The organism is Chitinophagaceae bacterium (assembly GCA_016713085.1).
Classification (GTDB): domain Bacteria; phylum Bacteroidota; class Bacteroidia; order Chitinophagales; family Chitinophagaceae; genus Lacibacter.
Window position 1 is genome coordinate 173,015 of the sequence record JADJPV010000001.1, and the last position, 57,671, is coordinate 230,685.

At 39.3% G+C, this 57,671-nt stretch carries 39 protein-coding genes and 4 pseudogenes (1 of these 43 cut by a window edge); 8 read left to right on the forward strand and 35 right to left on the reverse strand.

Translation table 11 applies throughout. The annotated features are described in order from the left end of the window. On the reverse strand, positions 1-579 hold the 5' portion of the coding sequence (locus tag IPK31_00855; protein ID MBK8086638.1) for a transketolase. The gene continues 1,809 nt to the left of window position 1, outside the view; 579 of the gene's 2,388 nt are visible here — the first part of the coding sequence; it begins with the start codon at positions 577-579; its stop codon lies off the left edge, out of view. Between the two features lie 237 nt (positions 580-816). On the opposite strand from IPK31_00855, the gene IPK31_00860 reads away from it, so the two are divergent. The 3 genes from IPK31_00860 (at position 817) to IPK31_00870 (ending at position 2,965) form a co-directional block, all read left to right on the forward strand. Beyond that, positions 817-1,293 (forward strand): DUF1573 domain-containing protein, encoded by a 477-nt coding sequence (locus IPK31_00860; GenBank protein MBK8086639.1) that lies wholly within the window; start codon positions 817-819, stop codon positions 1,291-1,293. Between the two features lie 11 nt (positions 1,294-1,304). Continuing rightward, positions 1,305-1,685: a DUF1573 domain-containing protein gene (locus IPK31_00865; protein ID MBK8086640.1), complete on the forward strand. Its 381-nt coding sequence runs from the start codon at positions 1,305-1,307 to the stop codon at positions 1,683-1,685. 83 nt (positions 1,686-1,768) lie between these two features. Continuing rightward, a complete protein-coding gene (locus IPK31_00870) occupies positions 1,769-2,965 on the forward strand; it encodes a pyridoxal phosphate-dependent aminotransferase (GenBank protein ID MBK8086641.1) in 1,197 nt (398 codons plus the stop codon). 1 nt (position 2,966) lies between these two features. Here the strand turns inward: IPK31_00870 and IPK31_00875 are convergent, their stop codons facing one another. The 12 genes and pseudogenes from IPK31_00875 to IPK31_00930 all read right to left on the reverse strand — a co-directional run bounded on the left by IPK31_00875 (position 2,967) and on the right by IPK31_00930 (position 19,877). Beyond that, complete coding sequence (locus tag IPK31_00875) at positions 2,967-4,334, reverse strand: DUF2339 domain-containing protein (GenBank protein MBK8086642.1); 1,368 nt, start codon at positions 4,332-4,334, stop codon at positions 2,967-2,969. Positions 4,335-4,682: 348 nt separating this feature from the next. After that, a pseudogene (locus IPK31_00880) lies at positions 4,683-6,773 on the reverse strand (beta-galactosidase). 640 nt (positions 6,774-7,413) lie between these two features. After that, the gene (locus IPK31_00885) at positions 7,414-8,169 is read right to left on the reverse strand and encodes an energy transducer TonB (protein ID MBK8086643.1); all 756 of its coding nucleotides are present in this window, start codon (positions 8,167-8,169) and stop codon (positions 7,414-7,416) included. Positions 8,170-8,348: 179 nt separating this feature from the next. Further along, a complete protein-coding gene (locus IPK31_00890; GenBank protein ID MBK8086644.1) occupies positions 8,349-9,116 on the reverse strand; it encodes a rhamnogalacturonan acetylesterase in 768 nt (255 codons plus the stop codon). A gap of 25 nt (positions 9,117-9,141) precedes the next feature. Then, entirely contained in the window at positions 9,142-10,092 is a 951-nt protein-coding gene (locus tag IPK31_00895; protein MBK8086645.1) for a pectin esterase, read from the reverse strand. A 34-nt stretch (positions 10,093-10,126) separates the two neighbouring features. Further along, on the reverse strand, positions 10,127-11,110 hold the full coding sequence (locus tag IPK31_00900) for an alpha/beta hydrolase (GenBank protein MBK8086646.1): 984 nt from the start codon (positions 11,108-11,110) through the stop codon (positions 10,127-10,129). 104 nt (positions 11,111-11,214) lie between these two features. Continuing rightward, positions 11,215-12,735, reverse strand: coding sequence for a RagB/SusD family nutrient uptake outer membrane protein (locus IPK31_00905; protein MBK8086647.1), 1,521 nt, complete (start codon positions 12,733-12,735; stop codon positions 11,215-11,217). A gap of 22 nt (positions 12,736-12,757) precedes the next feature. Continuing rightward, on the reverse strand, positions 12,758-16,009 hold the full coding sequence (locus IPK31_00910) for a TonB-dependent receptor (protein MBK8086648.1): 3,252 nt from the start codon (positions 16,007-16,009) through the stop codon (positions 12,758-12,760). Positions 16,010-16,237: 228 nt separating this feature from the next. Beyond that, entirely contained in the window at positions 16,238-17,371 is a 1,134-nt protein-coding gene (locus IPK31_00915; GenBank protein ID MBK8086649.1) for a FecR domain-containing protein, read from the reverse strand. Between the two features lie 114 nt (positions 17,372-17,485). After that, the gene (locus tag IPK31_00920) at positions 17,486-18,094 is read right to left on the reverse strand and encodes an RNA polymerase sigma-70 factor (protein ID MBK8086650.1); all 609 of its coding nucleotides are present in this window, start codon (positions 18,092-18,094) and stop codon (positions 17,486-17,488) included. A gap of 293 nt (positions 18,095-18,387) precedes the next feature. Further along, positions 18,388-18,525 carry a hypothetical protein gene (locus IPK31_00925; protein MBK8086651.1) on the reverse strand — a complete coding sequence of 46 codons (138 nt, stop codon included), beginning with the start codon at positions 18,523-18,525 and terminating at the stop codon, positions 18,388-18,390. 56 nt (positions 18,526-18,581) lie between these two features. Next, complete coding sequence (locus tag IPK31_00930) at positions 18,582-19,877, reverse strand: sugar MFS transporter (protein ID MBK8086652.1); 1,296 nt, start codon at positions 19,875-19,877, stop codon at positions 18,582-18,584. 158 nt (positions 19,878-20,035) lie between these two features. On the opposite strand from IPK31_00930, the gene IPK31_00935 reads away from it, so the two are divergent. Beyond that, positions 20,036-21,424, forward strand: a complete 1,389-nt coding sequence (locus tag IPK31_00935) for a Gfo/Idh/MocA family oxidoreductase (GenBank protein MBK8086653.1) — start codon at positions 20,036-20,038, stop codon at positions 21,422-21,424. Positions 21,425-21,708: 284 nt separating this feature from the next. On the opposite strand, the gene IPK31_00940 is transcribed toward IPK31_00935, so the two are convergent. Continuing rightward, on the reverse strand, positions 21,709-22,770 hold the full coding sequence (locus IPK31_00940) for an aminoglycoside phosphotransferase family protein (GenBank protein ID MBK8086654.1): 1,062 nt from the start codon (positions 22,768-22,770) through the stop codon (positions 21,709-21,711). Positions 22,771-22,954: 184 nt separating this feature from the next. After that, a complete protein-coding gene (locus IPK31_00945) occupies positions 22,955-23,992 on the reverse strand; it encodes a LacI family DNA-binding transcriptional regulator (GenBank protein MBK8086655.1) in 1,038 nt (345 codons plus the stop codon). A 125-nt stretch (positions 23,993-24,117) separates the two neighbouring features. Between IPK31_00945 and IPK31_00950 the strand changes: the two genes are divergently transcribed. From IPK31_00950 to IPK31_00960, 3 genes are read left to right on the forward strand one after another with little or no spacing between them, the layout of a single operon-like run. Next, complete coding sequence (locus IPK31_00950; GenBank protein ID MBK8086656.1) at positions 24,118-25,233, forward strand: DUF5009 domain-containing protein; 1,116 nt, start codon at positions 24,118-24,120, stop codon at positions 25,231-25,233. A 53-nt stretch (positions 25,234-25,286) separates the two neighbouring features. Next, on the forward strand, positions 25,287-26,123 hold the full coding sequence (locus IPK31_00955; protein MBK8086657.1) for a DUF4874 domain-containing protein: 837 nt from the start codon (positions 25,287-25,289) through the stop codon (positions 26,121-26,123). Further along, positions 26,036-26,734, forward strand: coding sequence for a DUF4832 domain-containing protein (locus IPK31_00960; GenBank protein ID MBK8086658.1), 699 nt, complete (start codon positions 26,036-26,038; stop codon positions 26,732-26,734). Before IPK31_00955 ends, IPK31_00960 begins: the two co-directional genes overlap by 88 nt. Positions 26,735-26,832: 98 nt before the next feature. Here the strand turns inward: IPK31_00960 and IPK31_00965 are convergent, their stop codons facing one another. From IPK31_00965 to IPK31_01060, 20 genes and pseudogenes are all read right to left on the reverse strand, one after another. Next, positions 26,833-27,531: a galactose mutarotase gene (locus tag IPK31_00965; protein ID MBK8086659.1), complete on the reverse strand. Its 699-nt coding sequence runs from the start codon at positions 27,529-27,531 to the stop codon at positions 26,833-26,835. Beyond that, entirely contained in the window at positions 27,458-27,913 is a 456-nt protein-coding gene (locus IPK31_00970) for a hypothetical protein (protein ID MBK8086660.1), read from the reverse strand. The genes IPK31_00965 and IPK31_00970 overlap by 74 nt, the downstream gene beginning before the upstream one ends. A 255-nt stretch (positions 27,914-28,168) precedes the next feature. Then, entirely contained in the window at positions 28,169-28,420 is a 252-nt protein-coding gene (locus IPK31_00975; protein ID MBK8086661.1) for a hypothetical protein, read from the reverse strand. Positions 28,421-28,548: 128 nt separating this feature from the next. Continuing rightward, on the reverse strand, positions 28,549-28,848 hold the full coding sequence (locus IPK31_00980) for a PKD domain-containing protein (GenBank protein MBK8086662.1): 300 nt from the start codon (positions 28,846-28,848) through the stop codon (positions 28,549-28,551). An 18-nt stretch (positions 28,849-28,866) separates the two neighbouring features. Continuing rightward, a complete protein-coding gene (locus tag IPK31_00985; GenBank protein MBK8086663.1) occupies positions 28,867-29,856 on the reverse strand; it encodes a DUF4832 domain-containing protein in 990 nt (329 codons plus the stop codon). Between the two features lie 71 nt (positions 29,857-29,927). After that, complete coding sequence (locus IPK31_00990) at positions 29,928-30,233, reverse strand: hypothetical protein (protein ID MBK8086664.1); 306 nt, start codon at positions 30,231-30,233, stop codon at positions 29,928-29,930. A 44-nt stretch (positions 30,234-30,277) separates the two neighbouring features. Next, a pseudogene (locus tag IPK31_00995) lies at positions 30,278-31,740 on the reverse strand (RagB/SusD family nutrient uptake outer membrane protein). Between the two features lie 23 nt (positions 31,741-31,763). Continuing rightward, the gene (locus tag IPK31_01000; GenBank protein MBK8086665.1) at positions 31,764-34,892 is read right to left on the reverse strand and encodes a TonB-dependent receptor; all 3,129 of its coding nucleotides are present in this window, start codon (positions 34,890-34,892) and stop codon (positions 31,764-31,766) included. A 1,010-nt stretch (positions 34,893-35,902) separates the two neighbouring features. Then, a pseudogene (locus tag IPK31_01005) lies at positions 35,903-38,205 on the reverse strand (family 20 glycosylhydrolase). 179 nt (positions 38,206-38,384) lie between these two features. Continuing rightward, positions 38,385-40,202 (reverse strand): beta-galactosidase, encoded by a 1,818-nt coding sequence (locus IPK31_01010; protein MBK8086666.1) that lies wholly within the window; start codon positions 40,200-40,202, stop codon positions 38,385-38,387. A 135-nt stretch (positions 40,203-40,337) separates the two neighbouring features. After that, entirely contained in the window at positions 40,338-42,941 is a 2,604-nt protein-coding gene (locus IPK31_01015) for a family 20 glycosylhydrolase (protein MBK8086667.1), read from the reverse strand. Between the two features lie 9 nt (positions 42,942-42,950). Next, on the reverse strand, positions 42,951-43,850 hold the full coding sequence (locus IPK31_01020; protein ID MBK8086668.1) for a DMT family transporter: 900 nt from the start codon (positions 43,848-43,850) through the stop codon (positions 42,951-42,953). A gap of 56 nt (positions 43,851-43,906) precedes the next feature. Next, positions 43,907-45,405, reverse strand: a pseudogene (locus IPK31_01025) (sialate O-acetylesterase). Between the two features lie 12 nt (positions 45,406-45,417). Further along, positions 45,418-46,581: an exo-alpha-sialidase gene (locus IPK31_01030; protein MBK8086669.1), complete on the reverse strand. Its 1,164-nt coding sequence runs from the start codon at positions 46,579-46,581 to the stop codon at positions 45,418-45,420. Positions 46,582-46,590: 9 nt separating this feature from the next. Further along, a complete protein-coding gene (locus tag IPK31_01035) occupies positions 46,591-47,772 on the reverse strand; it encodes an AGE family epimerase/isomerase (GenBank protein MBK8086670.1) in 1,182 nt (393 codons plus the stop codon). Positions 47,773-47,816: 44 nt separating this feature from the next. Further along, the gene (locus IPK31_01040) at positions 47,817-49,061 is read right to left on the reverse strand and encodes an MFS transporter (protein MBK8086671.1); all 1,245 of its coding nucleotides are present in this window, start codon (positions 49,059-49,061) and stop codon (positions 47,817-47,819) included. Then, a complete protein-coding gene (locus IPK31_01045) occupies positions 49,058-50,224 on the reverse strand; it encodes a galactose oxidase (GenBank protein ID MBK8086672.1) in 1,167 nt (388 codons plus the stop codon). Before IPK31_01045 ends, IPK31_01040 begins: the two co-directional genes overlap by 4 nt. A 6-nt stretch (positions 50,225-50,230) precedes the next feature. Next, positions 50,231-51,172, reverse strand: coding sequence for a dihydrodipicolinate synthase family protein (locus IPK31_01050; protein MBK8086673.1), 942 nt, complete (start codon positions 51,170-51,172; stop codon positions 50,231-50,233). 169 nt (positions 51,173-51,341) lie between these two features. Further along, entirely contained in the window at positions 51,342-52,916 is a 1,575-nt protein-coding gene (locus IPK31_01055; protein MBK8086674.1) for a RagB/SusD family nutrient uptake outer membrane protein, read from the reverse strand. 21 nt (positions 52,917-52,937) lie between these two features. Then, entirely contained in the window at positions 52,938-56,306 is a 3,369-nt protein-coding gene (locus tag IPK31_01060) for a SusC/RagA family TonB-linked outer membrane protein (protein MBK8086675.1), read from the reverse strand. Positions 56,307-56,475: 169 nt separating this feature from the next. Here IPK31_01060 and IPK31_01065 point away from each other — a divergent pair, with 169 nt between their 5' ends. Beyond that, positions 56,476-57,183: a FadR family transcriptional regulator gene (locus tag IPK31_01065; GenBank protein MBK8086676.1), complete on the forward strand. Its 708-nt coding sequence runs from the start codon at positions 56,476-56,478 to the stop codon at positions 57,181-57,183. Positions 57,184-57,671 lie beyond the last annotated feature (488 nt).

The following is a 57,671-nucleotide window of genomic DNA, read 5'->3' on the forward strand; positions in this document are numbered from 1 at the left end:
TGATGCGTCGCCGATTGTTGCAAAACAAACCTCATTACCATTGTTTGATAATGAAGTAAAATCTTTTAATGTTTGTGATTGCCGAAACAGTTTGGATGCTAATGCCAAACCAACTGACCTTGGCATTTGGGCAGCGGTAGGCGCCATTCCTGACATTAGATTTTTCCGGTTAACAAGATCCAAGAACTCTCCATCGGCATTAACCGTTGCGGTTGCAAAATGCGAATTCATTTGACGGCCCGCACTGTGCGGTTCATGTTTTATATCCGGATCAGCATAAAGCTGTGCAAAAAATTCTTTGATTGTGACTGAACCTGTTGCAAATGCAAAGGTTTGGTCACGGTAATAGCCACTGTAAAAATCGCCTGGCTTGAAGAATTTAGCCATTGCCAGCTGCGGCACTTCTTTCCCGTCGCCAAAAATTCCAAACTTAGCCTTGCCTGTTAACACCTCCTTTCGCCCCATTAAGCTGGCTTCCCTGCTGAGGCAGGCAAAGCGGTAATCCTGCAAAACTTCCTGTTTGAAGTGCTCAAATGAAAGTTGCTGCAATTCTAAGCTGTCTTTGGCTGATAATTCCATGTGGCAAAAATAAATGATTTCACTTCTACGTTAACACCTGTAAGCGGCTTTGGTGAAAACAACCGTGGGGCTGTGAACAAATACTCAGCTCCATAACCTTCCGGTCAATAATTACTGCCGCTATTCGGGGCTAATGTAGTTATAAACTGGTAAAAAATTGTGAAAGGCAACCTTTCGGGGTTATGAACTGTCTGTACTTATGCTTACTTTTGGTAATCCGTAAAAAGATCATATAATATGAAAAAACTACTTTTCTCTTTTGTGTTGAGCTGCCTGCTTAGTCTTGCTGCTGTCGCACAAACACATGATGGTCACGATCACTCTAATCAAACCGTGACCCCAGCCAAAACTGAAATCATCAAATTATCTGAAACCAGTTTTGATTTTGGAAAGATTCCGCAGGGCAAACCTGTAACACACAACTTTACTGTTGAAAACATTGGAAAAGATACTTTACGGCTTGAAAATGTTCAGCCAAGCTGCGGTTGCACCACACCTGAATGGAGCAAAGAAGCTATTTTGCCGGGTGGTAAAGCAACCATTAAGGTTGGTTTCAATGCAGCCTCAGAAGGAGTATTTGAGAAGCCCGTTACAATTTATTACAATGGTGGTCAGGTAAAACAATTTACTATTAAAGGCAATGTTTGGAAAACACCTGAGCAATCAGCACCGGGCAACCAGGCATTAAACATTTTTAAACAATCACAACAATAAACATCATTTTTATGAAGTCAGTATTTGCAGCATTTTTTGCCCTGTTTTTAGTTACTGCAGCAATCGGTCAGTCTAAAAAGCCATCAGATGTGGCTAAGTTCGGCAGCGAAACAGTTGATTTGGGAAAACCAAAAGTAGGTAACCCTGTAACCGCAACATTTACATTTACCAATACAAGTACCGAAGACCTGGTAATTGAAACCGTTACTCCAGGCTGTGGCTGTACCAAATCAGATTATACAAAAGAACCCATTAAGCCGGGTAAAACCGGAACCATCACCGCTACTTATAACGCAGCAGCGGTTGGCAATTTTACAAAGAAAGTATATGTGAAATTTTTGGGTGTAGATCAGCAACAGGAGTTAACCATCATGGGTGTTGTTCAGCAATAAACAAATTCTTAGAAATAATTTTAAACCCCGGAATTTCTCCGGGGTTTTTCTTTGCTGTTCCCGCCTCCCCTATCTTTGCTTTCATGTTAGCAATCAGTAAACGTGGCGAACAGATGCCACCATCTCCCATTAGAAAATTAGTTCCTTACGCAGAAGCTGCTAAAAAAAGAGGAACCAAAGTGTATCATCTCAATATTGGTCAGCCCGATATTGAAACACCGCCTGCTATTCTTGATGCAGTGCGTAATGCTGATATTAAAGTACTTGAATACAGCCACAGTGCAGGGAATGAAAGCTACCGACGCAAACTCACACAGTATTATAAAAAAGTTGGTATTGATATTAACTACGATCAGATACTGATTACTACTGGCGGAAGTGAAGCCATCATGTTTGGATTTCTTACTTGCCTCAATGCTGGTGATGAAGTGATTATCCCTGAACCTTTTTATGCAAACTATAATGGCTTTGCCTGTGCTGCCGGAGTAAATGTTGTTCCTATTACTTCAACCATTGAAACTGGTTTTGCATTACCTCCTATTGGGGAATTTGAAAAAGTAATTACATCAAAAACAAAAGCCATTGTTATCTGCAGTCCGAATAATCCAACCGGTTATTTATACAGTAAGGAAGAAATGAATAAGCTGAAAGATGTTTGTCTCAAACATAATCTCTATCTCTTCAGCGATGAAGCATACCGTGAATTTTGTTATGATGGCGATTACGTTAGTGCCATGCATATTCAGGGACTTGACCAGCATGTAGTATTGATGGATACCATCAGTAAACGATACAGTGCCTGTGGTGCAAGACTTGGTGCATTTGTTACAAAAAACAAAGCAGTGTATGATGCTGCCATGAAATTTGCACAGGCAAGATTAAGTCCACCGGGATTGGCACAGATCATGGCTGAAGCAGCTGTTGATTTACCCGATGAATATTTCGATGCACCCAAAGCTGAATATCTTTCCCGCAGAAATTTATTAGTGAAACGTTTGAACGAAATGCCCGGTGTTTTCTGTCCTAACCCCGGTGGCGCTTTTTATGCAATGGCGAAATTGCCCATTGATGACAGCGATACATTCTGTCAATGGTTACTGGAATCATTTTCACATAAAGGACAAACTGTAATGCTTGCACCTGCCACCGGATTTTATAGAACAGCCGGTTTAGGGAAACATGAAGTGCGGCTTGCGTATGTGCTCAATTTAGATTCACTCAATAAAGCAATGGATTGTTTAGCAGAAGCATTAAAGGTTTATCCGGGAAGAACGAACTGATCTATTCATCATCTCTGAAAATAAGATGCCTGTATTTTTGATAGAGAAATGCAATGACCAGTAAAATGGCACCGATTGAAACATAAGAAATTATCTTTTCAATAGTAGAAAATCCGGCACTGTCGAACACAACAAGTTTCAGCAGTGTAATGCTGAACAAAAGAATAGAAGCAACCCGGAAAATCCGGAACCTTTGCCACAAACCAACGAGGAATAATACAACTGCAGTAAATACCCACACAATTGTAATGGACGTTCCTTCAAATTTTAAAGGAACATACACAATGAAAAGTGCAAGACTGAGTATGAGATATGTATGCCAGATCAGTTTCTGATTCGTAAACACTATTTTTCCTGTAAAGGCAAACAGCAGGTGAAGTACACTCATTACAAGCGTTATAAAAGAAATATTATCCGCACTTCCTTTATAAGAATAGAGATAAGCAGAAGAACTGTATAAAAAAATACTGAGCAGAATCAATAATACAAGGTCGCCTGCATCGGGTTCCTGTTTCCTGAAAATCCTGAACGCCGTTACGGTAAATAGAAACTGAATAAAAAATAAACCAATAAATAACCATGCTGTAAACTTATAGGTTACATCGTAACGGATAAACAACCACGACAATAAGATCACCCAGCTAAAGGCAAATGAAAGAATCTTTAATAACTGCCAGTTCCTTCTGAAAGAGATGAGCAGGATTCCACAGTTAATCAGGAAAATATAAGTGAACAGCATGAACACATTTCCTGAATTTCCTCCTACTAAAAAAGGAATACCGTATGAACCAACCAAAGCAAGCACTGCAATTTCATGCCGGTTATATTTCAGTGAAATGAATACAGCGAGGAATGTAAGCAGCATCATGATAATAAATGCAATCGGTCTTGATAAAAAACCATAATACTCAAATGCACCATAAGTAGTAAAGTAAAATGCCGCCATTGCCCCACTGAAAAGAATGGCGCTGAATGCTTCATACCGTTTCCGAAGTAATACAGAAAAGAAAAATAATAATCCGGCGGCTGCGTATGCAAGCCCAATGCGGCCGGCAGCAGTGATGAGATTTTTATCAATCGCATACTTTACACCTATTGCAATACCAATAATTAAAACGATGATTCCTGCAAACTGGATCAATCGAAGTCCTACAAGTTTTTCAAGTCCAAAAGAAGATATGATTTCTTTCTGAACTGAAGAATTCATTTGCGATGAAGGCCGGGCATTTGTCTGTAAAGGATTTTCAATTGCACGAAGTTGTGACAGCTGGTGCTGAATAGCGATTAATTCTTTTCTGCCCTGATCCTGTTGTAATTTCAGCTGATCAATCCTTCCCTGTAATTCTGCTATTTGTTCGTTAATCTCCATCTTTACTCCTGAAGATTAAAAGTAGGTTGTTTTTTAGTATTGAACTTTAAAACAGACAATTATTGCTGCAACTGCCTTCTTAACTCATTCTTAAAAAAGAAACCTATACCTGATATTATGCTCCATTATCAATCAGTGTAATCATTTCATCATCCCTGGCACCCCATCAACTTCAATCTTTATCCTTTCTGGTGAATGATGTAAGGAAATAAAATGTACAGAGGAGTCCTCTTCCTCTGACCAAATTATTGAGAATTTCTCAGCTTTTAATAATCTGTATCCCTTATGATTTGGTAATTAAAACAGCCATGCTTCCATGCAAGAGTAATAAATACCAATTCTCCATCTTTATTCTTTCCAAACAATCACGCCTGCAGGTTGCAGTATTTTAGTTCCAATTAAAACTTTAGCTGAAACAGGAATCGTAACAGTATATGGCTTGCCTGAATAATTTACTCAAATCCAAAAACCATCCCGCCATTCAACCATAACTCCCGGTGGATAATTTGCTGTTTGAATTCCAGCTTCTTTGTAAACCCGGCTAATCGCTGCTTTCTCCAATAATCCATCATCAGTATCTGCACCAACATAGGTTACAGTTCCTTTACCAAGTTTCCTCGAAATAACAGCAGCCTTACCACTATAAAACTGGTTACTGTACGTTGCCCAGACAGCAGTGCCATTCATTGGTTCTAAAATATCTGCCCAGTTGTTCCAGTTATAAATTGCTGTTCCCATTTTTACTGCTCCCTGTACTGTTTCAGGTAACAGATCATAAAAAGGAACTTTAGCACCAATCAACTCATAAATCGGTTCGGCCCATTTCATTTCCCACAATTTTCCATTACGATCTTTTTGTCCTGTGCGACTGGATAAAATCAAATGACCCCCGTTTTGTACATACTGTTTCCACCGTTCAACAAGTGCTGCATCAAGTAATTCATAAGCAGGAGCAATCAGTACAGGATAGTTTGAAAAATCTTTCTCTTCGGTAATTACATCAACCGGTGCACCCAATTGCTTTAACGCTCCGTAATAACGCTTGAGATGATCCATGAAATTCCATTGGTTGGTCTGTGGCTGATTATCCATTTCCCAACGGTTATCAGGATTATAAAGTACGGCTGCCTGCCTGCGTTGATACACTTTTGGTGCAACTGCATTTATATCATACTGTTTTCTCAATTCCTTTATTTCCTCAATCACTTTCACATATTCAATTCCACTTGTGCTGATTGTTTTTCTGTCTGCATCGAGTATGGCATAGTGATATTGTTCACCACCTGTAACCGGGCGATCGAAACGGTAATTGCAGACAAATTTATTTCCACCTGCAAATGCATGCCATATCCACATACGCACAGCGCCGGGCATTGGCTGCGGATTAAACTTACCCCAGTTAACCTGCCCCGGCTGCAATTCCATTACGCCTGTAACACCGTTAAATGAACGAAACAGATCATTGGCAAAACCAATACTTGTTGCAGAGCCCATACGAAATCCCTGTGAACCCACTCCGTTATCATAACCGGCAACGAGATATTTTGTGTACGTAAGAAAATCAAGTCCGTTGATTTTTGTTGGATCAACTTCCACATGCTCGGGCATTAAGTTAGTTGTGATCCACTGATCATTTGAAATGTATTTGCGTAGTATCTTGTATTGAAAGGAAAGAAAGTCGTTTGCTTCTTCAGCAGAAAACCGTTTAAAATCCAATACAGCATGTGGTGATGGCTGTGCAATCAACTCTTTTTGATTGGGTATCCTGATTTGATTAAAATCACTGTACCAGATACTCCAGAAAGCAGTACCCCATGTTGCATTCAGTGAATCAAGGTTTTTATATTTGGCCTTTAACCATTCACGAAACCGTTGCTGTGCAGCATTGCTGTAATCATACTGGCCGTAATGTGAAGGTTCATTATCAAGCTGCCATCCCCAGATGCGCTTGTCTTTGCCATAATGTTTACCAATCGCTTCCACCATTTTGGAAACATACTCCCTGTATACAGCACTCGACCAGGAAATTTGCTGTCTTGATCCATGCTGCATAATTCGTCCCTCAGCATTCTCCATTAATATCTCCGGATGCTTTTGTGCCAGCCATGCAGGTGGCGTTGGTGTGGAAGTACACATCACTACTTTTATTCCATTTTCATGCGCCAGTTGCACCGCTTCATCAAGCCAAGCAAAATCAAACTTACCTTCCTCCGGTTCAATAAATGTCCAGGCAAATTCTCCGAAATGTGTAAACTCAAAACCAATTTCTGCCATCTTCTTAATATCTCCTGCCCACTTGTCTTTTGACCAATGCTCGGGATAGTAATAAGTACCGATGGTCATTAAATCTTTCTTTTGAAAATAAGTTTCAGGATTTTTTAACTGGGAGAATGCATGATTGAACATAAATGCCAATACGGGCAGTAATAACCTTTTCATTCTTATATGGTTTGAATTTTAATAAGATAACCTGTCAACAGGAAAGACAGTTCGCTGAAACAAATGTAACAACCAAAGCCTGATTCACCAGAATAGTTTTTGCATATCAGCAAAAACAAAATGAGTTTTTCGGCAGGGAGTATTTCTGTTGGGAAATGTACTAACTCTTAGCGCAGGTTTATAAACTGTAAGGTCTGACTCCTTAAAAAGAAAAAGGTCATCTGTAGAAACAGTTGACCGTTAACGATTGCTTGCCATATAAAAAAAGAGATCTGTTATGTTCAGTTCAGCAGTTGCTGAATATTTCTTTTGTTCTAATTGATAAAATGAAATTACCTCAGTAATGCTTACCAGTCAAAATAGTTTATGAGCAGTTTAATGATATCAAACAGCATCAAAAAAAGGGAATCCTTTACTGGCAGCAGGTTTCAGCAGTCAATTAAACTTATCGCAAACGGCTTAGTTGCTTTATATATCATTATACGTTATTGCATCAGTTGTGGCTAAGGAAACATCCACAGTTATAAAAAGTAAAACACCCCGATCAATAGTACAGGGATGTTTGTTTTATTTTTCTGATTTAAGTATTAAGGTTGTTCTTCAGGAAGCCGGAATGTAATCTTCTGCCGTCTCCATGCTTTTACCTGTGTGCCATTTTGCTTCGCAGGAATCCATTTGGGCCTTTACGGATTGCATCGCATGCAATACGTCCCAGTCCAGAACCCTTCATAGTTAATGCTTCCACATTACTTACATTTCCTTCTTTGTCAACTATAAACTGCACTTCACATGTACCTGCCTGTCCATCATCAACTAAATCATCCAAGTGACGTTCCACTTCACGCTTTACAAAGCGATTCCAACGCACTTCTCCATCAGGAAACTGTGCTTCTATTTCCACTTTTGTAAAAGGTCTCTCATCATCAACCTTGGGTCCTTCAACCACATTTGTTGCTTCCTCAACTTTAGGAGGATTCACCGCAGTACGATCATCAATCCCATCCTGATCAATCTTACCAACATTCGCAATGTCATCCTGCGCTTTCACTTCATTCTTCTCATCAAACTTTTCATCGTCTACAATTACAGGAGGAGTATATCTGTCAATGGCAATTTTTGGTGGCTCCTGCACTGGAGGAGGTAATTGAGGTGGCTCAACTTTCGGAGGAATTGTAAGATCAATATCAGAAAGAGTTACTTCTGTTGCTCTTACCCTGTCCTTATCATTCGTATTGCCGCTTCTTCCTGCAACAACAGCAAGAAAAACAAGAATCGCAACACCCGCAGTAAACAGCAAAGCAGTTCTTAACCGCTTATCGTAATTTCTTCTCAGTTCATAAGCGCCATACTCTTTGTTTCTGCCATCAAACAGAATGTCAAGAAAGTCGGCATCCAAAATTTTATTTTTTCCATAACAAACAGTTTATGCATATTAGATGCAGGCTGTTCTTTTTTTCCATAACCTGCTTTTGCCTGAGATAAGTTTTAAATAACAGTGCCGTGATTGAAAATAAAAATGGCCCGTGAAACACGAGCCATTGCAATTATTCAAACTGAACTCTCACTCAATAATTTTTATGGAGCTGCTTTCGTTGTAATCCGTTCTGCCAGTTCTAATTTCAGTTTCCTGATTTCTGCCAATACAAGTTGTGCCATTCGTCTTGCACCGTATTCATTAAAATGTGTATTGTCTTTCCTGCCAACAGGGTAATGTGGATGCTCCAGTGTATCGAGCTGCATGTACAGCATCTTTGAATAAACAGGCCCCAGCGTTTGTACCAATGACCTGCTGCGTTCATCAAGATCAATCACCGGCACATTGTATTGCTTACCTACTTCCCATACCGCAGCTGAATATTCTTTGTGCGTTTCTTTGATATTATTAAGTGAATCAAACACCAGTCGTGTAACAGGCGTAACCAGTATGGGAAATGCTTTCTTCTCTCTTGTTTCGGTAATGAACTTAATTAAATTGGTTTTATAATCAGGAACAGATGTATAACGTTCGGCGTACTGCGGTTCTTTTGCTTCATCGTTATGTCCAAACTGCATCAATACATAATCACCTTCTCCCAGACTATCGGCTACATTTTTCCAGCGGCCTTCGCTGATGAAAGTTCTTGTACTTCTTCCTCCTCTTGCCCTGTTGAGCACCGTAACGGTTGAATCCCAGAAATCTTCAAAGGGTGTTCCCCATCCTGTTACAGGCGAACGGTCTTTGGGTTGTGTACACACCGTTGAATCACCAATGAGCCATACATGAATTTTCTTTTTAGGAACTGCAAATGCAACAACAGCAAAAAATAAAAAGAAAAGTAACAACCGTGTATTGAACTGTTTCATTAAAAATGATTTTATAAAAAATACTTTACTGCAATGGATTCCATCCGCCAAGAATTGTTGTGATCGTTAATGCCTTTGCTTCTGCCTCAGTAATCGTTTTTGCCCAGCTTACACGATCTGTTGTTCCTGCAGCTTCGCCATGATTGTTGTATTCAGCAAACCATGTTGTGTTTTCATTGGCAGCATTACTCCAATTATCCCAACCTGCTTTGTGAACAATTGGCCCGAGATAGCTGTTCATGATGAGCACTTTTGCATAAGGCCGCCATGGACGGCCCAAATAAAATGACCCTGCAGGAGCATCGCCTGTAAACCTGCAGTTGCGGAACACATAACCATAAGCTGTTCCCTGCGGAGTTGATGCTGCTGTAAAATAGCCAGCCTTCTTACCATAAATTATACAACTGTCGAACAGTGCTGTTGCTGCGCCGAAAATAAAATCAACTGTTCCTTCAATATAACAGTTGCGGTAGTATTGCCTGCTGCCTGTACCATGTGTGTACAATGTATCCTGGAAACCGAGGAAACGGCAGTTAATGAATCTTGCTTTGTCGCCTGTAATTCTTACTGCAACAGCTTGTCCTACGGGACCGGAACTGTTTTCAAACGTAATATTCTCTGCACTGAATCCATTGCCGAAAATAAAAAAACTCGACGATCCCGATGTGCCGATGTCTTTACCACTGCTGTCTTTCTTTGATGCATAATCATCGTAAGTAAGAACAGTGCTGTTCACATCTTCCCCAATAAAATGCACATTCATTTTTGATTCAGGTAAACGGAGCTTCTCTTTATAAATTCCTTTTTTGATGAAGATGGTTGTAACAGAAGAGCTGGAATCTTTCACTGCATTAATGGCTTCCTGAACAGTTGAATAATCACCGGTACCATCTTTCGACACTGTAATGCGTTTTGTTTGTGCAGATGAAACAACTGTACTGAACAATAATATGATGAATAAAAAAGAATGATTCATAGAAATACAAGTTACAGTAATGAAAAATTTTATTTCAATACTTTTTAAGAAAGCCTGCAGTAAGTTCAACAGTTTCATCCACCCACGGATGAAAAAGCCAGAAGGGATGCACCAACACATCAAACTTCTGTACCTGTGTATAGAGCCCCCATTCATTCATCATGCCAATCAGTTCATCCTGACCTCCATGAAAACGGGAATAACCACTGTTAAGAAACAATACAGGAATGGCTGTGCTTTTTGAGGCCCAGAAAATTGCAGATGCCTGTTTCCAGATCAACGGTTTTTCTTCAAACGAACCGCCAAGCCATTCAATATCGGGCGAGTTTGGTTTTCTGTCAAGGTTGAGTGAAGATGGTACCATAAAATCAAGAACACCATCAATATCAACAATGGCTTTTACATTACTGCTTGCTCCTGTATTCCCCATGGTACCTTCAAACAATGCAACACCATTTGTCATACCCACTAATGATGCAAGTTGACCACCAGCTGAACATCCCGATACAGCAATACGATTGGTATCAATTCCATATTCAGCTGCATGAAGTTTAACCCAGCGAATGGCAGATTTAATATTATGAATAGCTGCAGGATATTTTGCTTCCATTGATAACTGGTATTCAACAGGAATAGAAACAATTCCTTTTGCTGCCAACATTTCAGCCATTGGCACCTGCATACTGCGTGTGCCCGAACGCCATCCTCCACCATGAATCATGATGAGAGCAGGATGACTGCCTTTGCTTTCCGGACGGAACACATCGAGGTGCAGATCCCTTTTGCCGAAAGGCGTTTCCGGCAGTGTGGTGTAAACAAGATTGCGTACGGCAATTACACCTGCCGGTACACTGTCTTTGGCAGGAACTGCATAAGGAAAATCTTTGTGGATTTGTTTGTACACATTGGCCACGCTGTAACTGCTGTCGATTGGAATGGGTTTGTTCTGGGCATGCACTAACTGCAACAACAGAACTGAAATGCCTGTCATTAAAAATTTGTAAAACTTCTTGTTCATATTGGTTCAAAATAATAAAGTTGCGTTTCAGAAAATGGCGGGTCTGTAAAAACAGACCCGCCTGACGATTGCGAATGATTGACTATGCCTGCTATATAACTATATTAATATCCTGTATTCTGTACTAAATTCGGATTGGCTTTAATCTGGGCATTTGGAATTGGATAAATTTTGCGGAAGTCGGCAGATACGGTTGTTTTAAATGCCCAAGTTCCTGTGAAGAAACTTCCGAAACGGATCATATCTGTTCTTTTGCAACCTTCCCATAAAAACTCTCTTGATCTTTCATCTTCTAATACCTGCAGTGTTACTGATGATAAGGTACTTGCTCCACTGCGTGTTCTTACCTGGTTTACCAATGATACCACTTCAGGAGTAGAACCGGATTGACGGAAGATCGCTTCTGCTTTCATCAGTAATACATTTGAATATCTTTCGAGTATCAAATCATTGTCTGCATTAAACCCCCACCACTTGGCACCAAGCGGTGTGTATTTTAAAACTTTATAGCCTTCATTATCCTGTGCCGAAACAATATCCTGCACCGGAATTAAAACCAGTTGCGTACCATTTGGATACCTCAACGGAGTCACACCATCCTGGTAAAACTGAGGCCCGTATTCGATCATGGTTTTACGTACATCTGTATTTTCATATCTGTCTAAAGCAGCCTGTGTAGTGCTATAACCATTTGCCGGACCAAAAGGCAGGTTGTATTTCAACTGATCCAACCCGTTTTGTGTATAAAGGATAAACTGGTTGTTACCAGCATTTTGAGTAGCGTCTTTTGTAAATGCTGAGATGATTTCTGTTGAAGCAGCCTGTAAAGTTGAAGTGAAATTATCAATCACTTTTGGCGTAAGACTGAATGCACCTGTATTAATAACGAGGTTACAGTTGTCAATTACTTTTTGCCACTGCGCTGTTCCGGTATATACCTGAGCATTGAGATACATATAAGCCAATGCGGTATAAACAGCTTCTTTTGTAAAGCGTGGATAATAAGCAGTACGGCTTATATCTTTTACTGATGGCAGATCGGCAGCAGCAGCCAGCATTTCTGTTTCAATAAACTTATAAACATCTGCTCTTGCTGTTGTTTTGGGTAGATCTTTGGGATCAATTCTTGCAACAGTTACCAACGGAACATTGCCCCAATTATCCATTGCAAAGAAATAACCATAAGCACGCAATGCTCTTGTTTCAGCAATCAACGCTTTCAGTTTGTCTTTGTTGGGTGAAGCCTGCAAACTTTCTAATACAGCATTTGCTGTTCCTATTTCCTGAAAAATTTGTGTCCATGCTCTTGCAACAGTATTGTTGTCGGCATTTTGAACATGGTTGGTTAAATCAACATTGCTCTGATCAAACCAGCCGCCACTTGCTCTTCCGGGTACAATAAATTCATCGGTGCTGAATTCTTTCATACGCCAGGGATCACCAATATCAACGTTATAAGAAAGCAATTGGTAAACACCTACTACTGATGAAAGAGCTGCCTGTTCGTCCTGGTAATAATTATCAGGAGCAAGGCTGCCAAATTTTTCCTCATCCAATTTTGTGCAGGAGGCAAGTAGTGTACTTACCAGTAAACCTGCAGACATTATTTTCAACTTAAAGTTCATATAAATGAGTTTAAATAGTTAGTTAGAATGACATATTAAAGCCAATGCTGAATGTGCGTGAACTCGGATATCCGAGATAATCAATGCCCAGCGGAGCTGTACCTGTTCTTGATACTTCTGCATTCGCTTCAGGATCAAGACCTGAATACTTTGTAAACAGCAACAGGTTCTGTCCTGACAGGAAAACATTCATAGCTGAGATAAATGTTTTCTTCACATTAAAATCATAACTGAGTGTGAGGTTATCAAGACGAACAAAACTTCCGTCTTCTATCCAGCGTGATGAAAATGTTTTACCTGCATCTCTGGCTAACCCACTTGTAAGAGCTGAGCTGAACACATTCCTGCCAGGCAGGTTACTCAGGTAACTCATGTTGGCAGCAGTAAGGTTGAATACATCATTTCCAACTGAACCTCTGAACAAAAAGTTCATTGTCCACTGTTTATATCTGAGTGTATTACCGAAACCGAATATGAACTTTGGTTGTGCACTGCCAATGATTGTATCGGCACCGGCAACAAATGTTTCCTTACCACCTTTAATACCTGTAAAACGTGGACCCCAGAAAGTTCCCAAAGGCTGACCGGGTATAATAAGCTGTGCAAATTTGCCCAACGATACAGTTCCCTGTAATGGAGCCATCTGGATATTTGTACCACTGAACTGTTCATTTGATAAACTCAGCACTTTGTTTTTGTTAAAACTGATGTTGAAATTTGATTCCCATTTGAACTCTGTTTTATCCATGACTTTTCCATTGATCTCGATTTCAATACCCTTGTTCTGCACACTGCCAACGTTTGCCAGCTGTGTACTTACTGCGGTTGGTGAAGGAACCGGTATTCTCAGCAACAGGTCAGTTGTTTTCTTTACATAATAATCAATTGTACCACGAAGTCTTCCTTCAAACAATGAGTAATCAATACCGGCATCAAACTGTGCGGTTTGTTCCCATTTTAAATTCGGGTTGGCATATTGCTGTGGTAATACAGTAGTGATACGTTGTCCGCCAACAATATATCCTGCAGAAGTTGCACCCAGTGTTTGCTGTGAAGCTAGGTTTCCAATTTCCTGGTTACCTGTAACGCCATAGCTTACACGAAATTTGAGATCTGATATGGCTTTTACATGAAAGAATTTTTCTCTTGAAATTCTCCATGCAGCTGAACCTGATGGGAACATACCCCATTTGTTACCTGATCCAAAACGGCTTGAACCATCACGACGGATTGTTCCAGTTAAAAGAAACCTGTCGTCATAATTATAGTTGGCCCTTCCATAAAAAGAGATCAACGTGTTGGTTACCTTAAATGTATTTACACTTGTAATGGAACTTGCTGCCTGGAGACTGTACCATTTGAATTCATCAGACAGAAATCCGGTTGCAGTTGTACGGTCGCCTTCATTTACAAAATACTGCCATGAATAACCAGCCATTGCTTCCACTCCATGTTTATCAAAATGCTGATTGTATTTCACAACTGTTTCAAGCAGTTTACTGTAGTCTTCCAGTTTCTGCACACTTGCATATCCGTTAGTTCCTCTGCCAATCAGGTTGTTTTTACTGATATAGGAGTTACGGTTAATGTTCTGGTTGGTATAACCAAGGTTTACATTAACACTTAACGGTTCGATAATTTTTAGAGTAGTAGAAAAGTTACCGAGAAAACGGTTATTGGTTAACTGATCCAGTATCTGGTCAGAATAAGAAACCGGGTTCACCCTGTAAGGTGCAACGAAATTGTAATTACCGTTTGCATCATAAACAGGATATGTTGGATTGAACACCATTGCTTCGTAGTTCATGCTTGTTCCGAACTCACTGCCCACTGTATTTGATACAGGTGCCTGTTTGGAAAAAGTTTGACCATAGTTCACACGCATATCAAATGTGAGCCTGTCGTTGAGCTCAGAGTGATTGATATTGATGCGCAAATTCGTACGCTTAAGATTTGAAGCAAGCATTACACCCTGCTGGTCGCCAAAACCAAGTGATGCACGATAAACTGTTTTATTTATTCCACCTGACATAGAGAGATAATGATCCTGTGAAAATCCTGTTCTGTAAATCTTATCCTGCCAATCGGTGTTTGCACCTTTATCATCAATGGCTAATCCAAGAGAAGCTACTCCTTTACGATATTCGTCAGCAGAAAGAACATCATACGTCTTTGCAATTTTTGAAACTGCAACAGATGATCCAACGGTAATTTTTGCTTTGCCTGTTGTACCTTTTTTTGTTGTAACAACAATTACACCATTGGCAGCCCGTGAACCATAGATGGCTGTTGCAGAAGCATCCTTTAAAACTGTTATTGATTCAATATCATCAGGGTTCAAAGTCATAAGAGGGTTGGTAGGTTCTTCGTCAAACACATCAATACCGTAGTTGTTGATGTTTGCCTGCCCCACACCTGCACTGTTGGAAATAGGTACTCCATCAATAACGTATAAAGGATCATTGGATGAAGTGAGTGAAGTGCCTCCCCTAACTCGTACTGTATTAGAACCTCCGGGCTTACCACTGTTTTTTGCAATGTTAACACCAGCCAGTTTTCCCTGGATACTTTGTTGTGCACTCATTACCATTCCCTGGTTGAAATCTTTATTGCTTACAGCTGAGATGGCCCCTGTTAGATCTTTCTGGCGTTGTGTACCATAACCCACCACCACAATTTCTTCGGTAACTACAGGTTTAAGAATTAAGGTTACGGTGAGGAAATCGCCATTACCAATATTAACTTCCGCATCTCGATAACCTACAGAACTTACAATCAATATCTTTTTTCCTTCAGGAACAGAAATTGAAAAATCTCCATTTGTTCCGCTTGTAGTTCCCGTATTTGTACCTTTTACAGTAATGGAAGCTGAAGCAAGCGGCTCTCCTTTTTCATTTATTACACGCCCCTTTACATCAATAGCAGGAGGCGGAGGAGGAATAACAGGTGGCAATGGTGCCGGTTCATTAGAAATAACCGGGACCTTTTCTTTAACAACAATAATTTTACCTACAATCGACCATGTAAAAGGTTGATTTTTGAAGCAAAGATCAAGCACCTCTGTTAATGGCTGATTGTTGACAACAATCGTAATTTTTTGCCCATTGTCAAGCAGCTTTGTTTCATACCAAAAGTCATAGCCGGTCTGTCGTTTGATCGATTTAAAAACCTTCTCAAGCGAAACATTTTTTTCAGACAAGCTGACGTTTTGAGCGTCACTCCTGGCACTTACCTGCAGACAAAAAGCCAATAAAATAAAAGCAGTCAGTTTCATAATCAGCAAAGTTTTGGTTAAACCCCGGGAACTGCGATGCCGGGGCAAAACGGAAGCAAACAATTTCATACTTTTGTTCAGTTTGGGTTAAACAATAAAAGATCCTACACGATTGTATTACTGGGTAACCTGAATTCTTTCCGCTCCGGCTGCAACCCGGGGCGGTTTTTATTTTGGCAGATATGCCCGGTAATTAAGTTTTTTTCATTGGTAAACAACTGTCTTTTCTCAGGGTAGTACGATCAGTTTCCGTCCTACAATCCGGAAATGTATATTACTCAACTCCAGCACTTTCAGAAATTCTGAAAGGTTGGTGTTTCTTGAAATATCTGCTGTAAATGTTCTGTTGGGAACAGGGCCTGCATATTCAACATCCACATTATACCATTTACTCACCTGCCGCATAATCGATTCCAGTCCGGCATTGGTAAAAGCAATCCGCCCGTTTTTCCAGGAAAGTACTTCTTCAATATCAGCATGATCACTGATCCTCAGCTTACCCATTCCGGTTGTTTGCGCCTGTTGACCGGGCTTCAAAATTCCGTCGGTCTTTCCATTGATGATTCTTACACTTCCTTCAACAAGAGTGGTTTTTATATCGGCTTCATCAGCATATGCATTTACATTGAAATGGGTACCAAGTACCTCTACCTGCATATTACCTGTTTTAACTATAAAAGGTTTCGCTTTATTCTTTGCCACTTCGAAATAAACTTCGCCTGTTATTTCCACACTGCGCACCTTTCCTGTGAAAGCTAACGGAAACCGGATTGAAGATGCTGCATTCAGCCAAACATGTGTACCATCTTCCAATGTTAACTGAAACTGGCGCCCACGGGGAGTTTCAACGCTGTTGAATCCAGTATGATTCGCTGTATTTCCATCATGGATATAACTGAGCTCACCACCCTGTTTTAATGCCAAAGCATTTCCCTGATGAGACAACATACCATCCTTCATGCTGTCAAGTACGAGTGAAGTACCATCGGCCAATATTAAAACTGCACCGGTTTGTCCGGGTGCTATGTCAATCTTTACTTTACTTGCTAAGGATTTATCTGCAGGAGAATTACCTGCATTTTTACTATTTGAGACAACATAGAAAACAGAAACGAACAGGAGAGTTACAACGGCAGCTGCAACAGCAAAACGACGTAAAACATGCTTTTGTTTCCAATAAGGCAAAGCAATTACCGGTCTTTGCTCAAGGATATAGTTGAAAATACGTTCTGATTGCTCCTCACTCATATGAGCATCAGATTTCAGTTCATCCCATTTTTTTCCAAGGAAAGTTTTGAGTTCTTCATCATACTCACCGGCATTTACAGCAGAATAAAACTCCTGTTCCTCGGCTGCAGACATGCGCAGGGATAAATAAAGATCAAGTAAATAGTGCAATCGTTCCGTTGTCATAGATAAGTTGGAGCTGAATTATGGCATTCCGTTCTATGCAGACAACTGACAGTAAAAAGAGGGTTAGATATTTTTAAAAAAAAGTTTGCAGATGCAGAGAACCAGAAAACCTGCGGCAGAATAACTCTCCATGTAATGACGCATTTTGCGCAGGGCGTTAGTCAGGTGTGCCTTAACTGTATTCTGTGAAATATTCAGAGCTCTGGCAATTTCTTCTTTCCTGAGTCCCTGTTCTTTATTGAGACGATATACGATTTGCTCCTTGGGTGTAAGTTGCGCAGATGCTTCTCTTAGTTTTAATAATAAATCCCGCTGTTCAACTCTTTGCTCAATAGAAACAACATCAGCACCATCATATTGTTCCGGTTGAAGCCCGATGATACATTTTTCCCTTGCTGTTTTTTTTAACTGATTAAAACAAAGATTACGGGCAACTGTTATGATCCATGCTTCAAGGTTTTCAAGTTCTTTTAATTTTTCCCTGTGCAGCCACAATTTCAAAAAAACTTCCTGGGTAATATCTTCAGCCATGCAAACTGAATGAGTAATGCGGAGTGAATAGGCATATACTGAATCATGATAGCGGGAAAAAAGTTCCCTGAATGCACCGGCATTTCCATGAGCAACGTTTTGCAGCAGCTCATAATTATCATATGGAGATGTAGAAAGCATGGTTATACAGCAATATCGTTATCGGCTAACACAAACACCGCCTGTACTCAGTATAGAAACAAATGATGTTCATGTAATTCACAAACAAAATTAATTCACAGCAGGCAAAATTGTCTGGTTAACAGAACAAGACTAAACATATTTTGCCGAAATGCACATTTTTGTTCCTTTCTTAATTTACGCAATCGTTCCCGTGAAAAAGAAGTCAGCCTTATTTCCTGAAAGAAAAGAGACTGTCTGAACTTCAGTCAGATATTAAGACACAGTGATTTTTTTAATATGAAGTTTAGTAATCAAATAATACCTTCAGCTTGAGTCAGCATCAGTACTTCTGTATAAACCCTGATTACCGGTTCTGTACCCGAGCTGCGAAGATGCAACCAGTTCTTTTCCATTTCAATTTTCAACCCCACTTCTGTGTTTAATTGCATTTACTTTATTACTCCGGTATCTTTAGTGCATTCTTTTACATCAGCCCCATTTATCGTTAAGCTGTTTTGGTTTGTACGGATGAAACAGTTTCCCCAGCTGCAAATCCCTTTACTGCGTAATAAAGAATATACAGGTAACAGGGAATCATTAATGCACAGAATACGAGTTGAAAATTGTAATGCTCTTTTAAACTTGCAAAAGCTTTGGGAATTAAAGCCCCGCCGGCAATACCCATTATAAGAAGGGCAGAGCCTTTTTCTGTAAACTTTCCAAGCCCGCTGATAGCAAGCGGAAAAATTGCCGGCCACATGAGGGCATTCGCCAGGCCGAGAGCGGCTACAAATCCAACCGACAGGTATCCGCTGGTAACATATGCAGCCAGTGTAAAAATGATTCCAAGAATGGCTGATATTTTTAGTGCAGCCTGTTGCGTAAGATATTTAGGTATAGTGAATAACCCTATCACATAACCCAGTAGCATGGCCCCCAGAGTAAACGACGTAAAGTACTTTGTGTAATCAGTAGAAATGCCAAATCCTTTACCATAAGTGCCGATGGCATCACCCGCCATTACTTCTACTCCCACATAAAAAAATATACAAACAGCACCAAGTAATAAATGAGGAAACTGGAAAAGACTGCTTTTTTCTTTTGTTGCATCGCTTCCTGCAGCCTGTACATTTGCTTCGGCAGCCTTTATTTCCGGCAAAGAAGATTTTAAAATCCAAAAGCCCAGCAGCACTAATGCCGCTGCCATGATAACATAAGGCGTATAAATTTTTGAAGCAAATTCATTCAGGATAGAGTCTTTTACCTGCTGATCATTTGTTGCTTTCACTTTTTCTTCCAGTCCATTTATACCTTTTAATACAAATGCACTCAGTACAATCGGGCTGATGATACCTGCTACTTTATTACAAATACCTACAATACTGATGCGCTGTGCAGCACTTTCAATAGGGCCAATAATACTGATGTATGGATTAGATGCTGTTTGTAACAGGGATAAACCGGATCCAATTATAAAAAGCCCCAGCAAACACATCGGGTAATTTCTATGCGTAGCATATTGCCCGAAAAGAAAAGTGCCAATAGCCATAACGATCAATGCCATGGCCATTCCCTTCTTCATACCTGTTTTTTCCAACACCCAGGAAGACGGGAATGCAAGAAAAAAATAGGCCATATAGAAAGCGGTAGTTACCAAAAATGCTTTTGAATCAGTGTCTAACCCGAAAGCCAGCTTCACATAAGTAATCAGCGGGCCGTTAAGCCAGGTAACAAAACCAAAAACAAAAAATAAAATGCCAATGATAACAATAGCATACCGGTTATTCTGTTTGTCCTGCATAGAAACTTTTTAAAATATGAATCGGGAAAGTACAAAGACTATCTGTTAATAAACACAACAGGGCTTAGTAAAACGTTTGCGTAATATTTATTTCAACAAGCGTTTGCGTAATATTCGTACCGGGTATTACTATAAGTTTGAAGTGCAAAAATTACTTTATGACAATCCACTATGACCGTCGAAAATTTTTAAAACAAACTGCACTGGCCGGTGCAGGCATAGCTTTTCTTCAATCCCCATTAAGCGTTTTCGCTGCTGAACAGCAAACGAAAGTAAGGATAGGCATGATTGCAATTGGATTACGTGGTCAGCTTCACTTATCAGAAATGCTGAAACGGGATGATGTGGAAGTAATTGCAATGGCTGATCCGGATAAACAAATGATGGCAATGGCACAGGCCATTGTAAAACAGTTTGGGAAAAAAGCGCCTGTTGAATACAGCAATGGCAAGACTGATTACAAAAATCTTTTGAAACGGGATGATATTGATGCAGTAATTATTGCTTCACCATGGGAGTGGCATTTACCGCAGGGAATCGATGCCATGAATGCCGGAAAGATAGTGGGCATGGAAGTTTGTGGTGCAATGAAACTGCAGGATTGCTGGGATTTTGTTAATGTATCTGAAAAAACAAAAATGCCCATCATGCCATTAGAAAACGTTTGTTACCGCAGGGATATAATGGCCGTGCACAATATGGTAACCAAAGGAATGTTTGGTGAAGTATTACATCTGCAGGGTGGTTACCAGCATGATTTGCGTGGGGTTTTATTTAATGATGGCTTTACTCCGTATAATTCAGGTGCAGAGTTTGGCGATAAAGGTTACAGCGAAGCAAAATGGCGTACGCAACATTATATAAATCGAAATGGTGAAAATTATCCAACACACAGTTTAGGGCCTGCAGCTGTAATGATTGATATTAACCGGGGAAATCGCTTAACAAAACTGTCTTCCATTGCAACCAAATCAAGAGGACTGAACCGTTATATTATTAATCACCCAAAAGGTGGAGCTAATCATCCCAATGCAAAAATTAAATTTAAACAGGGTGACATTGTAACTACACAATTACAAACAGCCAATGGAGAAACTATTGTGCTGACATTGGATACATCCTCTCCCCGGCCTTACAATTTAGGGTTTCGGGTGCAGGGTACAAATGGCATTTGGCAGGATCACCACGAAGGTGAATTTGACAAAGGGATGATACATATTGATCAGCTTAGTGAAAAACATGTGTGGGATAATCCACAAAAATTCATGGAAGCACATGATCATCCTTTATGGAAACGCTATGAAAAAGATGCAGTTAACAGCGGACATGGCGGGATGGATTTTTTTGTTGATAACGCTTTTATTGAATGTATAAAACGAAAAGTTCAATTCCCTTTAGATGTGTACGACCTGGCAACCTGGTATGCAGTTACACCACTAAGTGAGAAATCGATAGCAGAAGGTGGCTCATTACAAAGCATACCTGATTTTACGAGAGGCAAATGGGCTGCACGTAAACCCGTTTTTGGGCTGACAAGTGAGTATTAATCATCTGTAAGCAGTCATGTATCATATAGCAATCAAAGTTGAACAACAAAACCGGTATTTCTATACCGGATTTTTTTTGCAGCAAAGCTAAAAAAATTGTGTTTTATTCCAGAGTAGTGACAGTCGTGAATTCAGGATAGGAGCTGAATACAGAAATAGTTCCTCCTCAGCGTTGTATATTAACTTGGCTTACTTAAATATGCTGCGATGAGGGTTTTTGTGAGATGCACTTACTAAAGCAGGCTTTCGTATGCTTATTGAAAAAAGTAAGTACCAGAAGATGATTATAAGGAGCAAAAATCAGCTACATACTGTTGGAGCCTATCTTCTTTTTCTATCAGTTTGCGTAACAGAGTAAACTGGTTACCTGCTCGTACGAAATTATGCTCTTCATACTTCGAACCATAATAAACATCATTGTTCAGATAGTCAATTAAAAACCGAAGAGCCTGCATATAAATCATAAATTTCCCGGCATACACAAAATGTCTCTTTTCTTCATCACTCAATTCACCCTTTAATTCACCAAGATACCCTTCCAGGATGGCAAGAAAATATTCTTCCCGTATTTCAATTTCAGCATAATCCTTTTCTTCTTCGCTTACTGGGCTTAAATAAGTACGCAGCATATCACCCACATCACTTATGAAATAGCCGGGCATCAATGTATCCAGATCAATAACACACAAACCTTTATTATTTTCATCAAACAACACATTGCTTATTTTAGTATCGTGATGTGTAGCCCGTGTTTTGAATTGTGAATTGACTTTTATAGTTTCAAATGTATCAACAATTGACTTATTTGAAATAGCAGCATTAATTAATTTTTCTGATTGCTGTATTCTTGCTGAATTCCCTTCTGATAAAGCCTGTTCAAACTGTTTATACCGTAAAGAAAGATTATGAAAGTCAGTAAGAGTTATTTTTAAACTACTCACATTAAACTCAGATAACAGCTTCGTGAGTTTACCAAATTGTACCGCTGCTTCAAAAGCCTGTTGCGGATCCTCCACCACATCAATTGTATGAGAATTTTGAACAAAAGGGCTAAGCCTGAAATACCCATTATCCTGATCAAAAAAAACATCCCCGTTAGAAAGAGTTTTTACTGATGTTATAAATAAGTAATCCGGGTAAAGTTTCTGAAGATAATCAGCTGCTGCATTAACGTTATGAGCTATGGCTTCGGGGTTTTTGAAAACCTGGTCATTGATGCGCTGAAGAATATATTGTGGTTGTCCATTACTGATGAGCCATGTATGATTAATCAATCCATTGCCAAACGGCTTAATATCAACCTGGCTTTCTGCTATTCCATATGCCTGAAGAACAGTTTGAAGCATAAATTTGAATTATAAAATAAAATTATAACCTAAATCATTGACTTGTTAGTGCAAGCGCTTGCGGAAAACAAGTGAAAATACATTTAAACTGTACAAAGGGTGAAACAGAAGTACAGCTTTTATAACAGCTCTAACCTACATTGCTTCACCAGTAATTGACTAATCAAATAATGATGCGTGAAATTTATTGTTTCCCGTCAAATACCACCAATTGTGATTCCAGTATAATTTTATAATAAGTTGCATTTCCGCTTTCTGCTTCACCATTTGATTTTTGCTGCAGTAAATCAATTAATGTTTCGGTGGCTTTTTGCCCCTGTTGATAAGGAAATTGTTCAACTGATGCTAATGGAGGAAAAGCTGTGTAATTGCTTATGGCCAGGTTAGCATAACTCACAAAGCAAATATCTTTATTGATTTTCAATTTCATTTTTTGTGCCTGCTGCACTGCATCCATCGCTACATAATCATTAAATGCAACAATTGCTGTTGGCCTTCTCCTGCCCGACAATAATTTTTCTGTTACTTTACATACGTTTTCCCTTGACAGATCGCAGTTTACAACCAGAGCCGGATCATATTTTAAGCGGCTTTTCGTCATGGCTTGTATATACCCATCTAATCGTTCTTTTGTTGCCGGCAACTTTTCAGGGCCATTTATCATACCAATGATGCGATGGCCTTTTTTAAATAAAAAATTAATCGCCTGCACTGTACCATTAATCATATTGCAGGCCACCGAATGTATGTTGGGGATTTTAGGAATCCGGTCAAAGAAAACTATCGGAATATTATACCGTTGAAGCTCTTCAAAATGTTCGTAATTACTGCTGTTTTTTGAAATTGAAATCAGCAGCCCGTCCACACGGTGTTTTCTCATCGTTTCAATTAACTGTTTTTCCTTTTCAATACTGTCATGTGATTGCCCCATCAGTACAGTGTAGTTAGCCTTATGAGCAGCATCTTCTATACCACTGATTGCAGCAGAAAAAAAAGCTTCGCTTAATTCCGGCAAAATCACACCAAGAGTAAATGTTTTTCCCTGCTGAAAAAAAATGGCAGTTTGATTAGGTTCGTATTTTAATTGCTTCGCTAATTCCTGAACTCTTGTTTTTGTACGAAGCCCAATACTGGGATGATCGTGCAGTGCACGGGATACAGTTGAGATAGAAATGTTTAACTGCTTTGCAATTTCTTTTATTGTTGGCACTATATTTTTCATTAAAATACAACATGTAATGTATGAAATCTTACGCAAACGTTTGACTAAATAATTCAAGCGTTTGTGTTGCACAGCAGCAACAAAAGCAGATCGCTGTTTGAAGAACTATGTTTACTTTACAGAGCATGTTATCAGCAGAAAAAACCATTGATTCAAAAAGGCTTCTTTCACTCGATGTAATGCGTGGGTTGATAATGATTCTACTGGCAGCAGAAAGTTGTTTGCTATATGAATCTTTACAGGCTCTGCACTTACCCGGAGCACTTGGTACAACAGTACAGCAATTTTTTCATCACCCCTGGCATGGATTACGGTTTTGGGATTTAGTGCAACCTGCATTTATGACAATGGCAGGATCAGCTATGTTTATTTCCTATTACTTCAAAACACAGAAAGGAGTAAGCTGGAAGAGTAATTTTAAACATATTGCCATCCGTTGCCTTAAACTGTTTATTTGTGGTACTGCACTGCATTGTGTGTATGCCGGTAAATTAGTATGGGAATTGTGGAATGTGCTTACTCAATTATCTGTTACCACTTTGATCGCCTATTTAATAACCCGCAAATCAGCGGCATTTCAAATTATTTTTTCAATCGGCCTGTTATTGCTGACGGAAGCTTTATACCGTTTTGTATTAATGCCCGGTTATGAGGAGCCTTTTGTTACAGGCAAAAACTTCGGCAACTGGTTGGATATGATTTTGATGGGCAAAATAAATACCGATGGATGGGTGGCAATTAATATTATACCTACGGCAGCACATACAATCTGGGGCGTATTGGCAGGCAGGTTATTAGTAAGTGAAAAAACGTGGAGTAATAAAATCAAACTATTATTACTGGCAGGGGGCGTTTGTTTGCTATTGGGTTATGGATTAGACTGGCTGAATATTACACCCATCATCAAACGCATCAGTACTTCAGCATTTGTATTTTCGAGTGGTGGATGGGTTTTATTAATACTTGCTTTTTTATACTGGCTCACTGATGTTAAAAAAATCAATAAATATGCATGGGTTTTTGTGGTAGTAGGAATGAATGCCATTTTTATTTACCTGTTTTTTGAAACAGTGGGGCTGCAGTGGTTCAACAATGCTGTTGGTATTTTTGCAAAAGGCTTTCTGAGTTTTACAATGATCAATGAAAAAATGGCAGCTGTGATTTCTGCCCTGATAACTTTGTTTGCAGAATGGTATTTATGTTATTGGTTGTTTAAAAAGAAAATATTTATAAAAATATAATGAAAAAAAGAATCATACTTCTATCAATTTTTGGGCTATACACAATACAGTTAATGGCGCAAACTATAACTGTAAATTATAAAGAAAGTGATGAAGATTTCTGCAATCCCGAACGGGGGTTTTATATACCTTCAGGTACAAAAGCCAGTAATTTTATTTTGCTTGATGCAAAACAGTTAAATGCTTATCGTACACAATCGCAGCAATCAGCAGGAGCAACTTATTCTGTACATGTTTCTTTGATTTACCGTGGTTATGAGCTGGATGGGTTTGTTCAACAGCCGTTATCAGACACATTTCTGTATAAACTACAGCAGGATTTTGATGCAGTAAGAAAAGCCGGGCTGAAAATGATTCTTCGCTTTGCCTATACGAATACAGCAAAAGAAGGTGATTGCAAGGGTGAGTATAAAATTTGTCCTCCCTATGGTGATGCTCCCCGGCATATCATGTTGCAGCATATTAAACAGTTAAAGCCTTTATTGCAAAAGAATGCAGATGTCATTGCTGTTCTGCAGGAAGGATTTATTGGCATTTGGGGTGAAAATTACTTTACTGATTATTTCGGGGATGCCTCTGACAATGGTGCCGGGAAGATATTAGACAGCAGCTGGCTGCACCGCAATGAGCTACTGAAAGCATTGCTGGATGCCTTACCAAATAACAGGATGGTACAGGTGCGTACACCGCAGATAAAGCAAAAATTTGTATTTGGCCCGTCTGCAACAGTAAAAAGCCTGCCACTTAAATTTTTAGCTGCTTTTAATGGCTCTTATCAATCAAGAATTGGTTTTCATAATGATTGCTTTTATCCTCGCCTGATGATTATGGAACCTATTATGATTATGGAAGTTCTACGCAACCCAGACAGCCTGCTAATGAAGTATTAAGAAAATATATTGAAGCGGATACAAAATTCACAGTCGTTGGTGGTGAAACCTGCGATGATGCTTTTAGCCCTCAGAATGATTGTGCGCCGTTTGGACATGCAGAAAAAGAAATGGCAGCCATGCATTACAGCTATTTAAATGCAGCATACAACAACCAGGTAAATAATGATTGGGATTCTTTGGGCTGCATGAAAAGCATCAAACAGAAACTGGGTTATCGATTGGTATTGGAAAACGCTGTGTTTCCGAAAAAAGTAACTGGAGGCAGAAGTTTTATAATTCAACTTCAGTTAGAAAACAAGGGTTTCGCATGTCCCTTTAATCCAAGGCCTGTGCAATTAATCCTGCGCAATAAACAAACAGGCAAATTACTTGTCCTGAATTTTAAAGTCAATATTCAACGATGGGTTACAGGCAAAATAGTACTGCAACAACAGTTTATGATAAATACATCAGTAGAAAAGGGAGAATACGAACTATTGCTGAATCTTCCCGATGGTTATAAAAGTTTACAAAACAACCCTGCTTACAGTATCCAACTGGCTAATGAAAGTATGTGGGAAGCAGCAACAGGGTTTAATGATTTGAAGCATGTATTACAGGTGAAGTAGATTCTTCCTTTACAGATGAATAAGTTTCAACTGCACCAACCCTTTTTGGCTCCTATAATTGTTCCACCCGTAACTAAAATAGTCGTTTGCATTTCTTACTATTTGTCAACGGAGAATTTAAAAATAGTCTTACTGTAAAATTGCTCGCCGGGTTTTAAAACAGTTGATGGGAAATGGCTGTGATTAGGAGTATCGGGGAAGTGCTGTGTTTCCAGGCAGAACCCGGAACGTTTATTATATATATCTCCCTTTTTTCCTTTTACATTACAAAGAAAATTTCCTGAATAAAAATGGATTGCCGGTTCTGTAGTATACACATCCAGTTTTCTTCCCGATACAGGTTCTAAAACAGCAGCTGCATGCTTCAAATGAGAAGAATGTTCTTTTTCAAGAACGAAACTGTGATCATATCCATTACTTAATCTTAACTGAACATTATCCTGGTTAATGTCTTTGGCAATTTTTTTAAACTCTGTAAAATTGAAAGGAGTATTTACTACATCAGCTATTTCACCCGTTGGCACCTGCATGAAATTTACAGGCAAATAAAAACCGGCAGGTATTTTTAATTCATGCCCGTCAATGCTTGTTGAAAGATTACCTGATAAATTAAAATAAGTATGCTGTGTTACGTTTATTAATGTTGTCTTGCTTGTTTCTGCCCTGTATTCAATAGTCCAGCTATCGTTATCATTGAGCATATACGTTACTTCCAGCTTCAGTTCACCGGGAAACCCTTCTTCCAGGTGAGGACTTGTATAAGTAAATACAATTCCTGTTCCCGAAGCGTTGGTCAAGGGGCGGGCAGAAAATACTTTTTATTAAACCCTTCCAAACCGCCATGTAAATGATAGCCCCTTCTTTTACCGGCAGGTTGTATGTTGCATCATCAAGTACAATTGTGCTTCCTGCAATACGGTTGGCATATCTCCCCACTACAGAGCCGAGATAAAATTCATCTGCCTGGTAATCCGGCTGTGTATCGTAACCCAATACTACATCAGCAAGTTTGCCATCTTTATCTTTTACAAATAAGGAAATAACAATAGCTCCTAAATTTGACACGATCAACCTGGTTCCATTTACATTTTCAATTGTATATGTACTTAACTGAGGTAAGGATTTATTCTTCTTCACTGTTTCTGTTTCCGTAGTAATACTTTTAGCTCCTTCTTTCACTTGCAACTGATTATAAATTTTAATAAAAACAAAGGGGGCATAAGGTGCATATACCTCTTATAAAAAACTGTCCGATAAAAAATTATAATGGAACGACTATAAATTTAGAAGTTGCAGTTTTGGCCTCAGGGATCTGCCCAATTTCTGTCCAGCCGGAATTTGATTCAACCAATCCAAAGTTTACAAAGTTCTTTGTTGTACCAAGCACGCTCCTTTTAATTGAGAACTCAATAATATTTTTTCCATTGACTGTTTTTAAACTTGAAAAAACAATGCGTCACTAAACGAAGCAACAGGTGTCCATGAAAATGCAGTTTGCGCTCCGGAATGTTTAAATACATCTCCCCAGCCACCAACAGGACTGCCTTCTAACAGGAAATCTGCGCCGGCATGAACCGGGTAGTACCATGTGTTAAAACCAGTTGCAGCGTTGTTATCTGCATCCATATATATATCAATAATTTCCATTTTCATATCTGCTGTACCTTCTAAATAAATATTCAACATATCACTGGAGGCAAAGGTTTTAACAGCAAGCAGGCTGCCGCCATATGTTGCTGCATTCTCATAAGTATACTCTACATATTGCCAATCAGAAAAATCTCCGTCAATTTTAATATTCGGACCAATGATGTTTACAGTGTCAATAAAGATGTTGGTTTCTGTACCCTGCTTTGCAGTAAGTGATACAAGAAAATTGCCTTTCTTTTAAACACATGTTGCGGTGCCCGGGCAGTAGAAGTCTGTCCGCTTCCATCACCAAAATCCCACACATATTCTTTAGCATTGGTGGAGAAATTGGTGAAGTTTACTTTATAACCATCAGCCACATAACTAAAGACAGCTTTTAAGCCACTGCCGCTTTTGTCTTTTTTGCAGGAAATACTGCCTATGATCAACAGCAGCATACCAAATAAATAAATATTCCTTTTCATAATTTTAGTTTTAGTAGATTAATTTATTTTCAATTGTTGCTTAAGGTTATTCATTCCATTATTCTCTTCTACCCATACATCAACATTAGCAAGCCTTACGGCATACTCAATTCTTGCTTTTAAACCGGCAGCTCTGTCCGCAATTCTCAAATAAAGATCATAGTCACCTGCAGGTATTCCGGATAAACTTACATTCTCATTAACCGCAAGCGTGCCTTCAGGCTTGCAGGTTCTCAAATCAACAGCCATCTCTTTTTCATAATACAAGCCTGTTGTTTTATTTTTCAAAACCAGGTAAGTGATTTTCCTGTTGTAAAGTGGAGCATACCCTTTATTGGTAATACTTATGCTTACCGGCAGGCCTGAATTTACCGCCGCCTGTTTACTTGTTTTTGAGTTGACTAACGCCAGCCTGTAGCCTAAGTTTGTCTGAAATTCATCAAAACAACCGGAGGTTTTCCACGCATTGATCGTTGCCGGATACCAATCTAAATTGAGGTAAGTCCACTTCAGCAATTTCATCTCATTCCTGCCCTCATTGCATGAAGGGTCGTACCCTGCCGATGGCGGACAGGTTTCACCGCCAGTTGGCACATACAATGCTTCGTTACTTATATATTGTTTCTCCGCAGTAACATTACTGTAAGTGCCATAATCTGTTCCACCTGTTAAAAAACAGTCGTTATGATGACCCACTCTTGCCCTGTTCTCATTTGAATAAGCAATGTCCGCTCCTACAGGTACTGTGGTATTAAAGATTTGCTGTTTCATTCCGGGTGTTCTTACCTGAACCATAATTCCTTCGGGCAAAACACTCAGCAGTTTATTTAATACAAGACGTTCATTATCGGTCGTGGCAAGTCCATTGCTTGAATCGTGCCATTCTCCCCATGCACCAATAAGCCCGGCCTGCACAAATGCAATAACATCTTTGTTTGTTTCAAAGACCGTCTTCAACTGATCAAGGTGTTGCACAATAATTGAATAGGGCGCATCCGTACCAGTCATATTATCTGTATAAGCAAATCTTACTATCGCCTTTAAACCGGCGTTACGTATCTTATCAAGATCGCCCTGTATTAATGAAAGTTCTGCTGCACTGAGAGGCTGACTTTTAAACGCATCAAGATAAAAACCCTTAATACCATTGATACATTCTGGCTTCTCAGAATACTTAATTGCGCCACATTTAAAGCTCCTCCCTCAGAATAAACAATCATTGTACGGATAAATCCCCGTTCAGGATTAGGAAAAATCGTATTTGAAATGGTATAATTTACTCCATTATCAACAGGTGCAGGATCTTTCTTCGTTTTCCTGCATGCTGTATTACAACACAATAAAAGAAATGTAAAAAACAGTTTATAAATCCTGATTAATTTCATAATTCAATTTTTAATACCAGACAGAAAAACACAACAATCCATTATTAATACCCGGTGTTCTGAATGAATTTCCCTTTGCCTTCAGCAATAGCTTTTAGTGAAAAAGGATACACTACTTTGTTCGGTCCGGTAAAAGTTGACAGTGTTACTTCCTGGCAACGGCTCACAAATTTTCCATGGCGGATAAGGTCGGCCCTGTATTGTCCGTTTTCACACCAGAACTCATGGCTTCTTTCTAATAAGATCAAATCATTAAATGCAGACAGTGAACTGTAGCTTGATAATTGTTTATCAGTTAACCCAGCTCTTCTTCTTACTACGTTTACCAATTCGATCGCTTCAGCAGTTGGTGCACGGAATTCGCAATGGCTTCTGCTTTTGACAATAACACATCAGCATAGCGGTACATAACAATATCAACAGTTGTAAGGCCGGTTGTTCTGGCTGCATCGGGATTTATTTTTAATGGAATAGGGCCCCAATCAAGTATACTTCCGGGATTAGCTTTGTTATAAGTAATACCATCTGTTCCTGTATATTCTGCAATCAGCATTTTCTTTCTTTTATCATTCGCCTCAAACCTGTCATAAAACCACCAGGTACTTGAGATGGTTCCCCATCCTCCTAACGGACCATAATTTGACGGCAACACCATCAGTTGCCATTGATTTTCGCTGGTGCCAGCATAATCACATGGAATAGCCCAGATAACTTCACGACTTGCTTTTGCTCCTTCCAGGTCCCACATGGCTGAATAATTCGCATCCAGTGAATAAGTGTTGTAAGCAATTATTTCATCGCACAATGTTTTTACTTTCGCCCATTTTTTTTCATGAAGGTTCAGCCTGATGTTAATCATTTTTGCAAGTGCCTTATTAAACCTTCCATATTCTGACGCAGATGGCAAAGGCAGGTCCGCTGCTGCAGCTTCAAGATCGGCTTCGATAAATGCAACCATCTGATCATTTGTCAATCTTGCCAACGGCTCTTCTTTCAATGGATTTTTTAATATATCCAATGGAGCAACTACAAACGGTCCATATAAATCAAACAGGGTGTAAGCAAGCAAACCTCTTGCACAACGCACATGTGCAATAGCCTTCTTTTTTAAATCTTCGCTTACAGTTGATCGTTCAATCAGATCAATTGTAATGGTCATACGGCTTATCTTATTATAGAAGTCATCATAATAACGGGTAAATGCAGCATCCTCTGCCCGGTAATTTTGTAAAGAAGCTGTAAGCTGATCGCCATATTTACCATGCAAAATTTCTGTGCTGGCATCACTTAGAAACATAACACCTCTTTCTGATGTTGAAAATATTCCATCAAACCAAGCTCCTCTCAGAGGGTAATAAGCTGCATTTACCATTGCATCCAGGTCTGCTGCAGACTTAGGGAATATATTCGGATTGATTTCTGAATAATCAACAGGCTTCAGGTCTTTCGTACAACTGTTTACCAGTAATACTAATGGCAGGAATAATATTAATGTATAGCGTTTCATAATTTTTCTTTTAGTTGTAAAATTTAAAAGTTAACGTTTAGCCCTATGGTAAATGTCCTGATATAAGGATATGCCGCTGTGTAAGAATCTGTTTCCGGATCAACCCCGTTATAAGGACTGATTACAAAAAGATTCTGTGCATCCACATGCACACGTGCAGAGCTAAATACATTTTTTAATATTTTACGTGGAATATTATAACCTAATGAAACATTCTGTAACCTTATGAACCATGCATCCTGCAGAAAGAAATCACCAACACTGTAAGGCGAAAAACCCCAGAAAGAACTTGGATTTGTTGTAGATGGATTTTGTGGTGTCCACCTTTCCTTTACTGATCTTAACGCATTGTAACCATTTGAATAAATACCGTAAGCACTGAAACCGTAAGCAGTGTAATTAGGGTCGGTCATACGGCGGCCAAACAGGGCATTAAAATCAAAATTGAGTGTAAAGTTTTTGTAGGTAATTATATTGGTGATACCAGCCATAAATTTTGGATCATAACTGCCAATCAATTTGGTATCTGCATCATCAATTCTTCCATCAGGTTTTCCCATTTTTATAAACCTTCCGTTTGCATCTACCATGGGGTTTCCGCTATTATCCCTTGCAAAACCATCAATGTCTTTAATCTTAATCATACCCGGTTTAAGTTGCGGCTGAGATACAGGCACGGCTTCACCAATCTGTAAAATACCATCAGCTATCCTGCTGTACATAGCTCTTATCGGATCATTTGCGCTTTCGTAGATATTAGGCTTCCAGTCAGGAGCTCTTTCCTTCCAGGTGTCTTTGTAACGGGATAAAGCAAACATTGTTCTCCACTGCAGGTTATTGGTTTGAATGTTACGTGTATTGATAGTTACTTCAAAACCTTTACTTTGTGTTTTTCCGATATTGGCAATGATTGTATTTACTTCCTGATAAGAGTTCAATGTTTTGGTTGCTAACAAATCTGATATTATATTATTAAACACTTCTACTGAACCATCAATTTTACCATTCAAAAGAGAAAAGTCTAAACCAAAATTTGTTCCGGTTGTTGTCTCCCATTTCAGATCCGGATTTTCCAGTCTTGATAACGAAACACCAATCAGTCTCGCATCATTTCCGGAAAGCCATGCCGGATAGGCACTGTAGGCAGCAAACGCATTACTGTTAATAGTAGCATTACCAGTTTGCCCATAACTAAACCTGAATTTCAGCTGAGAAAAAGTATACTTAAGGTTTCCGAAAAAGGGTTCTTCTGCAATATTCCATGCTACTGCAGCAGAAGGGAATGTTCCCCATTTATGATTTGCTGCAAAAACACTGGCACCATCAGCACGTACAGTAGCGGTGAAGAAATAACGGCCGTTATAATTATAATTCAACCGGCCAAAATAAGAAGCAATTAAATTCTTTGAACCGGCAGAATTGGTTGGCAACTGAATACTTCCTGCACCAAGATTGTTCCATAAAAAAGCATCAGTAATAAAACCGGTTGCACCTGCACTGTTGAACTTATTAATGAATTTTTGTTGAGAAACACCGGCCAGCAAATCAAATTTATGTAAATCGTTCAGCGTTTTGGTATAGTTGGCCGTTGCTTCTAATAAGTAGTCATCCTTATCAGTATTGGAAACAAATGCCCTTCCATGTTCCAGAGCGCCATGCAAAGTTGTAACAGGTATATAGCTTTGTCTTTTTGCATAACCCCTGTCCATCCCTGCTTTTAATTTGATAGTCAGGTTTTTTATCGGTGTAATATCTACAAAGAAGTTTCCCAGCATTCTTTCTGTTCTTCCTTCATCACTTATTGTTAATAAGGAATAAGGATTGGGTTGCAATGCCAATTGCGGGTTTAATGGATAATTACCATCCTCATCAATCGCCTGTATGTGCGGGCCCTGCTGTATAGCAGCTCTTATGATCCCTGAATTTTCATACTGGTCTCCACCCAGCTGTGCATTTAAATTGTCAATTCTGCTTCCTGTAAAATTAAAACCAACCTTGAAGTACCTGTTTATCTCCTGGTCAATATTTACCCTCACAGAGTATCTCTTAAACCCTGAATTTTTTATGATACCCTTCTGATCATAGACATTTCCTGATAAAAGATACTTGGTATACTTAGTTCCGCCCGACATTGACAGGTTATGCTGTGCAGTTGATCCGTCTCTTGTAACAAGATCAAACCAATCGGTACCCCTGCCAACATTATTAATAGCATTCTGTGTATATAACTTTATATATGGCCCGTTCACAGGGTTTGCTTCAGCTTCTGCCAGTGTTCTTCCGCCATATGGTGCAACATTATTTTCAAACTCCCAGTTTTCTCTTGCTGCTTCATTGCGTACCTGTTTCCATTCATTTAACGGGAGCACATCAAACGGGTTCTTAAATTTTTGAATGGAAAAATTATTTGAGTATTGAACTTTCACTCCACCTTCACTGCCCCTTTTTGTTGTAATAAGCACTACACCATTGGCAGCCCTTGAACCATAAATAGAAGTTGAGCTGGCATCTTTCAGCACTTCGATTGATTCAATATCATTTGGATTAAAAGAACTCAGAATACTTTGTGTTCCAGCCTGGTACCTGCCACCGCTTTCAGGTTGCTGTAGATCACTGATAGGAAAACCATCTACAACAAACAATGGTGCGTTACTTGCATTAACAGAACCGGCTCCACGTATTAATATATCCAAACCACCGCCCGGCTGTGCGCTGTTCTGACGGATAGTTAGACCGGCAACTTTTCCTTTAAGCATATTGCCAATTTCCGGTCCGGAAGAAATCACAAGATCTTTGGTCTTTACAGATGAAACAGCTCCAGTAAGGTCTCTTTTCTTTTGTGTGCCGTAACCAACCACCACCACATCTTCAAGTGTTTTGATTTCCTGCGACAATTTAACATCAACGCCTCCTCTGCTGTTAACAGCAATTGTTCGTGTTAAATAACCAACTGATGTAAAAATCAGAGAGTCTGTAGCCGAAGTAACAATTGAGAAATCTCCTTTAATATTTGTAGCAGTTGTATTGGATGTTCCTTTTACCTGAACTGTTACATTCGGTAATGGATTTCCCTCCCTGTCGGTAACCTTACCTGAAATTGTTTTCTGTGCTTCTGACTCAAAAGCAAAAACTGTAAATGCTATTATAAACAAAAAGCATTTTTTAAGAAATTGAGCTTGCATATAACGTTAGTTTTAGTAATTGGTATCTTTAGATTTCTACTACTAAAGTGATACATTTTATTTAAAAAAGATACTTTGAGCAAAGTGGATATGCCCGGGTTACTCTGTGCAAACGCTTGTTTTTTGGATGCAAACGGTTGCGTGATTTTTAAATAATCACTGCAATCTTAATTAAATGGAACTCCCTGCTGCTGAAATGATGGTTTTAAAAACAATAGCTATACAGTAAAACAAAATCCTCCTGTCATATTGTGAGAATGCTTTTAGCCTTTTAAAAGTAATTATGACTATTGTTTCTTTATAATCTAAGCATCTTCATATAGACGTGCCTTTGAATGAGGCCGGGTAAGTCAAATTAGGATCATTCAAACCCAGAAGTAATAATAATTTTAAACTATCTTAACCCTGTTTCTAAATAATCTGGAGTCACTTCAACCAAATCATCATAAACAGAAAGGATATTCAGGTTTGTCGTGGTTTATTTTTCAACCTTAACTCAGCGAATGAACTATGGAAGGTTAGCCTGGAAGATAGTTTTACAGATTGACTGATTACTGTCTTTGCTTAAATAAACAACTCTTCACGAAATTGGAGCAGTACGATAAAGTGCAGAATGCCGGACAAAAGTCAAATCAGCTAAAAGAATATTTTAAATGATTTGGCTGGCAAACCACATGTAAACAAATAAAACAGTTATGGGACTATAAAAAGGGAGTTTAAAAAAAAGCCCCCAATAATGAGGGCCTTAACTGTACCGGAGGATTTACCTTTCTCTAACCAGATTATGGAGGATTTTATTACTTTTTCAGAATTTATACCCTTTTTAGTATAAAAATAAAACATTCAACTTGTTACAAATTCAGAGTTTCCTGTCATGTGCAGAGAATATCAGTCGAAATTCAAACTGTCTGAATGAAGCTTGAAGGCCGTGTTTATGGTGATTTATTTCTGATACTCAAAAAAACCAGCAAAAGGGCTTATTACTCTACCACAATCTCATCTGCAAAAGTCCATGCCGGCTTTCCTTCACCCGGATGTCCTTTAGGGCAGGCTTCCAATGTTACAGCCGTTACACGGATATATCTTGCATTGGTTGCCGAAAATTTTACTGTGAAATTTTTAATGGTTGATGCGGTAACAGTTGGGGGAATATCATTGACCAGGTTTCCCACTTCAACAAAATTCTTTCCATCAACTGAAATTTCAAACTTCACAGATTTGGGAAGAAAAATCCAATCCCTGTAATTCTGTAAACAACCCAATGCCACCAGGCTGATCATTTTTTCAGAGACAAGATCAACGGTTGCAATGAGATTGTCTTTATTAAAGCCATGCCAGTATTTACCGGCTGCATTCTTTGCTCTCACGCCATCCGTTAACGAATTTGGCCCGTCAGCCGGGTAATATTTTGAAAATGGAATTGCATACTGCACATTACTTCCAATTGCTTTGTGCATAACAAACGACTGCTCAGCAGGAACAAGGTTCATCACCTTTCCATTCTGAACGGAAACTGCTTTAATGGTTTGAGAAGTTTCAATTGAAATGGGGCCTTGATATTTATTCCCTGATGCAGTTGGAACAGAACCATCTGTTGTATAATAAATAGATACCGTCGGAATTTCAGTAACCAGGTTTACTTTCAGCTTTCCATTTTCAGATATAGGTTTAATGTCAACTGTAAAATTGCCGGGTGAATAGTGCAATCCTTTCTGATCAAATGCTTTGAATTGAACTTTTAACCGTTCATTGAAACTTGTCCAGTTTTTATTGGCGGCTGGTGACCATACTGTTTCTGCCAATGCCAGCATTCTTGGTAGTACCATGTACTCCACATGTTCGGTGGTAGAAATAAATTCAGTCCAGAGATTTGCCTGAGCACCCAATACATATTTTGCTTCTTCAGCATTCAATTCTTTGGGGATAGGTTCATAGTCGTACACTTTCTTTAAAGTATTAAAACCTCCAATGGCCAATGGTTCACCTTCAGGTCCCGCCTGGTAATGATCAAAGTAACAGGGAGTGCCCGGTGTCATTACCACATTATGATTCATTTTTGCTGCCTGTATTCCGCCGCTTTCACCACGCCAGCTCATTACAGTTGCTTCAGGAGCCAAACCACCTTCGAGTATTTCATCCCAGCCAATCATTTTTCTTTTTTTACTGACGATGAATTTTTCAATGCGCTTTACAAAATAGCTCTGCAGTTCTTCTTCATTCTTCAAGCCTTCTTTCTTCATACGTGCCTGGCATTTGCTGCATTGTTTCCATGGGCCTTTATCTACTTCATCGCCACCGATATGAATATAAGTTGAAGGGAAGAGAGCAATTACTTCTGTTAATACATCCTGTAAAAAGCCAAACACTTCATCATTACCTGCACAGTAATTGGATGACATGTTGGTATAATTTCCACCGGTCATTGGCAACTGCGGCAGCTGTGTGCAACTGAGCTGAGGGTAAGATGAAATTGCCGAAGCAACATGGCCCGGCATTTCAATTTCAGGAACGATGGTAACATTCCTTGCTTTTGCATATGCCACAATTTCTTTTACCTGTTCCTGTGTATAGTAACCACCATAAGTTGCTTCTTCACCGGGTTGTGCCTGCGGTCTTGCTCCCCAGATCTTATCTGTCTGATCAACTCTCCACGCTCCTGTTTCCGTGAGCTTCGGATATTTTTTGATCTCGATTCTCCAACCCTGGTCATCTACCAAATGCCAGTGAAAAGTGTTCATCTTATACATCGCCATCAGATCAATGTATTCTTTAACTGCATCCGCTGAAAAGAAATGACGGCTTACATCCAGGTGCATTCCTCTCCATTTGAATCTTGGATAATCATTCACCTGCATACAGGGTACCTTCAATGCAGCATTGGTACGAACCTGTGGCAATGTTTGTAATAAAGATTGCAGTCCGTAAAAAATACCACCATAACTGTTTGCTTTAATTACAATGGTTGATTTGTTTACCATCAGCTGGTAACCTTCCTCTTTTATTGAAGCATTTTTATCGAGAATCAGTTCAATTATTTTGCCTGCAGGTTTATTAACAAGCAAAGCTGTTCCTGAAATATGCCTTATGGTTGATACAAAAAAATCAACTGCCGGCTTTAATGCTGTTTGTTCAGCTTTAAAATTCACGGACGTTTTATTGTCAATGAGGAAAAACCCTCGCCCATTTTCACATCAACAGGTTGAGGAATGATGGGCGACTGCTGCGCCTTCATCATAACCGGAACTGACAAAGTGATAAGCAGAATTATTTTTTTGAATAACATAACTACTGTTTTAAGTAAACACTGTGTTTAATCGTATGTGCAAATTGCTGCTGGTAAAACTGCTGAGTTGATTTCACTTCTCCTTCGAATGAGACACCAGTCCCCCATAAAACCGAAGCAGATTTCAAAATCATCTTTGATTGAGATTGGCATAGTCACATATATTTTATTATAAAAAATTAATCCATTGTTTCGTTGGCAGAAATAGTTGCCGCTTCCTGTTGATGCAGATCAAACACAATAATTTCATTCGCCCCTTTTTTTAGCCAGGATGCAGGGCAATACAGTTTTTGCTGCGGCCCGATATTCCAAAACCTTCCAAGGTTATGACCATTAACAAATACAACGGCTTTTGAATAGTTGCTGAGATTAAAATAAGTATCGCCGGTTTCCTGTAAATTGAAATTACCTTTGAAAAAATTACAAAGTTTTGCAGCAGGTTGTTTACCTGTTAGCGCAGGCTGATGAGTTGCCAGAAAATGTTCATCCATTGGAAACAGGATTGTTTGCCAGTTCATTAACGTCATACCATTTAGTGTAACACGATCAGTAATTCCCTTACGATCAATCATGAACTGAGCAAAGTTGATATGGCCCATTCCTTCCACAAGAATTTCAAGAACCGGATCTTTCACAGTTGTTTTTGGCAAATCAACTTCCCATTTTCCTCCATCACGGTAAACCGTATCAATAAACACTCCGTTTAAAAATACTAATGCATAATCATGCGGCTCCCATATTTTCAGTGTACCGCTCTTATGCCCAATAAGCGTTGTTTTATAAAGGATGAATCCCTGGTTCTGCCCAAATGATTCCATTGGTTGCGGCTGTGGAGTTTTGATCGATGGAAGCTGATAATCCCAAAGCGAAGAAATCCGTTTCATTTCAACAGACGGTATTTCAATCATCTTTACAGCTGCAGGAAGTTCAGGAATTTTATAAGTCACGTATTGCTGAATCAAACGACGCAGCATAAAATATTTTGCTGTTGGCTGTCCCTGCTCATTGATGGGCGCATCATAATCATAGCTTGTAAGATCAGGCTGATACTGTGTTGGCGAAAATGCATTCGCACCTGCCGTGTAACCAAAATTGGTACCGCCATGAATCGCATAAAAGTTGAACGGTTTTTTGTTGTTTAATAAGTACTCCACTTCCTTTTTTAACCCATTGGTATCAGGTCTTGCCCATTTTTCTCCCCAATGAGTTAACCATCCGGGATAAGTTTCTGCACTGAAGGAAGGTACATTTGCATTTCTCTTTTTCGCCTGTTCAAAATCACTGTCGCCGCTTCCGCTGTCTAAACCTATTGCTGCACCATCAATGTTTCCTGCTTCAAGCATAAATGGAGTTGCACCGTCAGCAGTATAAAAAGGAACGGTGATTCCGTTCTTCTGCCATAATTTCCGTAAGGTTTCCATATACTCTTTATCATTGGCATAGCTGCCGTATTCATTCTCTACCTGTACCATCAGTATTGGTCCGCCGTTTGTGCATTGCAGCGAAACAACTTCCTTTGCCAGTCTGTTGATATATCGTGTTGCAGCTGCCATATATCTTGCATCCATACAACGGATTTTAATATCCGGGATCTTCAGCAGGTAAGGAGGTAATCCGCCGAAATCCCATTCTGCACATACATAGGGTCCGGGGCGGAGGATGACCCACATACCTTCTTCTTTACAAATGCGTATAAAAGAAGCAACATCCCTGTTAGCAGTTTTGAAATCAAAAACACCTTCCCTTGTTTCATGATAGTTCCAGAAAATATATGCTGCAATTGTATTGCATCCCATTGCCTTCGCCATTTGTATTCGCTGGCGCCAGTACTCCCGTGGAATACGTGCCGGGTGCATTTCTCCGCTGATCATCTGGATGGGTTTACCATCCAGTAAAAAATCATCTTTCCCGAGTTTGAACTGATGCGTTGTTTGTGCAGACACTTGCAATGCCAGCAACAAACAAATCATAAGAACTGAATATTTTACCGCTTTCATGTTTCTATTTCTTTTTTAAAATTTCATACAGTGATTTGATCTTAACATCCCTGATTTCCTTTGAACTGAAATACCTGTTCTTTACTGTGAGGACTTTTATGTTCTCTCTTTCAGATCAAAGTAATTCAAATTCACTTAATTAATTTTATTAACAAAACTGAACATCCACTTCACCGGGTTTTGCCAATCCTTTCCTTTGAAAGATCCAACAGGGGCTTTGATTAAAACGGTATTCCACCCTTTCTTCAGTTGAATTTTTGTTCCTGCCCTGTATTCATACCCTTCATCAATTAATGGAATTTCTGCATTTCCTTTTTGTCCGCCACGTTTCCATTCAGGAGAAGAAATCAATATCCCATTTACCCAAACCTTACTTTGCTTAGTATCCCATTCATTAACAGGCGGAGAATCTGTTGCAGGTGAACGGGAAAGATTATTAAAACCGATCCAGCATTCCTTAACTGCATCTTCATTACTCCAGATTTTTGTTACTGCATACCAAGTCGTGTTTTCTTCTGGGTTAACGATTGCCCCTTTGATGAGTGGTGCCCACCAATGCCTTAATATAATTGTGCCGCCAACAGTTTTGAAAGATGGCTTCGATTCGTCAAAATTTTTCTTCTCCGGTTCGAACTGCTTGCTGAGTTCTCCATTATTTTTATAAGGACCATAAAGATTCCAAATTAGATCAGATTGCTTCGCATAAGGAAAAGAAAACTGCTTAAAATTATATTGCTCCTGATCAAGCAGCCGGTTTTCAAATTGTGTAAATTGTTTTGCCGATTGCGATCCAGGTTCACCAATACCGGCAACCCATCCTTTCGTGCCACCACCTTTCCATGTACGTTCTGCAAAAGCCAGCATTGCCGGGTAAACAGGATTCATCTTTAATACATCGTCTTCATGTTCCACTCTTCTGTCGGGCCACAAACAAAGAATAGCGCCTTTCATCTTTGTTGTTTCCTTTTCCTGATCACCAATCATCCGGTTGAAGATTGTTACAACACTTTCCAACGGATCCATATGATTGATATAAAGATGCCGTGAATCAATAAAGGATTGTATGGTTGAATCTTTATCACCCAGATCACTCATCCACAACTGCCGGATGGTTTGATCATCGATGTTTCCACCCGGACTCCAGCCGATTGTTTGTTTCCCCAACTGATGCAACAGCATTATCATTTCCGGTAAAAAATTTTTGTTGCTAATTTTTACCTCATCACCACCCATATGAATATAAGGCAGATCATAAGTTGCACAGAATTCTTTGAGGATATTCTTTACAATCACCATCCCTGAATCACTCTGCATATCTGTTTTCATAGCACGTGTAAATGCTGCACTATGACCCGGCATATCAATTTCCGGAATAAGTGTGATGTATCTTTCTTTGCAAAACCTGATCAGCTCATTCATATCTGCTTCAGAATAATTCAGGCCCTTGTTGCGCAACATAGATTCTGGAGCCGTTAACTGTGGATATTGTTTAACAGCTAAACGCCAGGCAATATCTTCTGTAATATGAAAATGAAAGATGTTGAGTTTGTATTTACTCATGATTTCAATCTGCTGTTTCAGCAATTGAATGGATTGATAATTCCTGGCAGCATCAACCATATATCCTCTCCATGAAAAAGCAGGCCAGTCTTTGATTTCACAGGCATCAACAAAAGATCCATCCCTCATTAACTGATCCAGCGTTTGTATTCCGTTAAAAATTCCATGAGCTGTTGATCCACTCACAGTAATCCTGTTTGCGGTTACTTCAAGCTTATACATTTCCTCCCCTTTTTGCAAAGGATCGAATCGCAATTCAATAACAGGGTCAGCAGCTATTTGAATTGAAACAATGTCAGCACTCAATCCTTTTGCTGCTAACAGGTTTTGCAGTTTATATGCTTCTCCTTTGAAAGCAACATTTTTTACAAGAATGCTTTTACAGTTAAACAACGGGAAATAACCTTCTCCCCATTTCAATTGTTGCGGTAGTGGAAGAATGGATGGCTTTGGCAGAAGATCATAAACAAACGGGTAGACAAGATGCTTCCACAACAGGTAAGCTTCGCCTTTTAAATGAAGCCCATCATTGGTAAATGTTTCTTTTAATTTTCCATCTTTATTGCTGAATGCATTGTTTAGATCAATAAACAGGTAATGATGCGCAGCTGCATTCGCCTGCAATGTTGCATTCAACTGCTTGATGAGTTCACCATTTTTTGTATGGGTTACAAATTTCCCAAATGCATTATTTACCGGAAGAATGCTCTGGACATACAACTGTGATGAAACAGATTGCTGATGAACATAATCACTGACGAGTAAAATGTTTTTCAGTACGCTGTCAACTGCAATACCCTTTGCCAGGTCATTGATACCGATGAGCAGGAATATTTTTTTGGGTCTGCGTTTTACGATTTCATCGAGCCTGTGAATGACACCTGCAGTAATATCGCCGCTGACGCCCCTGTTTTTTATATGCAGATCATTGAATAACTCGCTCCATTCAGCTCCATCCGTAATACTGTTGCCCAGAAAAATAATATCATCTTTTGTTTGGGGCAAAGTCCTGAAATGCGTTACCCGCTGATGATAGTAAGTTGTAAAAACGGAATCAGGAAAAACAGGAAGCTGAATCATTGCATTCCTGTCTTTCAAAGTCATAGTATCTTTTTGAGCTGGAGCATACAGACTAACAATAGCAGATAACACAACAAAAATAAATCTCAACTTTATCATAACAGTTCTTTACTGATTATTAACAGACAGGCTCTTATTTTTAGCTGATGACTTCTTCTGTGCAAGATATAAACCAACTGTTACCAGCATTACTCCGATTAATGTATAAACGGTCAGCGGTTCTTTTAGACTTACAGCAGCAATCATAAAACCAAACACCGGGCAGAGAAACAGCCAGTATGATGCAGTTACAGGATGATGTTTCAGTAACCACAGCCAAAGCTGAACTGCCCCGATTGAAACAGGAATTGCGAGCCAGATAACTCCGCTGAAAAAATGGACATCGAATTGATTCAGTTGATGATGGTAAGTAAGGAGTAAAACCGGGATCAGAATAATTCCACCAATCAATGTTTGCCATCCGTTGATGGTAAGAATATGGAGATCATTCCATTTCGATTTGGAAAAATAAATGGCGCCTGCTGAATAAGCCAGCATACTTGCCAGCATAATAAAAATACCATCAACTGTTGCAAAACTGTTTTGCAATAAGGGCCATGCCGCTGTAAATACGCCTGTACTGCAAAGCAATAGACTCATCCAATGCTTTACTCCCATTCTGTGATCGAACAATACGGCAGAGATGATACTGATAAATACGGGATTGATTGCAACTGCAAGGCTGCCTAATCCTGCCGACACTCTTTGCATAGCAATAACATACAGTCCGAGATAAATACTGATGTTCAGCAACCCGTAAATTGCAATAAACCCCCACTCCTTTTTTTGAGGCAACCGTTTACGCAAAACAACATGTGCAAAAAGAATCATCAATGAACCCCCGATAAAGAAACGGGCAACAGCAATGACAAAAGGCTGCGATGATTGTAACGCAATTTTGGTAGCAGTTGAAGCCGACGACCACAACAACGCAAACATGATTCCATATAGAATATATTTCCAGTTCATTATTCTTCAGTCCTCAGCCAATTAATCTTTATCTCATAAAAATAGGAATCCAATCCTTAGTCGACGTTTATTTTAAACGTGGATGCAGGCAATTGTTCGCTATTCACCAGGTTGGCATCTGTAAAAGGTTTCCATGCATAGTAAACGAACAGAGGCTTTTCTTTTACTTCTATAATGATTGCTTTGTTCTGAACAGCAGCACCGGTTTCTGTTTTCCCATCCAGCGAAAATCCTCTCACTGGCTTTTTATCGGCAGTCTGCAACCCTTCTGCCGCATACTGAAACGAAATAATTACCTGCCCGTTTACATACTTTGCTCTTAGAGGTAAGGGGCCCGATGGAATGACTTTCCGTTTATAATCTTTATACAAGGTCCATCTTGCCAAACGTTCACCAACCTCTTTTTTATTGGTTGGATGCACATCATTTTTAAAGCCAAGATCACTGCAGACTGCCATGCCCGTATGCTTTGTTTTGTTCAACAGTTTCCGTTGCTCATCCCTGAACCAGGCCCAGAGTTGTGATTGATAATGCAGGGAATCGATGGAAGATAACTGCACCCAGTAAAAAGGCATTGCAGGTTGCTTCCATAATTTCCGGTAATCTTTGATGAGTAATTGTTGAAGATCACCGTACTCTTTTACACGCTCAGGTTCCTGTGCATTACTTTCACCTTGATAACAGATCGTTCCTTTGATGGGCAAAGACAGAATTGATTCTATCCCATTTTCAAATGCATAGCCGGGTTTATAGGCATGCGCAGGACCTGAAGAATCTTCATTCAATAATTTATTGCCACCAACATTTTGCATTCCTCTTTCACGAATCCATACTGGCAATGCATCATTCATCAACCAATTGCCGTTTAGTTTCTCTTTAAACCGCTGATTCCTTTGTAATGCTGCCCTGCTGATAAATGTTTCGAGGGGTGCACCGCCAATAGAAAGATTGATCAGCCCAACAGGTATATTTTCAGAACGTATGATTTCCTTTGCAAAATAATAAGCAACAGCGCTCATTGTTTTGACTCTGTTGCTGTCGCAAACTTCCCACTCGCCACGGTAAAAATCATTTTTATTGAGACGAGTGATGATTGAATCAGTATAAGCAACGGCATATATATTCTTTCCTGCAAAAGATGGATTATAGAAATGCAACAGAGGTTGATTTGTCTGATTGACTTCATCCCTGAAGTGTGCTTCCTTCTGCATGGGGAATTCCATATTACTTTGCCCAATGCATAACCACAAATCTCCAATCAGAATATTCTTCAGTTCAATCTTCTCCTTACCACTTGTGATAAGAATATTTTGTGGCTCTGCATTTGCGTTTTTCTTATTGAATACAACAGTCCATGCTGAATTCTTACCTGCAACTGCGGTTCTTTTTCATGAGAGAAAGAAACAATTACTTTATTTCCCGGATTAGCTTTACCCCAAATACGCACCGGCTGCTCCCTTTGCAAGATCCTATTGTTTGCACGGATTTTTGCCACCTGCAATTGGGCGGTGGCAAAAAGAGGAAGAAAAAATATCAATAAAATAAACTGTTTCATAGACGAACGTAATTACCATTTCATAACTGTAAATACAATCTGCGCATAATTATTTCGTTCATACAAAATCCCGATCTTTTTATTGTTTATCAGCACAAGATCAGAATATGCAGCATGATCGCCCTTTGACCCTCCTTCACTTTTATCGACAGTATAATTTTTGTTCCATGTTTTTCCATCATCAAAACTGATACGTAAAGTGAGGTTATCCCTTCTCTTTTCATCAGCTGCATTACAAAATGCAACAATTGCCTTTCCTTTCTTTTTACCAATGGTTAAAATACTTCCCTGGTTTACGGGATCAATCAATGTCTGATCAAAATAAGTTGTATCCCATGTTTGACCACCATTACTGCTGATGGAAACGATTCTTGCACGCACATCACCTTTCTGATTACGGCTGTTCATCATTAACCGGTTATGACTTAATTCAGTTGCCATTGATTCATTACTGCCCGGTACATCAACTGTTGCACCAAGATTAAATGTTTGTCCATGATCATCTGTATAAAATCCATGTGCTTCATAATCCATTGCCCTCTCTTTTGGATTACCCGCCGAATGATTAGCCGCAATGAAAATTCTTCCTTTATAAGTTCCTTGTTGAAACTGCATTGCATGACCGGGTGTATTGGCATAACTGCGCCAGTCTTCGTTGAAATGATAAGCTGCATTTACCTTCGGTTGATTTGGCTTGTGAACCTGTGTTGTAATATTTACTGTAGCGCTCCATGTAATACCGCCATCAACAGATGTCTTATACCATACTTCACGCAATCCTTTTCCTTTTCTTACTTCACCTTCATGATTATTACCGGTGTTATAAAACAAAAAAATCCTTCCCTTTGGATAAGCAGGATCGGTTCTGTCAACAACGGGCGCAGGATTACCAGCCTGCAATGAGTCTGCATCCACAACAGTTTGCAAAGCAGTCCATGTTTCACCTTTATCAGTACTCCGTTTTAATACAATATTAATGTCGCCAAAATCACCGGAGCCGTTTACACGGCCTTCACAAAAAGCAAGCAGGTCGCCATTTGGTAATCCAATAATTGCCGGGATGCGGTAACTTTTATGACCTTCTGTGCCCGATGTAAAAACAGGAATCAATTTCTGTTGTGCAACAGCAACCATTACTACTATTAAGGCCGCTACAGTTAATTGTACTTTTTTCATGGTTGAATTTTATTTCAGGTAATCACTTAGTATTTGCAAACAATACCATTCCTGCCTGGGCAAATGAAAAGGCCCTTTGAATAAATTTCCTTTAGCTGTCTGTGCTATCGTTCCATCACGGTGCAGGTAACCAAACCATTCGCCGTATTCTTTATCATGAAAATGTTTATACGAATAAGCATGTACCAGTTTATGCCATGCTGCATATTTTTCGTTGCCTGTCATTAAGTAAGCAAGCAGTGTCGCTATGATCACTTCATTATGTGGCCACCAGAATTTCATATCCTGCCAGTATTCCTGTACAGGTTTGTTGTACACATCACGGAAATACAAAATACCTCCATATTCTTTATCCCATCCACGTTCCCACATATAATCGAGCATCTTACAACCCAATGAAATTAAATGCGGATCATTGTTTCGATGTTTTGCTTCGTGCAGGATAAACCATGCACCTTCAATTGCATGACCGGGATTAAGTGTGCGTCCATCAATATGATCAATAATACTTCCATCAGGTGCTACCTGTTCCATCACACACTGAATATCATCTTTCACAAAATAAGTTTCAATTTCATTGATCCATTTACTGATCCATACATCACAACGTTCATCACCAATGATCTCCCGCAACTGCTGTGCAGTGTTGGTCATAATCATGGGTACTCCAATTCCCTTTGAGGGTCTGATGCCTGAATACTTTGGTTCTAATTTTTTTTCACCTGTTGAATAGGCAATACAGTTTCCAAAAACTTCCCTTGCTTTATTTGCAGCTTCCTTATCACCACTGGCCTTAGCGTAGGCTGCCGCTGCAATTACATAAAATGTTTCGGAGAAATAATATCTCCGCTTGCGAATTGGTTTCCCATCTCTTGTAACATGAAAAAACATTTGTCCATCGCTGTCAAAGCAATGTTTGTTTAAAAACTCATAGCCAAGCTTTGCGCCATCAAGCCATTCCTGTTTTTTCTCCACTGTATTGTAGAGGGTTGATAAGAGCCATGTTGCCCGTCCCTGTATCCATACCGCTTTATCATCATCAATTAGTGAACCATCTGCATCACGCATCAATAAAAAGCCTCCATATTCTTTATCATAAGAACAGGGAAACCAAAATGGAACAGTATCATTCAGCAACTGGTTGCTGTAAAATTCTTTTAATGATTCCAATTCATGTTTTATATAACCCATCTGATTACTGATTTAGTTGTACTGATTTCTGTGCGGTATATTATTCATTTTACATCTGCAAAATCATTTGCTTTTGGCCGGAGAAAATACAATTGAATAACCAATGCGATGAAAACAATTCCTGCCATCAACGCAAAATCTTTTCCCAGGTTTCCCGCATCGGTAGCCTTGCCCAGCAGGTCAGTAATGAACGCACCTGCAAACACACCCGTCATATTCATCAGTCCATAAGCTGTTGCTCTGTGCTTTGATGAAACAAACTGGCAAAGGATCGGCATATTGTTCGCATCAAAAATTCCATACCCGAAACCAAAACAAAATGCAGCGCCAATAACATGAAACATGGAATGTCCAAAACCAATCAGCATTAATGCCGGCATTGTTAAACCCAACCCAATGGCGCTTGTATAAATTCTTCCACGCAAATTTTTCTGAACCCATCTGTCAGAAAGAATTCCTCCAAAGATGACACCCAGAAAAGAAGATGCGGCAATCGTGATCGTTGAGATGGGTCCTGCCCTGCTCATATCTATATGCAGGTTCTCTGCAAATAAAGTAGGCAGCCAGTTCTTTATACCCCAGCCGGGTAAACTCGGTACAGCAAAATAGAAAAGAATAATCCAGAAAGAAATATTACTGAACAGCAATCCAAGTCCTTTAAACAACGGTATCTTTTCTTTTGAAGAAACCAAAGCAACTGTGTTAATCGCATCGGAGACTTTCTTCTCCCGTAAAAACAAAATCAATACAACCGAATAAACAATACCGATTATTCCAAAGGAATGAAATGCCTGCTGCCATGAAAATTTATCTGCAATGGTTGCACCAAACCCACCAAGAGCCTGCCCCATGTATAAACCAGTCATGTGAATACCAACTGCCAGTGATCTTGTTTTGGAAGAATGAAAATCTGCAATCAATGATAAGCCTGCAGGAATATACAGCGCTTCACTGATTCCCATGATAGCTCTTAACCAATAGAGCTGATTGAAAGTTGTGGCATAGCCCATTGAAAAAGTAACAGCCGACCATACAAACAAACTTCCAACAATAAGCCATTTACGGTTGAGTCTGTCAGCGATCATTCCTGAAACCGGACTCATAAAACCATAGATCCACAGAAAGATAGCCATCAGTCTTCCGAAATTTGTGGCCGACTGCAATTCGGCAAGATCGATCATCATGGACGGCTTCATGGTTGACAGCATTTGCCTGTCCATATAATTCAACAGAGCCACTACCCAAAGTAATGCAACTAATATCCAGGGATATTTTTTGGAGTAACTCATTTGATATCAGAATTAAGTTTAGCTGACAGTATATATGGCGAACGAACACCTGCTTTTATTTCCCCGCTTGGTATCAACACCTCATTTCCCCACTTAAATGCAACTGTTGTTACGGGAGTATCAAACGGAATTGAATCAACGACTGTCCACTCATCGGTGATTATATTATAGCATAACACTTCTTTGCAGAAACCCGGATGCGACATTTGTAATTTATTTTTTTGTTGTACCAGTTGCTGCTTTTTCAATTCATCTTTTTCTGCATTGATCGCTGCAATCAGCATCTCTACTTTATGAAATGTTTCTCCTTTATCTCCACCAAACAGCAGAATGGAATGTGTACCTGTTGCCATTCCTGTTCCTGCAGATAAAGTATAGGGTAAAGATTTTTTTTCTGCCCATTGGTTTTTTGTAAGATTGAATTCAAAGGCGGAACTGTAAAGATTACTGATGCCATTTGTATTTTTCCTGCGGCCACCGATCAGGAAAATACTTTCATGATCTTTTGACTTTTGAAAAACAAGTACAGCATGCGATACAGGCTTTGGAATCAAAGGCAATTGTTTCCATCCTTCAGCAATATGATCCATGTCTAAACTGAAAAACATATCTGATACGCCTTCAGCTTTTTCACCACCTGCAATATAAATGCTGTTTCCATGAACCGTCATTGATGCATTGGTGACAGCAACGGGAAGATCGGGTAAGTTCTGAACAACAAGCGTTGAAGCGTTTTGAGCCAATTGCAGAAGAAATACTTTATTACTGATCCCCTGTTCATTTTCTCCGCCTGCATAAACAATCCCTTTTGATGTTGAACAGCTGGCTGCATAAGCAACAGTGGCAGGAAGTTTAAACTGCTTTTTCTGCAAAACAATTCTGCTCCTAATTTTTACATAAACAAATACATCATCATAATATTTTTTCTTGCCACCAAGCCATGGCATAGCATCGGGGAAATTTGCCCCGCCGGCAACTATCATTTTATTTTGATAAATACCTGCAACAGGCCCGGCAAAACCTAAAGATTTGCTTTGGTTTTTGGCAACAGGAAGTTCAGCTGCAATTTTCCATTGCATAGATTGTCCCTGTTTTTTTTGAGCAGGTATTGCTGCAGTAAAAAACATGATTGAAACTGATAACAGAATTAAAAAGCGGTTCATTACTAATTATACATTCACAGCAGTTTGTAAACGTGAAGAAAAGCTGTTGAAATTGATTTGTTCCGTATCTTTTTTAAATAACTCAAATTCAGCAGATGACATATTCTTTACCGGTAACCGAAACTCACCGCAATCTATGCCAATCAGTTTCATATATGCTTTCCCGGTTGCAATGCCCCCGTACTTACCGAGTAAACGAATCATATCAATTGACAGCTGCTGCAGGCTATTTGCTTTTTGCAGATCGCCTTTGTTAAATGCATCGATCAGTTCGTAATACAAAGGTGCAGCATAATTGAATGTACTTCCGACTGATGCTTTTGTTCCGAGTGCTAAAGCAGGCAGCATGTTTTCATCTCTTCCCCAGAGCATATCATATTTACCGTTGGCAAAGTTGATACAGGAAAGAAAATCCATAAAATCTTCATGCGTGTATTTGATACCGGCAAAATTGGGAATCTTACCATCTATTTCTTTCAGCAAATCAAACATGGGAAAATCAACTCCGGTTAAAACAGGAATATGATAATAATAAAAAGGCAGATCGGGAACAATAGCTGCAACTTCCGCACAAACTTTTCCAAGCATTTCCACATTTGCAGGTTTAAAATAAAAGGGAGCAGTAAATGAAACAGCATCAAGCCCTACCTGCTTTGCATGCAAAGCCAATTCTTTACAATCTGTTATACTGGTGCCGCCGGTTAAAGGCATTACAATAAAATCTGCATCATCTTTCGTACAGGCTGCCCATGCTTCTGCTACAGCTTTCTTTTCAGCTGTTGACATGGAAACTCCTTCACCGGTTGAGCCGCAGATAAAAGCACCTTTTACTTTATTTGCCTTCAGCATTTCATAGTATGCCGGTATTACAGAAAGATTGAGAGATCCATCTCGATGCATTGGTGTAAAAGGAGCAGCAATTAATCCTTCTAACGGTTGAATATTCATAAAATAAATTGATCGTTGGATAATAATAATAATTTTTTAAATCCAGGGGCAGGAATGCCCCCGGTTGATTTCGATTGCTAATGAGAAAAAGTTATTCCTGTTTTAATATACCCTAACAACTTTATGGTATGTCTTTAAAATAATGTGCACAGTTTTGAACAATTTATAATCAGGGTTTTGTAGTTGGATATCCGGGGGTTTGATTCACAAGCGGGTCATTCGTCCATATTGCCGGTTCAATCGGCCATAAAATCTTATACCCCTGTGTAGTTTTATCTAAAACACCATAAGGATGACTGGCGCTTTTAAATACGAGTGGCTCAGTACCATACTTCATTCTTCTTAAATCATGCCAGGCTTTCCCTTCGTAAACAAACTCTTTATTCCGCTCGGTAAATATTGCCAGCTCATTTGCATCCTTCGATGAATTAACAAAAGGAGTTGGATCAGCAGCAGGTGCAAATGCACGGTCTCTGATCTGTTTGATGTAGCTTGATGGATCACCTCCTTCAGCATTTACTATTTCGGCCAGCATTAATATTCTGTCAGCTTCCCTGTAAACTGGCCAGTCATCAGTAAAGTATCTTTTATTGGCACTGAATGTTCCAAGAAATTTAACTAATGCTGTGTTTCTAATTGTTACGGTATCGGGTTTTGCAGGCATTCTTTTTGTTACTTTGTAATAATCATAAAATGTAGCGTCTCTTCTTTTATCTGTTACAGCATACGATTGAAACAATGCAAATGTGTAGCCATAGCGTTGAATAATTTGCTGGGAATTTGTAGCTCCTATATTCAATGGATCAACAAGCAGCGAACCGCTTGCCAATGAATCTTTATAATGAAGATTATCAAAATTGAAAGTTGAATAAGTATATGTTGCAACGTTCCCCATTTCTGCTTCACCGACTAAATAACGAATAGCAAAAATAATTTCATTGTTATTTTTTTGACCATAAGCAAACGCATTGGCAAAACTTGTCTGCAGTGCATTTCCTGTTACAGTGTTTAAAGCAGTTTTCGCCTCAGCCAAATCAGCAGTTGTTCCATATACTTTTGCAGACCATAAGTATACTTCTCCTTTCAGCATGAACGTTGCTTTGGGACTCCAGAGACTTTTATCTGTTGGACTTGCTGCTGTACCAAATGAAGTAACAGACTTATTCACGTCGCTCTTAATAGCGGCTAATACTTCTGCTTCGGTTGATCTTGCTTTACGAAGTGATACCGGATCTGTATTTCCATTCAGCACTTCAGGCTCCAGCCTCAGCGGAACACCACCATAAGTACGAAGTAATTGAAAATAATAGAATGCACGAAGTCCATAAGCCTGTCCTAACAGATACTGTTTTCTTGTTTCAGAAAGGAATGTAATTGCCTCCACTTTTGAAATGAACAAATTGATCTGTAAAATTGGACCATAAAATCCTGCCCAACTGCCCACACCTGCTGAGGTTTCATCAATTCGCTGTTCAATAATCGGCAATTCATTTAAGGAAGTATTCTGGCGGTCTACATTGCTGTAATTGCCCGAACGCATTTCACCTAAACGCAGAAACATAAACTGGTTATCCCGGAATTGTTTATGGATACCTACCATAAAATTATTTACCTGTGATTCATTCTTCCAGAAATTACCATCGCCAAAATAATCTTCCGGGGCCAGTTCAAGTGTTTTTTTGCAGGATGATGATGCAATGGCAATCATCAGCACCCATAATATATATTTAAACTTATTCATGATAAAAGCTTTTTATTTTAATAATTAAAAGGTAAGAGTAGCTCCAAAAACCAACTGGGTGGGTATTGTATAAGCACTGTTTTGAGATCCGGTACGTTCCGGCAAATTCAACTGCTTATTCGTTATATATCCCAGGTTTTGTCCTGTTGCTGTAAGAGTTAATCCTGCTATTTTCGCTTTTTTCAGCAATGAAGACGGCAAAGAATAACTCAGTGAAACCTCTCTGAACGCCAGGTAATTTGATTTTACCCAGAACATGCTGCTTGGCCTGTCGAAATTCTTTGCATTCAACTGATCGGCCCATACATACCTTGGGAATTTTGCATTTGGATTATCCGGCGTCCATGTATCTTTTACAGCATCTGTTGGAGCAAACTCACCCTGCGCATTAGCTAATGCCCATAGCTGCATAAAGTCCTGCTGAACATGTCCCAAACCAAAATCTACCCGTGTAAAAAGAGTGAAACCTTTGAAAGTTAAAGAGGTATTGAAGCCACCTGTCCAACGTGGAATTTGACGGCCAAGCGAAACCATATCTCTTGTATCAATTGTATCATTTTTATCAACGTCTTTCCACCTCATATCACCTAACTGAGTTGACATCCACCCTGCTGCAAATGTTAACCCTCTTTGAGTCATCAATTGCTGACTGGCAACTCTCCTTCCAGCCGAACCATTATACCAAACCTGACCGGCTGCTAAATCTATTTTATTGTAGTTGGCAAGATCATTTGCGTCTCTGATGATTCCTTCACTCACAAAGCCAAATACTTCACCCCACTCCTGGCCTTCCTGGAAGCCGCCTACCCATATAACCTTGCCTGTTTTAGGATCATAAATTTGCTGACCTCCCTGCCTGTTGTTTGCAATGCCATTAAAGGGCAGTTTAAGAATCGTATTCTTATTGCGTGCAGCATTAAAGCCAAACTGCCAGGTCAATTGTTTATTCTGAATTACTTTGTAAGAAACTTCCAGTTCAAGACCCCTGTTTCTCATACTTCCGTTATTGGTACGGATGCTTGAAACGCCTGAAGAAGTAGGTAATAATACACTGGCAATTTTATCGTTTGTAATTCTGTTATAATATGCAACAGACGCATTTATCCTGTTACTCAAAAATCCCATATCAGCTCCAACTTCTACAGTGTTGGTTTTTTCCCATTTCAACTTAGGGTTTGCAACACCGGTTTGCAAAAACCCAATGGTTCCATTGTATGCAGTTTGTGAACCATAGGCCCCTTGTAATTCATAAGTTCCTATACCTCCTACATTACCATTTTCACCCCAACTGCCTCTTAATTTTAAAAACGAAAGCCAGTTTTTGGTTGACTCCAGGAACTTTTCTCTGTGAGCCATCCATCCAACTGAAAAAGCCGGAAAAGTTCCGTATTGATTGTCGCCTATAAGTCTTGAATAACCATCTCTTCTAACAGTGAATGTGGCAAGGTACTTTCCATCATAATCATAATTTAAACGACCAAAACCAGACATAATCCTTTCCCTTGAGTGATACGAATCTGTACCCCTTGTCTGCTGATCAATGTTATTCTGTGTTAATGCTAAATCCTGGAAATCTGCAGTTGGCGCCAGTCTGCCACTTGCTGCAACTCCCTTGTTGTAAGAATCGTAAAATTCAAAACCAGCCATTGCCGCTACACTATGTTTCTCAATGAATGTTTTATCATAATTTATAATGGCATTGTAAGTTTGCCTTATTGTACGGTCAAAAGATGCGGATGTACTTCTGTCTCTGTTCCAACCGGTATTAGGATTGGTTAAACTCATAATTCCGGTACGGAAATCCTGGTTAAACGCTTCATTGAAACCTTCATCGTACATAATAATACCACCCACTTTAAAATATAAATCCTTATTGATATCTGCTCTGAAAGCCTGGTTAAGTGTGAATTTGTCCGATTGATTTTTTCTCTTGTATTTGTCAATGTTAATAATGGGGTTACCATCGCTGGCATCACGGCCCAGAATTAATTCCCCTTTTGAATTAGTACCTCGCATGGTTGGTGGTGCAGAAAGCATACGGCCCCAATAATTTGTTTCACCATTTTGCAGCGATTCATCCCTCCAGTTAGCTACGGCTACCTGGATACTGCTTTCTGATTTAATCCATTGATTAATTTTATAATCACTATTGAATGAAAAATTAATCCTGCGGTAAAAAGTAGCGAGAGACAGTCCACCTTCGTCATAGTAACCTAAATTGGCAAAATACTTTCCTTTGTCGTTACCACCGGTCATTCCAATATTATAGTCCTGTGTTACTGCAGTGTGGTTTAACCCATAATCGCCATAATTAAAATCTTTGTAAATCAAGTCAGCATAAGTTCCGTTAGGGTCATAGTTGCCGGCAGCATTTGTTTTAATTACATCTTTCATTTGTTTCCAGCCTGGCTGACTCAATAATTCCTGGTTAATGGCATCTAAACGCATCACACTCCAGATAGCCCTTGAATCATAATTACCATCAAGAATATTTCCCGATGCATCTTTATAAATATTGCCTGTACCTCTTGGGCCAACGCCGGCAACATTGGTAGCAGCCAATGTGCCATTCTTCATTGCCTGCTCAGCTCCCAAGCGTGCCCACTTTATATAATCACCTCCGTCTACAAAATTATAAGGCACGTTAAGATAGTTATATCCTCTTTTGACTTTTAGAGTAATAGAAGAAGAACCAGCTTTGCCTCTTTTTGATGTTACTAAAATAACACCATTACTTGCTCTTGCACCATATATGGCTGTGGCAGAAGCGTCTTTCAATACTTCAATACTTTCAATCTCTTCCGGATTTATATCACTGAGAGAACCACGAATCTGACCATCCATAATTACCAGCGGGCTTCCTCCTCCATCAAAATTGGTTCCTCCCCTGAGAATAATTGTTGGCAATGATCCCGGCCGGCCTGTACCTGTGGCAACTCTTAAGCCAGGAATAGTTTCCGCCAATGCCTGTGCCGGGTTTGAACGAACACCTGTTTCAAGAAATTTCCTGTCGAGTTTTGAAACAGATGAAGTAAGTTTTGAACGCCTTACTGTGCCATATCCTACCACCACTACTTCTCCCATATTTGATGCAGAAGGAAGTAAGCTGATAGTAAGCACAGCGGCTTCTGAAACCGTGACTTCTTTTGATGTAAATCCAACAGCAGTTATTACAAGTACATCTCCTGTTGCAGCATCAATAGTGAATAGCCCGGAACTATTGGTTTGTGTACCAACATTTTTCCCTTTCACGATAATAGAAACACCTGATAGTGGTGAATTATCCTCCTGGGATACCACACTACCGGTAATTTTTTTTGATTGCGCAATTAATGTTGCAGAAATCATGAAGCAAGTAATCAACAGCCCCAATTTTAAATAAGCAGATCGCATACAGCGTTTTTTTTTAATTTTATGTATTATGTATGACATAATAAAGTTAAATAGTTTTTTCCTTTCCCTCCAAAAAAAAGTAAATATTTTTTAACTTGCTCATAACCAATGATTAATTTATGCTTTTTAGAAATATTTTTATAAATTTGCGTATTAAGTAGTACATAATATGCAAACACAACTCCTGAATGGTCACTTAAAAACAATTGAAACTAGCAGCCTTGTTGATAAGGTTGAAGCCAATCTTGTGGGCCTTTTGCAGCAGCAAAAATTGAAGGTGGGAGACAGCATTCCAAAAGAATTGGAGCTGGCTGAAGCATTGGGTGTAAGCCGAACTGTAATCAGGGAAGCTTTGTTGCGTTTGAGGATGATGGGCTTGATTGAATCGAAAAAGAAAAGAGGTTCAGTAATTACCAGCCCGGATCTTTTTGGGAATATGAGTAAAAGCATGAACCCGCATATTCTTGACCCTGAAACTTTAAAAGAAGTATTTGAAATAAGATTGGTTCTTGAAATCGGGATGGCAGATTTTTTATTCCACCGCATTACAAAAGAAGACATCAAAGAGTTAAGGAAAATTGTAGAGAGTGAACCACCTGTAACACAGTTCCACCTCTTTCATGTTGAACATGAAATTGCCTTCCATGGCAAGCTGTATGAAATAACAGGAAATGAAACGCTTAAGAAATTTCAGAAAATGCTGCTGCCTGTTTTTGATTATGTACATCACAGCGTGCTTTTAAAAAAACAACCGCCGCTTAGAACATTCACTTCACATAAAGAGTTAGTAGACATTCTGGAAAAGGGAACGCCGGAAGAATTCAGGAACGGTATGCGCCATCACCTGGAGAACCACTTCGCCAGATTATTTGAGTAATCAAGAAATATACAAACCCCACCAAGCAAACACATTGAGTGATTGCTATGCTTACGTTAATCAATAGTCAATTACTTTGTAAAATAAAGTGATTACTAATTAATCCTGATCTTAAAAAACTAAGAACTATTTATTAACTTAAGCAACAGAAATACTCTCTAAAGAAAAATCCACTTGTTTTGAGGATATACATCATTTGACTTCAGACCATCTGAACCATAAAATACAAAAAATCACTCGGGAATTAGATAGCGGGAAGCCGATCATATCTACCCTCGAAAATATGATTGAAAACTCGCTGAAAAAGGCTTCAAATATCAATAGAATATGGACTTCCAGCGATACTGAAAACAAAAAGAATTTGTGCAGAATATTGTTTCCCGGTAGCGTTTATTATAATGCAGAAAATCACACTTATCTAACCAGAGAAATGAATAAATATTTTGCCTTTATTACTACGCTATCAAATGATTATGGTGAAAATAAAA

What these genes read in the sequence shown, in the direction of transcription:
- IPK31_00860 (MBK8086639.1), top strand. Translation starts at nt 817, where the DNA reads ATGAAAAAACTACTTTTCTCTTTTGTGTTGAGCTGCCTGCTTAGTCTT.
- IPK31_00930 (MBK8086652.1), bottom strand. Translation starts at nt 19,877, where the DNA reads ATGCAGGACAAACAGAATAACCGGTATGCTATTGTTATCATTGGCATT.
- IPK31_00915 (MBK8086649.1), bottom strand. Translation starts at nt 17,371, where the DNA reads ATGTCTGCAGCCGAGGAACAGGAGTTTTATTCTGCTGTAAATGCCGGT.
- IPK31_00935 (MBK8086653.1), top strand. Translation starts at nt 20,036, where the DNA reads ATGACAATCCACTATGACCGTCGAAAATTTTTAAAACAAACTGCACTG.
- IPK31_00925 (MBK8086651.1), bottom strand. Translation starts at nt 18,525, where the DNA reads ATGCAATTAAACACAGAAGTGGGGTTGAAAATTGAAATGGAAAAGAAC.
- IPK31_01020 (MBK8086668.1), bottom strand. Translation starts at nt 43,850, where the DNA reads ATGAACTGGAAATATATTCTATATGGAATCATGTTTGCGTTGTTGTGG.
- IPK31_00955 (MBK8086657.1), top strand. Translation starts at nt 25,287, where the DNA reads ATGGCGCAAACTATAACTGTAAATTATAAAGAAAGTGATGAAGATTTC.
- IPK31_00940 (MBK8086654.1), bottom strand. Translation starts at nt 22,770, where the DNA reads ATGCTTCAAACTGTTCTTCAGGCATATGGAATAGCAGAAAGCCAGGTT.
- IPK31_01040 (MBK8086671.1), bottom strand. Translation starts at nt 49,061, where the DNA reads ATGAGTTACTCCAAAAAATATCCCTGGATATTAGTTGCATTACTTTGG.
- IPK31_00900 (MBK8086646.1), bottom strand. Translation starts at nt 11,110, where the DNA reads ATGAACAAGAAGTTTTACAAATTTTTAATGACAGGCATTTCAGTTCTG.
- IPK31_00985 (MBK8086663.1), bottom strand. Translation starts at nt 29,856, where the DNA reads ATGACTGGTACGGATGCGCCCTATTCAATTATTGTGCAACACCTTGAT.
- IPK31_00980 (MBK8086662.1), bottom strand. Translation starts at nt 28,848, where the DNA reads ATGAAAAGGAATATTTATTTATTTGGTATGCTGCTGTTGATCATAGGC.
- IPK31_00865 (MBK8086640.1), top strand. Translation starts at nt 1,305, where the DNA reads ATGAAGTCAGTATTTGCAGCATTTTTTGCCCTGTTTTTAGTTACTGCA.
- IPK31_01010 (MBK8086666.1), bottom strand. Translation starts at nt 40,202, where the DNA reads ATGAAAGCGGTAAAATATTCAGTTCTTATGATTTGTTTGTTGCTGGCA.
- IPK31_01050 (MBK8086673.1), bottom strand. Translation starts at nt 51,172, where the DNA reads ATGAATATTCAACCGTTAGAAGGATTAATTGCTGCTCCTTTTACACCA.
- IPK31_00910 (MBK8086648.1), bottom strand. Translation starts at nt 16,009, where the DNA reads ATGAAACTGACTGCTTTTATTTTATTGGCTTTTTGTCTGCAGGTAAGT.
- IPK31_01035 (MBK8086670.1), bottom strand. Translation starts at nt 47,772, where the DNA reads ATGGGTTATATAAAACATGAATTGGAATCATTAAAAGAATTTTACAGC.
- IPK31_01015 (MBK8086667.1), bottom strand. Translation starts at nt 42,941, where the DNA reads ATGATAAAGTTGAGATTTATTTTTGTTGTGTTATCTGCTATTGTTAGT.
- IPK31_00895 (MBK8086645.1), bottom strand. Translation starts at nt 10,092, where the DNA reads ATGAATCATTCTTTTTTATTCATCATATTATTGTTCAGTACAGTTGTT.
- IPK31_01065 (MBK8086676.1), top strand. Translation starts at nt 56,476, where the DNA reads ATGCAAACACAACTCCTGAATGGTCACTTAAAAACAATTGAAACTAGC.
- IPK31_00920 (MBK8086650.1), bottom strand. Translation starts at nt 18,094, where the DNA reads ATGCTTTCTACATCTCCATATGATAATTATGAGCTGCTGCAAAACGTT.
- IPK31_00890 (MBK8086644.1), bottom strand. Translation starts at nt 9,116, where the DNA reads ATGAAACAGTTCAATACACGGTTGTTACTTTTCTTTTTATTTTTTGCT.
- IPK31_00870 (MBK8086641.1), top strand. Translation starts at nt 1,769, where the DNA reads ATGTTAGCAATCAGTAAACGTGGCGAACAGATGCCACCATCTCCCATT.
- IPK31_00875 (MBK8086642.1), bottom strand. Translation starts at nt 4,334, where the DNA reads ATGGAGATTAACGAACAAATAGCAGAATTACAGGGAAGGATTGATCAG.
- IPK31_00950 (MBK8086656.1), top strand. Translation starts at nt 24,118, where the DNA reads ATGTTATCAGCAGAAAAAACCATTGATTCAAAAAGGCTTCTTTCACTC.
- IPK31_01030 (MBK8086669.1), bottom strand. Translation starts at nt 46,581, where the DNA reads ATGAAAAAAGTACAATTAACTGTAGCGGCCTTAATAGTAGTAATGGTT.
- IPK31_01060 (MBK8086675.1), bottom strand. Translation starts at nt 56,306, where the DNA reads ATGCGATCTGCTTATTTAAAATTGGGGCTGTTGATTACTTGCTTCATG.
- IPK31_01045 (MBK8086672.1), bottom strand. Translation starts at nt 50,224, where the DNA reads ATGAACCGCTTTTTAATTCTGTTATCAGTTTCAATCATGTTTTTTACT.
- IPK31_00945 (MBK8086655.1), bottom strand. Translation starts at nt 23,992, where the DNA reads ATGAAAAATATAGTGCCAACAATAAAAGAAATTGCAAAGCAGTTAAAC.
- IPK31_00975 (MBK8086661.1), bottom strand. Translation starts at nt 28,420, where the DNA reads ATGTTGAATATTTATTTAGAAGGTACAGCAGATATGAAAATGGAAATT.
- IPK31_00905 (MBK8086647.1), bottom strand. Translation starts at nt 12,735, where the DNA reads ATGAACTTTAAGTTGAAAATAATGTCTGCAGGTTTACTGGTAAGTACA.
- IPK31_00990 (MBK8086664.1), bottom strand. Translation starts at nt 30,233, where the DNA reads ATGAAATTAATCAGGATTTATAAACTGTTTTTTACATTTCTTTTATTG.